Here is a 55446-nt window from a genome sequence, read left to right on the forward strand (position 1 = left end):
TGCAGGTGGAACTCGTGGACGATCCGCAGGGGCCGATGGGCCGCAACCTCGACGGGTACGTCGCTCCGGATCGGTTCCACGATGTGTTCGCCCAGGATGTCGACGACGCCACCGCCGCCGATATGCTCGCGCACCAGCGTTCGATCGCTGTCTCGGCCAACCTGGAACCGTCCGGCCCGCCGTCGTGGGCGGGGGTGCCGAGCTGGTATCTGGTGTCGGGTCAGGACCGGGTCATACCGGCGTCGTCGCAGCGGTTCATGGCGGGCCGGATGGGCGCGCAGACCACCGAGCTCAACTCGTCGCACGCCTCGCTGGTCTCTCATCCCGATGAGGTGACAGCCGCGATCACGACCGCGGCGGGCTGACCGGCCTCGGGCCGCGCTGCCCCTCGTTGTCGTCGGCCATCGGTTCGGACCCAGCCGTCGAGGACCGTCGGCGCCGGTGCCGATGGCGGCGCACGGTGAGCTGATCGGTGCCGAACAGCTGGGCGCCTTCGCGCAGCACAAGACCGGTGACCGACTCCGCGTCGAACGGGAGAGGGGTGAAACTTCGCGCGAGGTGCATCACCCGACGGATAGCCGAACGGTATGAGCCAGAACCGGTTTCGGCGCGCTAGGGTCGTTGTCGTACCTGGGGGTCGCCCGGACCCGGAACGATTTCGGCCGATGATCCCCGCTGGGTCCTGTGCCGTTCGGTGAATCGATTTCGGCGCGGCGCAGGAGGTCGAGTGGGCTCCACGCGGTCCCGCTGAAAGGAAATCCATGGAGAACGCACCGGTGAACGAAACAGCGGGCCCCGAGATGCCGCCGGAATCATCTGTCCCGGCGATGATGCAGCTGCTCGGCGGTTTCCAGATCTCGCAGGCCGTGTACGTGGTGGCGAAGCTCGATATCGCCACCCAACTCGACGACGGTCCCCGGAGTATCGGCGATCTCGCGGCGAATTGTGGTGCGCGGCCCGAATTGTTGCGCCGGCTCGTCCGGAGTCTGGCTCCCCTCGGTGTCTTCCGTGGACTGGACGGGGACATGGTGGAGACCACGGCCATCGGCGCCACGCTGTCGTCCCGGCGCCCGGGTTCGCTCCGGGATATCGCCCTGTACTGGATGGAGACGCATTACCTTCCGTTCAGCGAGCTGCTGCACACCGCACGCACCGGCGAGCCGGCCGCCGAACGGTACCTGGGGCAGCCGTTCTTCGACTGGGTGGTCGAAACCCCCGGTATGGCGGACTTGCAGAACCGTGGGATGGCCGGATTCACCGGCGGGCTGCGCGATCGGATGTTCGAGGACTACCGGCTTCCCGCGGGCGATACCGTGGCCGATATCGGGGGAGCCGACGGCACCATTCTGGCCCGTCTGCTGAATTCCGAACCTGCCCGGCGCGGAATCCTCTTCGATCTGCCCGAGGTGGTCGAGGTGGCGCAGAAGAAGATCGCGGAACTCGGGATGGCCGATCGCATCGAAACCGTCTCCGGGGACTTCTTCGAGTCCGTGCCGCCCGCCGATGTCTATGTGATGTCCGCGGTCCTGCACGACTGGGACGACGCTTCCTGCGTCCGCATCCTGGAATCCATCAAGAGCGCCGCGGCGCCGGGCGCACGGCTGGTTCTGATCGAGGGCGTGGTTCCGGCCGGCGACGAACCACACACCACCAAGCTGATCGACCTGACCATGCTCGCCCTCACCACCGGAAAGGAACGCAGCGCCAACGAGTTCGAAGAACTGCTCGCCTCCGCCGGGTTCACCCTCGATCGGATCGTTCCCACGCGGGAACAGTATTCGTTCATCGAGGCACGCTTACCGTGACGCCGGCCGCGCGATGCCGAATTTACGGTTGGGTGCGCGGGAATATCGGTAGGCGGCAGGAAGTACGGCACCGTTTGTGCGGTATCGGCCGGCATCGGAAACTGGCCCGGACAGCCCGATAGCCCCAGGGAGGCAATATGTCCGATTCGCTTATCCAGCTCCCGACTCCCGGTGAGCCCATGCTGACGACCCACGAGCGCATCATGAAGGCCGGTGAGATCGTCCCGGTCGAACTGCCCGGCGGTATTCCCGCGTGGATCGCGGTCAGCCATCGTGCCGTCAGTGAGATTCTCGACGAGAAGGTCTTCCCCAAGCACCATTCGCGGTGTCCGGCCCTGCACAACGGCACCGTTCCCGCCGACTGGGTGATGCGGCCGCTGGTCGATGCCGAACATATGCTCAACCAGGACGGCGCCGCGCATCGCCGCCTGCGCCAGACCATCAACAAGGCGTTCACCCCGGCCCGGGTGGCGGCCATGGAACCGCGGGTGCAGAAGATCGCCGATGAGCTCATCGACAGCTTCCCCGCGGGCGACGAGGTCGACCTGATCTCGAACTACACCACACCGCTGCCGGTCCGGGTGATCTGCGAGCTGTTCGGGGTGCCGATCGACGAGCAGGCCCAGCTCAAGAACTGGACCCTGACGATCGTCTCGGCCACCGCGACCGGTGAAGAAACGGCAGCGGCCATGGGGGCGATGAGCGTGTACTTCGCCGAACTGCTGCAGCGTAAGCGTGCCGAACCCGGTGACGACCTCACCTCGGCGCTGCTGGCGGCGAACGAGGACAACGATCTCTCCGAAGAAGAACTCATCAACATGCTGTGGCTGGTGATCGTCGCCGGGCACGAGACCACGGTGCATCTGCTCGGTAACGCGGTGGTCGCCCTGCGGGAGTTCCCCGAGCAGCTCGCTCGCGCGCAGGCCGAGAACCGCTGGGCCGATGTGGTGGAGGAGGCGCTGCGCTACCGGTCCTCGGTGGTCGGCGCGATCATGCGCTATCCGCAGACCGATGTGACCGTCGCCGATGTGCCGATCCCGGCCGGCAGCATGATCATCTGGCACGGCGGCGTCGGCCGCGACCCGCTGAAGTACCCCGATGCCGATAAGTTCGATATCGATCACGAGCACAAGGATCAGCTCGCGTTCGGCCGCGGCCCGCATTTCTGCCTCGGTGCCCCGCTGGCGCGCCTGGAGAGCCGGATCGCTCTGTCCACCCTGTTCACCCGGTACCCCGACCTGACCCTCGCGGTGGACGCTAAGGATATCGAGTACACGGTGCAGATCCCCACGGTCGGCCCGGTCACGCTTCCGGTCCGGCTCGGGCCCGCGTCGTAACCCCGTGCGACGAGGTGGGTCACGCCCGCTGCAAGGCGATCTCGCCACGGCGGTGCTGCCGGAACTCCCGGGGCGTCTGCCCGAAACGTTCTTTGAACGCGGCGGAGAACCAGGCGGGCGTGAACCCACAACGGGTCGCGAGATCCGCGATGGACATCGTGGTGCGCGGGTCTTCCAGCATTTCCCGGGCCGCCCGCAGCGCCTCCTCCCGGCGGACATCGCGGAAGGTGGTGCCCGACTCTTGTAACACCACCCGCACTTGACGTTCCGACCAGCCGAGAGCATTCGCGACGGCCGGCAGGCGCACATCGCCGCGGCCGATATTCGTACGCAGGTATCGCCGGATGCTCTCGGCCACCTCGGCTCGGTGCGCGCGCTGCGGTTCGGTTTCTCCGGCCACCATCATGCACAGCAGTTCGGTGATCCGGTCGCAGACCGCGTTGAACTCGCGATCGGACAGGCGGGATTCCTCGGCGTGCGTGCCGCGGATCATGGCGCCGGCTATGCGGCCCAGCCCACGGGTCATATCGAGGATGACGTTCATATGCGCGCGCGGGCGCACGCGATGGTCGAATTCGGTGCGGGGCACCTGTAATGCGTAACAAGCCGATGTGGGGACGTCGACGAGGCACGGGAGCTCCATCCCGGCGACCGCCGCCGTGCCGGCCGTGGTCCGCGAGACATCGTCGCGGAAGCGCAGCCCGAACGAGCCGTGGTCGGGAAGCACCACCCAATAGAAGTCGTCGCCCGGGTTGGTCACGATATGTCTGGCGCCCCGGTTGCAGCGGCGCCCGCCGCGCTGATCCCAGCGCAGCAGGGTGTAGGTGCCCGACCGCTGTGTGGTGAGGTCGGCCTGCCAATCCGGTTCCTCGGTGAATTCATGCGACATCGGGACGAATCCGTCCGCCAAGCCCGAGAACGACTCCGGTCCGCATGCGGGCTCGCTGTCCCAGCGCATAAGCGACGCTCCCATCGATCAGGATCGGCCTGTACTAACTTTTCGCCGATTCGATCAGCGCATCCACCATAATGGCATCGCCGGTTTCCGGCCCGCTGGGTATCTGCCGACCTGTTACGAGAGTGCCGTGACCACATCGCGATACCGGGCCGCGTCGGTGAGCCGGCCGTCCTCGATCGACCAGGCGATCTCTTCGACCGTCCGTAGGAAGGCCCAGGCGCGGGCACGTTCGGGGTCCACCTCGAGTCCGTCGGCGGTCGTCGCGATCACCCGGCGCGCCAGTGCCGGATCCGGTTGGGTCTCGACCTGTTTCATGATGAGGAACCCGGCATCGAAGGCTGCCTCGCCCAGAAACGCCTTCGGGTCGATGAGCAGCCAGGGTTCCCGTTCGGCGGCCACGATATTGCCCAGATGGGTATCGCGGTTGACGATCAGCAGCGGTCCGTCCGGGACGGCCAGCCACGTACACATGTCCCGGGCCCGGCCGGATACCGCCGGCGGCAGGTGGGCGGCCAGTGCCGGAGTGAACAAGTGCTGTTCCCAATCGGAAACGATATCGGCCACCAGCGGCAGCGCCGGAAATCCGGCCGGTATCTGCGCGGGTGGACGGCGCAGCCGGCGGTACAGATCGCAGGCGATCCGGATCTTCCCCGCGTTCTCCGCCCTGCCCTCCAACGGAATTCGCGGCTGTGCGATCAGCGGGGTTCCGGGGCGCGCCCATTCCAGCAGCAGAGCGCCGCTGCCGGGGTCGAAATCGTAGAGGTGAACCGCGCCTTCACCCCGGTAGCAGTGCATACCGGTGGCTTCGCCGGCGTTCTCCTCATCGGGTACCGCGATCTTCAATACCGCGACCGATCCGTCGCCGCGCCGTACCGGTGCGACGAAGGAATGGGTGCCGCCGGCGAACGGCCGCCCGATGAGTTCCAGCTCCCATTCCCGGCACCGCCCGGCCACCACATCGGGTAGCTCGGCGAGCCAGCGGTCGCCCTGCTCCCCGAAGATCGTCCGGATTGTGCGCACTACATCGGGAGGGAGGCCGAGCGTCATCGGACCAGCTTGCGCACCCGGCGCGTGTTCGACAACCCGATTTCCGGATCGTGAACCGCGGTGACGGCCGGCCCCTTCGCGTACGCTGCGGGAGCCGGGTAGATCCGCGCCCGTTCGACAGCGAGAGGATGGCTCGTCGATGCCTTCTGATGTTTTCCACCCCGAACTGCGCCGGGCCCGGCTGCTGCCCCGGTCGATCGTGACCCCGCGCACGCTGCCTCTCATCCGCCGCCTGCAGGTTCGCTCCGGGAAAACGCAGCCGGCGGGCGGAAGGATCGAGCGGATCGACGAGACAGTGACGGCACGAGTCTTCCGTCCCGCCGCGACCGCGGGGCCCGCGCCGGCGCTGCTGTTCATCCACGGCGGCGGCTACGTCATCGGCAACGCCGCGATGGGGGACCGGTTCTGCCGGCTGGTCGCCGACCGGCTCGGGATCGTGGCGGCGTCGGTGGAATACCGGCTCGCACCGGAAAATCCCTACCCGGCACCACTGGAGGATTGCTACGCCGGACTGCGCTGGCTGGCCGCGCAACCGGACGTCGACCCGGACCGTATCGCCATCGCGGGCGAGAGCGCGGGCGGTGGACTGGCGGCGGCGCTCGCGCTGCTGGCCAGAGACCGCGGCGAGGTACGCCCGGTGTTCCAACTGCTGTCCTACCCCATGCTCGACGACCGAACCTCCGCGCGGGCCGACAGCCATCCGCGCCGGATGCGTATGTGGAGCCCTCGGAACAACCGATTCGGCTGGTCCTCCTACCTGGGTGCCGCGGCGACCGGCGAGGTTCCGCCGCTGGCCGTTCCGGGACGTTGCGAGGATCTCGCCGGTCTGCCGCCGGCCTGGATCGGCGCCGGTACCAACGACCTCTTCCACGCCGAAGACCTCGCCTATGCCGACCGGTTACGTGCCGCGGGTGTGCCGTGCGAGGTGTACGAGGTCGAGGGGGCGTACCACGGATTCGATTTGGTCGAAGCCGCCGCGGACGTTTCGCGCACCTACTTGAAGGCGCGGCTCGCCGCACTGTCGGCTGTGCTCGGCGACGGTGACCGGGTGTCCTCCTAGCCGGATAACCGGACTGCGTTTCCGGCGAAAATCGTGGTGCTCGCCGTGCGCGGCGCCCGGGCCGCACGGGTGGCAGACTGCGGGTATGAGTACACCCGATTGGGCGGATGTGGACCGGTACGTGGTGGATCATCTGGTGCGGGATCCCGAGGCGAGTGCGACCCTGGCGGCGAACGCGGAGGCGGGGCTGCCGGCCATCGACGTTTCCGCGGCTCAGGGCAAATTCCTGTATCTGCTCGCCAGATCGGCGGGTGCCCGGCGGGTGCTGGAGATCGGCACGCTGGGCGGATTCAGCACCCTGTGGCTGGCCCGCGCGGTCGGTGACCAGGGCCGGGTGACCACACTCGAATACGAGCCCCGGCACGCCCAGGTCGCACGCGAGAATCTGAACCGGGCCGGAGTCGGGAATCTGGTCGATATCCGGATCGGACCGGCGATCGAGAACCTGCCGCTGCTGGCCGATGAGCGACCGGACCCGTTCGACCTGGTCTTCATCGACGCCGACAAGGTGAACAACAGCAACTACGTGCGGTTGACCCGGCCGGGGGCGGTGATCATCGTCGACAATGTGGTGCGCGGGGGCCGGCTGGCCGATGACGCGTCCGACGACGCCGCGGTACGGGCGGGCCGGGAACTGGTGGAACTGCTGGCCGACGAGCCGCGCCTGGACGCCACCGTCGTGCAGACGGTGGGGTCCAAGGGCTGGGACGGTTTCGCGCTCGCCGTGGTGAACTGACCGAGTGCGAACGGGCTTTCGGGGTCCGCTATTCGCTCACCGGTGCCGCGATGATGCGGCCGTCCGATATCGCGCGCAGCAGTGCGGCGTGGTCACGGGCGCTCTGCTCGGCGTAGTCCTCGGCGAAAGCGGCCATCGCCTCGTCGAAGTCGTCGCCGGACCCCAGATAGCCCGCGAGCGCGAAACGGTCGCCGCCGCGGGCGTGCGCCTGGGCGAGTACTCGTGCGCACAAACGCCCGTAGAGTGCCATCAGGTCGGGTGACATGGTCTCGATCTCGGCGGAACCCTTACCGTCGCGGAGTTGGCGGATATAGAAGTCGCGCGGCACCCCGTCGGCGTCGGGCCCCTGCTGCCAGCCGAGGAATATATCGCTGGCCGCCTGCATGAGCCGCTGCCCGGTCACCACCCGTTCGGCCTGATTCGTGTACGACGGTCCGTCGAGGTAGCGGGCAAGAACCGAGGGCTGTGCCTCCTTGGCCTGCAGGAAGAGTGGATCGCCGCCGGCGCCGCGTAACAGGACGATCCAGCAGCGGGTGCCCACACTGCCCACCCCGACGACCTTGCGCGCGGCGTGCACATAGTCGAACCGGTCGAGCAGGAATCCACGGTCGGGTTGCAGGGTGGCCCGATAGGCGACCAGTCGTTTCGTCATCGTCCGGTGCACCTGATCGGCATCGGCATGGGTGAACAGTTCCTCCACCGGCACGATCAGCGGTGGCATGCTGACGATCCGCGGCCGGCCCTCGGCGTCGGTGGTGGTCAGTTTCGACAGCGCGTGCGCACTGTCGCGGCCCCACGCCTTGTCGATCGTCTTCGCCACCCGTTTCCGGGTCGAGGCATCGAGGACCTCACGGAGTTCGGCCATCTCCCGGGCGGCCTCGATATGGGCATACCAGACCGGAAGCTCGCCGAGTCCGGCCTGATAGGTGATGGTTTCGCGGTATTCGGCCGAACAGGCCCGGACGATCCGGTGGCGGTGTTTGGTCTTGAAGCCGTTATCGCGACCGGCGACCGCCAGGCTCGCGACGAGTCGTTTGACATCCCATTCGAAGGGACCCGGATAGGTTTCGTCGAAATCGTTGACGTCGAAGGCGAGCCGCCGCTCGGGTGTCGCGAACAGGCCGAAATTGCTGAGATGCGCGTCCCCGCACAATTGGGTGTGCAGGCCGGTGCTCGGAGTCCGCGCCAGATCGTCGGCCATCACCAGCGCGGCACCCCGGAAGAACGCGAACGGCGAGGACGCCATCCGGCCGTAGCGCACGGGTACCAGCTCGGGCAGCCGGGTACCGGCCTGGGATTCGAGGAGACCCAGCGGATCGCGGTCGTCGCCGGAATCCACGGTCGCGAGCGCCTCGAATGAGACCCGGTCGCGCTGCCGGGCTCCGTACTCGGTGCGTTCCGTGTGACCGGCGCGTTCGGACACCCGGGGCTCGGCGGCTGAGTGGGGTCGGGCCATGGGCGAACGCTAGGCGCCGGGGGACCGGGCCGTCGTCACCCGTCGCGGGTGAGGCTTTCCCCGGCGCTTACCGCTTCAGGGTGCGGTCGAACAGTTCCCGCAGCTCCCGGTAGTGCCGTTCGGCGCCGGCTTCCTGGTACGAGGCGGTATCGGCCATGGTGTAGCCGTGCGGGGCGTCCGGGTAGACCGCGGTGCGGTGGTCGATACCCGCGGCTTCCAGCGCGGAGTCGAACACGGCGATCTGTTCCGGAGTGTTGGAGCCGTCGTTGTCGGCGTGCCCGGCCAGCACGGCGGCCCGGATCCGGGGAACCTCGGTGAGCGGACTGTCGGTGTCGTCGGTGACGATCCCGCCGGTGTGGAACAAGCCGATCGCGGCCACCTCGTCCGGGCGGTGCGCGGCCAGGCGCAGCGCGATACGGCCGCCGAAACAATAACCGGTCACGCCGACGGCGGTTCCCGTGACGCCGGGCAGTCCGTGCAGGGTTTCGAGCCACACCTCGCCGTCGGCCCGCAGAATCTCCGGGGTGAGTCCGGCCATCCGCTCGGCCACTCCGGAGGAGAAGAACGCCGCACGGGAATTCGGATCGCGCAGGTCGACGGTGGGCGCGAGGTCCGCGGCACTCCCGTCCCGCCAGAAAATATGCGGCGCCAGCACAACATAGCCCCACGACGCGATCCGGTCCGCCATCCGCTCGATCTGCGGACGCAGACCGATCACGTCCTGGTACAGCAGAACACCCGGACCGGACCCGCCGGACGTATAAGCCTCTGCACTGCCACCGGGAAGCGATATCTCGATCATCGTCACGTTTCCGACCCTACCGACCGCGAACGAGGGCATGAGTCCGCATCGGCGTGCGAGCTCCTCGAAGGGCCACTACCAGGCGTGTCCCCTCGTTTCGGCAGGTTCTATCGCCGATACTCGGCGGATGACCGGCATCCGCGAGGCCCCCGACACCGCGCCGACGCTGGATCCCCGCCGCCGCAACATCGTGTTCGTCACGATCGTGCTGGGCATGCTGATGGCCGCGCTGGACCAGACGATCGTGGCGACCACGCTTCCGACGATCGTCGCCGATCTCGGCAGCGCCGGTCATATGGCCTGGCTGGTCACCGCCTATATGCTCACCGAGGCCGTCGCCACGGTGCTGGCCGGTAAATTCGGCGACCTCTTCGGCCGCAAACTCGTCTTCCAGCTCAGCGCGGTGGTCTTCATCGCCGGGTCGGTACTGGCCGGGTTCGCGCAGGACATGCTGACGTTGATCATCGCCCGGGGGATCCAGGGGGTCGGTGGCGGTGGACTGATGGTGACCGCGATGGCGTTGATCGCCGATGTCATCCCGTTGCGGCAGCGCGGTAAGTATCAGGGTGCGATGGGGGCGGTTTTCGGGGTCACCACCGTCCTCGGACCGACCCTGGGTGGTCTGTTCACCGATCACGCCAGCTGGCGCTGGTGTTTCTACGTGAACGTTCCGATCGCGGTGGTGATGATCGCGCTCGCCGCCAAAACCATTCCGACGGTGCGCCCGGCCGTGCGCCCGATCGTCGACTACCTCGGTATCGCGCTGGTCGCGCTCGGGGTGGCCGCGTTGATCCTCGGATTGGAATGGGGTGGTTCCGAATACGCCTGGGGATCGCCGATGATCATCGGCCTGTTCGCGGGATCCGTTGTGCTGCTGGGGGCGTTCGTCCTGGTGGAGACCAGAGTGCCCGAGCCGATGCTGCCCATGGGCCTGTTCCGCAACCGGGTGTTCACGGTGTGCTCGATCCTCAGTTTCATCGTGGGGTTCACGATGCTCGGTGCCATGACGTACCTGCCCACGTATCTGCAGTACGTGGACGGTGTCTCGGCGACCGTATCCGGATTACGCACTTTGCCGATGGTGCTCGGCCTGCTGGTCACCTCGATCATCTCCGGCAATCTCGTCTCGACCACGGGCCGGTACAAACCCTTCCCGATCGCGGGTGCCGCGGTGATGGCGCTGGGCCTGTATCTGATGTCGACGATGGAGCGGGATACCGGAATCTGGCTGGAATCGCTGTACATGCTGGTATTCGGTCTCGGTATCGGACTGTCCATGCAGGTGCTCACCATCGTCGTGCAGAACACCGTGCCCTACGCCCAGCTGGGTACCGCGACCTCCGGAGTCACCTTCTTCCGGACGATCGGAAGCGCCGTCGGTACGGCGGTATTCGGCACCCTCTACACGGGGAAACTCGATCCGGCGCTGTCCGCGGCGCTGGCCGAAACCGGGATCCCCCCGGAAATCGCGCAGAGCCCGGCGGCGCTGCGGGAATTACCCGAGGATCTGGCGGCGCCGATCGTGGCGGCGTATACGGCCGCGATCGACAATGTCTTCCGGTGGGTGGTGCCGGTGGCGCTGGTCGGATTCGTGGTGGCCTGGTTCCTGCGTGAGATACCGCTGCGCGACAGCACCCGGGCCCGGGCCACGGAACTCGGGGAGGGGTTCTCGATGCCCGATTCCGCGGACCGGGTCGCTCAGCTCGAACATGCCATCGCCCAGGTGCTGCGCCGGGAGCAGCGGAAAAAGACGGGCCCACCGGGACCTTCGGTGCACGAGATGACGAGCGGGGCGGTCCCGGAGTCACTCGCCTGGGCTATCGGCGCGGTATACCTGCGCGCCCGGGTGCGTGGCGGGGCGAGGCTGACGGGTATCGCGGAGGACCATATGGTCCCGGTGGATGTGCTGGAGCCGGTCTACCGGCAGGCCGCGCAGGCCGGATTCGTGACGATCGACGGGGATTCGCTGAACCTGACCGACAGCGGTGCGCGGCAGGCCCAGCGATTCCGGCGCGTCTGGCGCGGCTGGCTCGACGAGAAGCTCGAGGACTGGACCTTCGACGATCCCGCCGACCGGGCCGAACTCGACCTGGCACTGGACAAGATCGCCGGCGATCTGCTGGACGAACAGAGCAGCCGGCCCACATTCGCCCCGATGACCCGATAGAGCCGGTTCCGGCGCGGCCGCATCGTGGGCACGCGGTGGGTAGCGGTCTCACCTGGTCCGGCGCAGCGGCACGGCCGTCTCCTCCGGGAGCCGGAGTTGATCACCGTAGCTACGAACCCACTCGGCGAGCGATTCGAGCGGGCCCGCAACCAGGCTCGCGCCCAGCGCGGTGATTTCGTACTCCACCCGCGGCGGTGCCCCCGGGTGGGGTTGCCGGGACACCAGACCGCGGGCCAGCAGCCGCCGCAGGGCTTCGGTCAATGCCTTATCGCTGATACTCCCGATTCCGGCGCGCAGCGCGGCCCGCCGCCGGGGGCCGTCACGCAGGGCGGCCAGGACGACCGGATCCCAGGTGTGGGCGAACAGGTCCAGCGCCCCGCGCAGGCGGCAATCGGCGATCGGCTCATGGCGGTTGTCGGTGGTCATCGCTCACCAGGGTCGTCGGTCGATTCGCACCGTTCGGTGCGTAACGGAGTTCCTACGGTAGCCGTCGGACGGAGAACACGGATGTGGAGGAGTACGACGTTGCGTATCGGAATACTGGGAACGGGCAACCTGGCCGAGGCCCTCGGTGGGTGTTGGGTGCGGGCAGGGCACCGGGTGACGGTGGCGGGACGGTCGGCGGATAGAGCGGCCGCCCTGGCAGACCGGCTCGGCGGGGCGGCGCGGGCCGCCGCCCCGCGCCGGGCGGTGTACGACGCCGACGCGGTACTGCTCGCGGTTCCGTGGGGCGGTATCGACGATATGCTGCGGGACGCGGGGGCGGTGCACGGATCGTTGGCGGGGGTCACGGTGATCGACCCGATCAACGCGGTCGAACACGGTGTGGGTGTGCTGCTCACCGAACCCGGTGCGTCCACCGCGGACCGTATTGCCGCGACAGCGCCGGGCAGCCGGGTGGTGAAGGGCTTCCATATGGTTCCGTCGACGCAGTGGGGTGTTTCCGGCCCGGGGCCGACCACGGTGCCGCTCTGCGGGGACGACCCGGCGGCCCTCGCCGTAGCCGAAACCTTGGTGCGCGATACGGGCGCGGTACCGGCCGTGGTGGGCGGTTTGTCCCGGGCCCGCCAGCTCGACGAGGCGGCGGGGTTGTTCATATCGCTGGCATTCGCGGGCGTGGATCCCCGGACGGTATTGCCCACACTGCCACCGGTTCATTCGTAAACCCTTCCTGTGCAGTGGGATCCGTGCCTTCTCGGGACATTCGCGCCCCCAGGGTTACGCCCGGGCGGAATGCCGGATCGTCTGCCGCCCGGGCGTCACTGCGTCGCGCGGTAACTGGTTGCGCACAGAGTCCAGTACCTCGGTCAGCTGTTCGGGGTGGGTGAGGTGGGGGTAGTGGCCGGCCCCGTCGATCACCGTGGTCGGTGCGGATACCGGGTAAGTGAGTGGGTCGCGGGAGCCGGCGATGATGTGCACCGGCACCGTGACCTGATCGAGCAGCCGGCGGGTGGCCGCGCGGATGGATATCGGGTCAGAGCAGACTTCGCGCGACCCGGGCCGCGCGGTTCAGCGGTTCCCGGTCGCGATGGGTCTGGGCGAGCAGTAGTGCGCCCTCGATCAGGGCCAGTAGTGACACCGCCAGATCCTCCGCGTCCCGGTATCCCGCGGCGTGCAGGCCGATGCGCAGGGTCTCGGTCCAACGTTCGTACACCTGGGCGCAGGCCCGCTGCACGGTGTCGTTGGTGGCGGCTGTCTCCAGTGCGACGGTCGCGACCGGGCAGCCGCATTCCCAGCCGGACGCCTCGAGGCGGTCGCCCAGCAGTGTGATCAACTCGGTGACCGCGGCGGCCGGATCGGTGATATCGGCGGCCGCGATCGCGGAGTCGATCACCCCTGAGGGCTGAGTGATCGCCGCGGCGACGAGTTCGTCCTTACCGCCGGGGAAATGGAAGTACAGCGAACCACGCGGGGTATCGCTGTCGGACAGGATCTGGTTGAGCCCGGTGCCGAAGTATCCGCGGCGCTCGATGGACGAACGAGTCGCCTCGATCATGCGCTGCCTGGTTTCGGCCCCTTTGGTACCCATGACTGAAAAGTAGACCGGTCTTCATAAAATGTCAAGGAATCGAATGTGGCCGCGGACCGCACCGGTCAGGAGCGGGAACGGGCGGATTTATTGCGGTACATGGCGGTATCGGCGGCCTGCATCGCCTCGTCGATCTCCGTCGGAGCATCCTCGAGATACACCGTGCCGATACTCGCGCCGATAGTGATCGTCCGGCCGCGGATCTCCATCGGCACGGTGAGCGCGGCGAGCAGATCGGTACTGAGTGCCGATAACTCGCCGGTTCCGGTGCACTCCTCGATCACGGCGATGAATTCGTCGCCGCCCAGGCGGGCCGCGAGTCCGCCCGCCGCGGTGACGGTATGGCGCAACCGCGCGCCGACGATCCGCAGCACTTCGTCGCCGACGGTATGCCCCCACTGATCGTTGACCTCCTTGAACCCGTCCAGGTCCAGGTAGGCCACGCCGACCGGTGGAGTCGCCCCGGCCAGCCGGTCGAAGAAATGACCGCGGTTGGGCAGTCCGGTCAATTCGTCGTGGTTGGCGTCGTACCAGAGACGGGCCGCCAGTTCCCGGCGCTCGGTGACATCGACCGCCACGCCGATCAGGAAACGGACCTGCCCGCTGTGGTCGCGGACCGCCGACATCGACAGGTCGATACCCGTGGCCGAACCGTCGGGGCGGCGATGGTCGAGTTCCAGCCGGAAACGGTCGATACTTCCCGCCAGCAGATGCGTCATCCGTGAATAGGCTTCGCCGATATTGGCCTGCCCCACCAGATCGGATACCGGCCGGCCGGGCATCTGCGCGACATCGACGCCGAGCATTTCCGCGAACGCGGTATTCGCCTCGACGACCTGACCGTGGGTGTCGACGGTGCCGATGCCCACCGAGGCGCCCGCGAAAATCGCGGCGAACCGGGCCTCGGACAGTTCACGGCGCCGCTCGGCTTCCTGGGCGGTGGCCAGCGCTGCCGCCAGGGTGGATTCCTGCTCCGATAACGACACCGAGCGCAGGGCCGCCGTGAAACCCGTGGCGAACTCGGCGGCGACGAGTACGGCGCGCTGGTCCACGGTGCCGTTGTCACCGTCGTTCGCGCGGATATGATCGGCCAGCTCCCGGCAGATCAGCGGGATCGTCCGCCCGACCACCCGCGGATCGCGGTAGTTCGCCGCGACCAGCGCCTCGGCGACGCGTTGCGCGCTCTCGGGTTCGGCGGTACCGCTCAGCGCCTCGAACAGCCGCTCGACCAGAGCGGTCAGCAGATCTTCGATACGGTCCCGCGTCAACGTGGGTGCCACCGTGCCGTCGAGGGCATCGGCCCAGCCGACCGCGAGGTCCCGTGCCGTCACCCGCAACGCCCGTGCCGCGCTGCCCGGGTCAGGACTTGCATGCCACCCCGGCCAATCCGAGGGAACGGCCCGGCACTTCGTGCCGGTCGCGGTCCGATTCCGGTCGCCAGTCGGGCAGTTCGACCACGCCGGGCTCCACCAGATCCCAGCCGTCGAACATTCCGGTGATCGCGGGCCGGGACCGGAACTGGATCCCGACATGGTTGCCCTCGCTCGATGATCGGTGCAGGGCGGCGGCATCGTCCGGACGCAGCGCGGAGGTCAGATGGGAGATGGCGATATAGCTGCCGGCCGGTACCGCGTGCCGGAGCGCGCCGACCCGCGCCGCGGGCAGATCGTCGTCGGCGAGCAGATGCAGTACGGCGATGAGCAGGATGCCGACCGGCTGTCCGAGATCGATCAGCCCGGTTTCGCGGACTCGGGCCAGCAACTCGTCCGGTTCACGCAGATCGGCTTCTATGGCGCCGTAACGCCGGTCGCCCACCAGAATCGCCCGCGAATGAGCGACGGCGACCGGATCGATATCCGCATAGAGCACCCGGGCCCGCGGGGAGCACTCCCGGACGATCTCGTGCACGTTGCCCGCGGTGGGGATTCCCGAGCCGATATCGAGGAACTGGGTGATTCCCGCGTCGGCGAGAAAACGCACGGCCCGGCGCAGGAACGCACGGTTGCTCAGGGCCAGCCGGGGGAGATCCGGTACCAGCCGGCTACCGCGCTGCGCGGCCTGCCGGTCGACCTCGAAATTATGGGACCCACCCAGCAGCGCGTCGTACATTCGCGCGGGGCTCGGCTGCATCATGTCGACACCCTCGGGTGCCCATGCCGGCCTGTCCATATCGTCCCCTCTGCCCTCGATATCCGGCACCCGGCCGCTGTCGTGCCCGGCCGTGCACGTGCCCCTGCGCTGCGGGCCGTTGCTGGTGTGAAGGCCCCGATACCGGCCGGCCGAAAGCTCGCTCGCGCCGGAATGCATCGTGGGAATAATAGCCTGTGCGTCCATGACCGGCCGCTCGAGCGGCTCCGATGAGGCTCGTTCGCGGGCGAAAGGTGCTACCGGGCAAATGGACCGGCTACGGGCGAGGGGGTCGTCAGCCGAGTCCGGGTACGACTCCCCGGGGCTGGATGAGCGGCAGATCATTGTAGGTGGCGATGCCCGGCGGCGCCGCCACAACGGCCGGTATCGCATTGATCACCGGCATGGCGGTCATGATGTGGCCGAGAGTCATGAAATCGGCGATGGTCTCGGCCTGGAAATCCGCGGGTGGCAGGAAGCTCACGATGTTCTTCACGGTCGGCCTGCCGTCCACCTGGAGTACCCAGCCGTCCTGATCGATCTTCCAGTCGGGTTCCAGCGTCTGGCCTTTGCGCCAGCGCACGGTCAGCTCGACCAGTGTGCGGCCGGCGACGATACCCTTCCAGCTCGCGAACACACCGGCCACGCAACCGGCGGGGATCGTCCACGAGCCGAGATCCAGATCGGCTGTGGTCTGCGCGTATTCGGCGTCGCAGCGCACCTCGTCGAGTTCGGCACCGAGTGCGTCGGCGATCAACCGGACCGCTTCACCGAATACCGCGGTGCCCTCGGCGGTCATATCCGGGAGGCCGGGGTGGTCGATCGGCTGTCCGAAACCCACCGGCCGTTCGGTCGCCGGGGAATCGTAGAACGTGGTGTCCGCGGCTTCGGTCACGGTCACTTTGTCGACGCGGTCGCATATTCCGGCCGAGACGATGGCCAGCAGGTTGACGAACCCGGGGCTGATTCCCGAACCGAACATCGTCGCGCCACCGCGGCGGCAGGCTTCGATGATGCGGTCGCGTCCGGGCCCTTGGCGATGGCCGGTGATGAACGAGGCGGTCGAGACCACGTCCACCCCCGCCTCCAGGATCCGGACCAGTTCGTCGACATCGATCCACATCGGGTTGTAGACCACACAGTCCGGCTTCAGCGCCAGCAGTGCGTCCACATCATCGGTGGCCGCGATGCCGACGGGATCGATCCCGCACAGTTCGCCGATATCGCGGCCGACCTTGTCAGGTGACCACGCGTAGCAGCCGACGAGCTCCAGTGTCGGATTCGCGACCACGGCGCTTACCGAACTCTTTCCCACATTGCCGGTCGTCCACTGGACGACCCGATATCGACGATCTTTGGGCACGCGCTCAGCTTAGGTCGCGTCAGCGGATCACGGAACGAATACTCTGAAATTCGAGAACGGGATTCTCGCGCCGGTGGGTGTGGTGTTTTATGTCATACCTGGATGGTCGCGTGACGACCGCGCCGTGAAACCGGTGTAAACCACAGTTACCTCCGCGGACTGCCGGGTGGTCCGCCCGGGTCTTGCCGGCGCGTTGCGTCTCCGTGCGGTCGATATGCCGCCGGGGCAGCGGAATCCGGCAGCGGATGCGGGGAATTCCCTGGTCGGCAATGGTGTTCACGTGGCCTTTTTCCGCCCGCTGGGCGACGGTGCCACGCGCTCGCGGCGTTCGGCGCCGCCGGTGGGCGAGCGCCGAGAACCCGCTCGACTCCGGTGAACGTGTGTAATGGGTAGGTCACGGCGCGGTAATATCGAATTGCTCGCCCATGCCTGTTCGGGTGAGTCCCGCCCGATCGAAGGTTGGTGAGACCACCCATGTCGGTATCGATGTTCGACGAGACCCTGCCACGGGGCGAGCAGGACGGTGTCGGGCTGCGCGTCGGCGCGGTTATCGATCGAGGCGGTGAAGTGCTGCTGCTCGAACTGCCGAGCACCGGCCCGATCCGTCCCACCCGCAAACTTCCCGGGGCGACAGTGGAACCGGGGGAATCGGTGGCGGGTGCCCTGATCCGTGGCGTATACGAAGAAACCGGGCTCACGGTGACCGATATCCGCCACCACGTCGGCGACTTCGACTATCTGTCACCGGCGGGTAAGCCGGTGCGGCGGCTGCACTTCTCCGTCGAAGTGGAATCGACCGGCCCGGTGGTGCTGAGCGCGCACGCGGACTACGTCTGGGCGCCGCTGGACAGTGCGGATCTGTCGGTCACCTCGTCCATCCAGAAGATCCTGGACAACTACCGCGAACTCGCCTACCCGTGATCGCCGCCGCGGCCGAGTCCACGGCGCGGCACCCTGGTCACCCGGAATCACGCACCGCGTAGCGCCTCGCGTCCTGTCGGTGGTCGCGGGGTATCGCGGTGGAAACCGCGGGCCTACGCAGCCGGGTACGTACCGCGCTCCCGGCGCACCCGATCACGGCGACGGCGCCGATAGCGGTTGCCCAGGTGAGCTGCTCGTTCAGCAGTAGCGCCGCCCAGCAGAGGGTGAACACCGGCTGGGTCAGCTGGACCTGGCTGACCTGAGTCATCGGGCCGATGGCCAGGCCTCGGTACCAGGGCAGGAAGCCGAGGAACATGCTCACCACTCCGAGGTAGGCGAACGCGGCCCACTGAGTCGGCGCTCCGGTTGGTTGCTGCTGAGCCAGCGAGATACCCGTGAGCACGGCCATCACCGGCGCGGACAGCACCAGCGCCCAGGAAATGGTCTGCCAGGCACCCAGTTCCCGGGCGAGGAGTCCGCCTTCGGCATACCCGGCGGCCGCCGCGACGACCGCGGCGAGCAACAGGAGATCCGACCAGTGTGGCCCGCCGAATCCGTCACCGCGGAAGGCGGCGAATCCGATCGCCGCGACTGTGCCGGCCAGTGCCGTGAACCAGAAGGCCCGGGGTGGCCGCTCGCGTCCGCGCAGAACTGCCAGCACGGCGGTGGCCGCCGGGAGCAGGGCGATGACGACGGCACTGTGGCCGGCCGAGGCCGCGGTGAGCGCGAAGCTCGTCAGCAACGGGAAACCGGCGACGACACCACCCGCGACAACCCCCAGCCGGATCCACTGCCCGCCGCGCGGCAGGCGCTGTCTCGTGATGGCCAGCGCGGCTCCCGCCGGCAGGGTCGCCACGATCGCGCGTGCGGAGGCGATGAACAGTGGGGAGAGGCCGTTTCCGGCGACCGCGTATTTGGTGAGCGGGACCGTGAACGAGAAGGCTACGACGCCGAGCAGACCCCAGGCCGGACCGGACCTCATCGGCGATAGCGCGGGGGAACTTTCTTCGGTAGCGCTACTATTATCTCTCATGTCTGACGATAGCAGCTCCCGGATTGCCGCGGACCTCAGTGACTGGATCGCCGCGGCCCCACCCGGTACGCAGCTGCCGTCCACCCGCACTCTGGTGGCGCGTTATGCCGCGGGCCCGGTCACTGTTCAGAAGGCGCTGCGAATCCTCACGGCCCGAGGTTTGATCGAAAGCCGTCCCGGGGTAGGAACTTTCGTCCGCACCGTGCGCGCCGCCCGGCCTCACGACTACGGGTGGCAGACCGCGGCGCTGGGTGCCCCGCGCAATCGGTCGACGGGCTTGTTCACCGCACTGCGGACCGTTCCCAACGACCGGATCGCCCTGCACTCGGGTTACCCGGACCGGGAGCTGCTGCCCGAGCGGCTGGTGCGGAGCGCTTTCGCCCGTGCCGCCCGCGGCGACGGCGCGGTGAATCGCCCGCCCAGCGGTGGCCTACCGGATCTGCAGGCCTGGTTCGCGACCGAACTGGCGGCGGTGACACCGGCCGGAGTGATGCCGCCGGCGCCGAGTGATGTCGTCGTGTTCCCGGGCAGTCAGAGCGGGCTGAACACGACCTTCCAGTCACTGGTCGGCGCCGGGCGTCCCCTGCTGGTGGAATCACCGACATATTGGGGCGCGATCCTCGCCGCGAACCGGGCCGGGGTGCGAGTGGTTCCTGTCCCCAGTGGTTCCGGCGGGCCGCGACCGGAGGATCTGGCACGAGCGTTCGGACAGACCGGCGCCCGCGCGTTCTACGCCCAACCGCACTTCGCCAACCCCACAGGGGCTCAGTGGAATTCGGAACGATCCGCCGGGTTGCTGGAGGTGGTACGTGAGCACGGTGCGTTCCTGATCGAGGACGACTGGGCCCACGATTTCGGCATCGACTCCGTTCCGGTTCCGCTGGCCGCTCGTGACGACGCGGGCCATGTGGTGTACCTGCGGTCGCTGACCAAGAGTGTTTCCCCGTCGGTCCGGATCGCCGCCGTCGTGGCCCGGGGTCCGGCGCGGGAGCGGATCCTGGCCGACGCCCAGGCCGAATCGATGTATGTGAGCGGTCTGCTTCAGGCAGTCGCGCTCGATGTGGTGACCCATCCCGGATGGCGCACACATCTGCGCACACTGGGCCGCCAGCTCGCCAACCGGCGTGACCTCCTGATCGCGGCGCTGCGTGAGCACCTCCCTGAAGCGGAGCTGGAGGTGGTTCCGCGCGGCGGGCTGCACCTGTGGGTGCGGCTCCCCGAACCCACCGATCTGGCCCGGCTCGTCCGCGACTGCGAAGACGACGGAGTCTTCGTCGCACCCGGTGACGAGTGGTTTCCCGCGGAGCCGACGGGTGCCTACCTGCGTCTCAACTATTCCGGCCCGAACCCCGGAGCTTTCGCGGAGGGCGTGCGGATAATCGGCCGCGCGCTGGCCCGGCAGGGCCGGTAACACACCCCCGCACCGGCTCGCGGTGACGAGCGCGGGGATTCGTGGCCGGTCGGGGTCCGGTCAGCTGTATCGCGCGAGCTTCCGGGCCACATGGCGGCTGTCGTGCGCTACGCCGTGCAGGGTGCCGGAGAGAATGGTGCGCTGGTACTCGAGACCCAGGAACGCCAGACCCGGGTGGGTGGTGGAGATTCCGTTGCGATGCGGGGGGAACCCGCCATGGCACGGCGATCGTGACATTTCGGGCGTCGGGTCCACCACGGGTTTTCCGGGGCGGCGGGCGCCCGTGGTGACTCCTGGACGTGGGTCAGACCTTGACGTGGTCTTCGATGAAGACCTTGCGACAGGATGGTGCGCAGAATGCGTAGTCGACTTCGTCATGGGTGTAGGTGAACTGGGCAGTGGCCCATTCCACCTGCATTCCGCAGGTGGGGTCGATGGTGAAACCTTCGGGGGCGGTGGGCAGTTGCCCGGAGTCGCGGAAGTCCTGGGTCATCAGGCGGGTGATATCGGTGCTGGTTACGGAGCGGCCGGAGAGGCCGACGCAGTGTTCGCGCAGGCCCACGATCTGAACGACACAGTGTGGTTCGCGGCGCAGACGGTCGTGGTCGGGTTCGGTGGCGGCGATCGCCTCGGTGATCAACGGGACGATATGCTTCCCGAAGTCCGGGTCACCGCTCCAGGAACCCGGGACCGTCAGTCGCACCAGGTAGCGGGGCGCGGAATCCGTTGCCGGGCCGCCGGTTACCCAGGTTCGCGGTTGGTGGACCAGTACATGGGTGAATTCGCGGGCCTTGCCCATGGTGTCCTCCGGCGCGCTGTCGTAGCCGGTGAGCGCGGCGAGCACACGGGCGGCGAGGTCGTGTTCGGTCGCGGCGTCGAGTTCGCGGCCGGTGACCGATATTTCCAGGGTCATCATGGTGGGTCAGTCCTCCGGTGTGATGGTGGGAATGGGGGCAGCGGGTGTAACGCGGTGGGCGGCGAGGGAGAGCAGCTCGTCGACCGACCACTGGTCGTCGACGTGGGCGCCGTACTTCGCGGCGAGCACGGTGCCGTCCGGGTGGATCAGGAAATCGGCGGGCAGTCCCAGCCGGCCGCCCTCGGGGCGGGCCGGGGGAGCCGGTCGTTCGCCGCGGCCGGCCAGTTCGGTGCCGACGGCACGGGCGATGGTCGTCCAGCCGCGCGGGTCCAGCAGGGCTCGGGCGCCGCTTTCGACGCCGAATTCGCGATACAGCTCTCGTTCGGGGTCGGCGATGAGATCCAGGGGTAGGCCGGCGGCGTATTTGCGGAGTTCTTCGGGCCTGGAGTGGAAGACCACTACCTCCCGGATCCCGGCCGCGCGGATCTCGGCCTCTCGGGTGACGACCGACCTGAGGTGCAGGTTGCAGACCGGGCAGCCGGCGAAGCGCCGGAACTGGAGATGAGTCAGGAGTGTGGGGTCGGGGACGGGTATTGATTCGCCGGTGAGCCCTGCGAGGGCGCGGGTGGGTACCGGGTTCGGCGGTGGCATCGGATCTCCTTAGGGGTACAACGTACGCTTAAGATTCAGTATCCGCGTATCCAGTACGCTGTCAATCCGTGCCCAGGCCGCGTTCCCTCACCGACGAGCAACTGGTGGGTGCCGCACTGGCGGTGATCGATCGGGACGGTTTGCCGGCGCTGACCATGCGTGCGGTCGCCCGAGAACTCGGTATGGCCACCATGGGGCTGTACCGGTACGTAGCCGACCGGGAAGCCCTCGAGGTGCTCGTCGTCGATCATGTGTTCCGGTCCGTCGACCTGACGCTGCCGTCCGCGGACTGGGCGGACCGCGTCCGGGTGCTGATGGACCGTTTACGGATCGCCGTGGCCGAGCATCCGGCCGTGGTGCCGCTGGTGCTACGGCACCGTCAGGCCGCACCGGGTTCGCTGCGGCTGATCGAGACCATGCTGGCCGTGCTCACCGAGGGAGGTCATACCGGTATCGACCGGGTCGTCGCGCAGCGCACCCTCATCGCTTATCTGCTGGGGTTCCTGCAGAACGAGCACTACGCGGCGCTCTCCGGGGCGGGCACGATCGCAATGTCCGAATTGGTGCCGGAACGATTCCCGCAACTAGCCCGTACAGCGACCGACGCGCGTGCGCTACCGCCCGACGTGGAATTCCGTCGCGGGCTCGACGTATTACTGCGCGGCCTGGCCGGCTGATCGGCTCGGCCGCTCAGGGGGCGGATCCGGTCACCCGGGGGCGTCCGGATCGGGGCTGCTGTGGTCGTCGTCGGGCAACTCGGCGTCGAGCCCGGTCCCGGCCAGGATCGAGCCCAGGCGTGCCCGTTCGGGCGGCGTCACCGCATCCTCGAGGATGGCCAGGATCTCCGCCTCAGTGCTGCGCCCGTGATTGCCCGCGCGAGTGCGAAGGGCGCGGTACACCGCGTCCGGAACATGTCGAACAGATAGCGTCACCATGCGAGGGTGTCTTTCGTCGACAGTGGTCGGTACCCGCGATTATATTTCCGGCGCCGCAGTGCCGCAGCGGGGTGCCCGAGGGGCGCACCGGATATGCGGGGGCGGGGTGACCGGGGCCGAGCCTGGTCAGGTGGGGTGCCGAGGTGGTGAGCGCGCCTCCGGAACGTTCGGACCAGTCCAATCGCGGTCAAAAGCGCGGGCGTGCAACATATTTCGCCGCGAGGCGGTGTCCTCTGCGGTGTCGTACCATCGGCTCGTTCCGGCTCGAGTCAGTAGCAGGAGGAGGCTCGAACCGGTGCCGGCCGGTGGAAAAAGCCCATCGGCCCCGCTACCACAGGTATGGAGTTTGTCGCCTTGACCAGATCGGACTTCCGAAGACTTGCCCAGGCCCCGGTCGCACCTGGTTCGCCGGCCGATCCCGGCGAACCCCGGGTTCCGCTCCACCTCCCGGAGTTCGCCGCCGATCCACACCGGGTCTACCGCGAGTTGCGCAGCCGCTACGGGTCGCTGGCGCCGGTGGAACTGGCGCCGGGGGTGCCCGCCACGCTGGTGATCGGCTACGCCACGGCGCTGCGTGTGCTCAACGATCCGGACCGTTTCCCCGCCGACCCACGGGCCTGGCACAAAGAGATCCCGGCCGGATGCCCGGTACTGCCGGAGCTGGAGTGGCGGCCTGTTGCGAGCCGCTGTGCCGGTCCGGAGCTCGAGCGCTACCGGCGGGCCGTCGCGGACGGTATCGACGGTGTGGATATGTACGCGATCCACACGATCGTCGAGGATATCTCGGGGCCGTTGATCAACTCGTTCTGCGCGGACGGCCAGGCGGAACTGATCCAGCAGTACGTGTTCCCGCTGGCATTCGAGGTGATCAGCCACCTGCTCGGCTGCCCTCCGGAGATCGTGCGGCAGATCGCCTCGGGAACGGCGCTGCGGGAAGCGGGGGATACCGATACCGGGGGCCGGATGCTGGACGAGGCCATGATGAACCTGGTGCTGCACAAACGTGACGCACCCGGTGGTGACATCACCTCCGACCTGCTCCGGCATCCGGTCGAACTATCCGATGAGGAGGTCTCCCAGCACATCGCCCAGGTGTACGGCACGGGGATCGAGTTCGAATTGAATCTGATCGCCAACACGCTGCTGCTGATCCTCACCGATGAACGATTCGGCGGCAGCGTGCTGGGCGGCAATCTGACCTCACGCGACGCCTTGGACGAGGTGCTGTTCAACGACCCGCCGCTGGCGAATCTGCTGATCACCTATCCGCGTATGCCGATACTGCTCGACGATGTCTGGCTACCCGCGCATCAACCGGTCGTGATCAGCATGGCCGCGTGCAACAACGACCCCGCGATCCGGTCCGCGGAGCTGACCGGTAACCGCGCCCATCTGGCATGGGGGCTGGGGCCACACGCCTGCCCGGCGCAGTCGCTGGCCTACATCATCGCCGAAGGGGCGATCGACCAGTTGCTGGACGCGCTGCCGGAGATGTACGCGGATTTCCCCGGCGATGAGCCGCAGTGGCGGCCGGGGCCGTTCCATCGGTCGCTCGCCGCACTCCCTGTGACCTTCCCGCCGGGTGCGCCGCTGGCCGCCTATACGGATCCGTCCGTGCAGGCAGCGCCGCATTTCTGAGTGGTCACCCGGGCTGTTGTACCGGCTCGAAAAAGTTGAATCCGGATTCAACTTCGATTACCGTCGGGGGCGTCGAATGCCCGCCTCCGGCGCATCGAGCCACGCCCCGAAGATCGGAGTTCTCCAGTGGAACTGTTCACCTCGACCGACCGCGCTCGCGAGTACCGGCAGACCCTGCTCACTTTCATGGACGAATCCGTGTACCCGGCCGAACCTGTCTATGCCGAACAGATGGCTGCCGCCGGCGACCCGCATCATCACCCGCAGATCCTCGAGGACCTGAAAACCGAGGCCAAGAAGCGCGGCCTGTGGAATCTGTTCCACCCGCACGAGGAATGGGGCCCGGGGCTCACCAACCTGGAATACGCGCCGCTCGCCGAGATCATGGGCCGTAGCCCGGCGCTGGCCCCGGAGGCGTGCAACTGTTCGGCGCCCGATACCGGGAATATGGAGGTGTTCACCCTCTTCGGTACCCAGGAGCACAAGGAACGCTGGCTCGAACCGCTGCTCGACGGCACCATCCGGTCGGCGTTCGCGATGACCGAGCCGGGGGTCGCCAGTTCCGACGCGACGAACGTCGAGATGCGGATGGAACGCGACGGCGACCACTATGTACTCAACGGCCGGAAGTGGTTCGCCTCCAACGCTATGCATCGCAACTGCAAGGTGCTGATCGTGATGGGCAAAACCGATCCGGAGGCGCCCAAACACCGGCAGCAGTCGATGATGGTGGTGCCTATCGACGCCCCCGGGGTGCGGGTGGTGCGCAACCTTCCGGTGTTCGGTTATGTGGACCGCGAGGGTCACGCCGAAATCGAATTCACCGATGTCCGGGTACCGCTCGCCGATGTCCTCAAGGGGGAGGGCGAGGGGTTCGCGATCAGCCAGGCGCGGCTGGGGCCGGGTCGTATCCACCACGCGATGCGTGCCATCGGGATGGCCGAGCGTGCCCTGGAACTCATGTGCGCCCGGGCCGAATCGCGCACCACTTTCGGCCGCAAGGTCAGCGAACGAGCCAATATCCGGGACTGGATCGCCGAGGCCCGGATCGATATCGAACAGGCGCGGCTGCTGACCCTGAAAACGGCCTGGATGATGGATACGGTCGGCAACAAGGAAGCACGTACGGAGATCGCGGCCATCAAGATCGCCGCGCCGGTGATGGCATTGCGCATCGTGGACCGTGCGATCCAGGTGTACGGCGCGGCCGGAGTCACCGAGGATTTCCCCCTGGCCAGCATGTACGCCCATCTGCGGACCCTGCGAATCGCCGACGGCCCCGACGAGGTGCACAAACTGACCATCGCCCGCGCCGAACTCGGCAAGGCCCGCGCCGCCGCCGAAGCCGCCGGCAACTGACGGCACCTTCTCGGCAGACGTAACCCGGGCGCACCGGCCCGCCTCCGGATACGTTGGACAGGTCCGGCCGGTGCGCCTCGGGTGCCGCCGCGGACGTTCACGAGGAGGCAACCTATGACGGTCGAGACCGGAACAGATCCGCGGCGCCGGCAGCACATCCTGCTGGAGCTGGGCTTCGCGACGACCCTGGTGGGCGAGGAACTGCACGGGGCCGCGACCATCACCCCGCAGATGTTCGTACCCGGTACCGAGCGGCTCCGCGCCTCGGTGCTCGCCACCTGGACCGATACGGTGACCGGTCTGCTGGCCGCGGTCACCCTGGGGCCGCGGGTGCCGGTGACGCTCGAACTCGACGTGCATCTCTACCGCCCCGCGCCCGGTGCCGGTGAGGTGCGGGCCGTGGGTCGCAAGATCAAAGCGGGGCGTTCGGTATTCGTCGCGGAGGTCGAGTGGACGGTCGACGGCGAACCCTTCGCATTCGGTGGCGGATCGTTCATGGTGTCCCCGAACGAGGAACTGCGGCTGCCCGAGGGTCTGAGCATCGATATGCCGGTCTCCGACCAGCTGCTCGCGGTACCGCTGGCCGAACGGGCCGGCTGTGAGCGCCGTGCGCCCGGGACCGCGGTGCTGCCCCGCACCGACGACGGCCTGAACGCCTCCCGCACGGTCAACGGGGGCCTGATCGCGCTGGCGGCGGAAGAGGCCATCCTGTCGCTGGCTCCCGGCGCGACCCTGAGCACCCTGGGTCTGCGCTATCTGCAACCCGCCCGGGTGGGTCCGGTGGTCGCGGACGCGACCCTGCGGGCCGATGTCGGGCGGGCGACACTGCGCGATGCCGGAAACGACGACCGGATCACCACCCTGGCGACCGGCCGCCTGTTCCCGGCCTGAACGCTCGCATACCGGACAACCTTCGAGGACGGCGAATTATCGGTGAATGTCCAGGAAGACAGCGCTGCCGCGGGCGCGGTGACCGCTTCCGGAGCGGACGCGCGACCGGCCACCGGCCGTCCGGCCCCGAAGAGCCGACGCGGGATCCGGACCCGCGGCGCACTGGTCGCCGCGGCACGTCAGGTGTTCGAATCCGATGGGTTCGTGGATGCCCGGATCAGCGATATCGCCCGCACCGCGGGGGTCGCGTCGGGTTCGTTTTATACCTACTTCGACAGCAAAGAAGAGATCTTCACCGAGGTCGTCGCACAGGTACGCGACGAGATGCTGCATCCGCATGTCCGGGCCCGGGGTGGCAGTGACGATCCGCGCGATTGGATCGCCGCCGCGAACCGTGAATATCTGCGGTCCTACCGGCGCAATGCCCGGCTGATGGCGGCGCTCGAACAGGTAGCCCGGGTGGATCAGCAGTTCGCGGCCCTGCGCGCCGAACGTGCCTCGGCGTTCATCGACCGCAACGCGGCCATGATCCGGGATCTGCAGGAGCGTGGCCTGGTGGCGGCCCGGCTGGACGCGCGGGTGACGGCGCTGGCGCTGTCGAGCATGGTCAGCCGGATGGCCTCATTGGTTTTCGTCGAGGGCGAGAAGATCGGTTTCGAGACGCTGCTGGAGACCCTGAACTGGATCTGGTTCAACGCCCTGCAATTGCCCGAGCCGGGGTGAGACCGGTTGCCGGCCGTCCGGAACGGATCCGGCCGGTACCCGGCGTTCTCACGATGCCCGGGTCGCGGCGAAACCCCGGAATCTGCGCAGATAGCCCACTACTCGGCGCAGCGGGACGGCTCGGGGCCAGTCGTCCGGACGGAAGTACGCGTCGGTGCCGCCGTCTACGAAAAGGACGCTGCCGCAGAGGAATTCGGCCGAAGGGGAGAGCATCATCAGAACCCAGTCGGCGATATGCTCGGGTTTACCGAAACCGCCTGCGGGCACCGGGAATGCCTTGACCGCCTTACCTTCCACGGGGCTCGCCAGTTGACGTTCCAGCAGCGGGGTCAGGATCGCGCCCGGCGCGATGACATTGAGCCGGATACCGGCACCCGCCCATTCCGGCCGGACGGCGTGCCGGCGCACCCAGCGGCTCACCGCGATCTTCGACGCCGCGTAGACGAACGGTGCCGCGTGGGCGCCGAAGATCTTCACGCTCCGGACGGCGCGTTCGGTATCACCGGCCAGAAACGCCTTCACCGTCCGGCCCGGAACCGCGGGAACCGTTGTGGACGAATTGCTGCCGAAGGCCACCACACGCGCGGCGCCGGTGGCCGCCAGGGCCGATCGCCAGCCCTGGAGTAAATCGGTGGTGCCGAGGTAGTTCACGGCGGCGATCACCGGGAGCCTGGCGGGGTCGGGTACCGGTCCCAGACCGGCCGCGAAGACAGCGCCGTCGAGCCGGCCGTCCGCGGCGGCCAGTACACCGTCGATCGCGCTGCGCCGGCCCGCGGCGGTCGACAGATCGGCGACGATATCGGCTTCCTGGATATCCACACCGATCACCCGGTGGCCCGCGGCCGTCAGTTTCTCGGCGACCGCCCTGCCCATACCCGACGCTGCCCCGGTGACCGCGTAGACACCCATCCGAACTCCCTTCGCCCACCCGATGTGCCGGGTGATTTCGTCGGAGTCTGTCAAAAGTCCGGAGTCTGTCAAGCGCGCTGGAGCCGGGAGGGTGGGTGCGCGCCCCGTGGGGGAGTGGGACCGTGCCCCGTGGCGGCGGTCAGAACGGCAGCCGCAGATAGCTGGGCAGAGTGAAGCAGATGATGCCGAAGTCGTATCCGGTCTGGACATTCACCTCGGTGGAGACGCCCCCGGCGGAAACGATATGCGGGCCGGTGACGGTCGGACTCCAGTCGGCGGTGAACAGGCCGGGCTCCTCTTCTTCGACCGGCCCGAAGGTGCCGCCGGGCTGCCCGTTCATCTGATCCGTGAAGCTGACCGAATCGCCCGGCGCGCCGGCGGCCACCGCCGTGTAGGTGCAGCCGACGCCGTATTGGACGAATCCGAGACCGAATCCGCCGGTGACACCGATATCGGTGATGTACGCCGAGGCAGTGGCCGGTAGCCCGAAGACAGCCGCCGCGGCGAGCGCGCAGGCGCTGAGCCCGAATCGGATCCGTGCCGAGGAGTACATGGGCTGCTCCGGTCATATCGGCAGTGTGTCGGATATCCAGTGCAGCACTTCCGGGACCGCGGGCACAGTCCGGTTCGATCACGAAGTGTGTGGACGCGTCACGAATCGGGTACAGATTGCGCATGGGATCGCGACATTCCGGTGCGGGCGTAACAAACGCGGGTCCGTTCGTGAATAACGAAGCGTAAACGTTATCGGCCGGTAGGGATTGCGGGGTGAGTGCTACCGGCCCGCGAAATCGCCTGCGGCGGATATCGCAGAAGCGTATAACCCGTTGCACGGGGCGGTCGGGGGTGAATTTCCTCCCGGAATGCGGCTATTCCACAGCAATTCAAAGGATTGATTTTCCTATTTAATTCGGATATGCACGTGCACGCCGAATCTCGGTATGGTCCTGTGCGCGAAGTGAAATCGCAGCCACCCGGGGCCGGGAGGTCCATGTGAGAAGGAATAGAGCGTAATGAAGTTCGGCACTTTCGCCGCAACCGCACTTCTGTCCATCGCCGCCGTCGGTATTTCGGCCGCGACCGTGCATGCCGAACCGGCCGCGCCGGCTCCGGCCCTCGAGAGCGAGGGCGTCGACCAGGGCGTCGCCTACGAAACCAGCGTCGATCAGAAAACCCAGACCATCACCACCGAGGTGGAGAACGGCCTGTTCGAACTGGCCCCCGACGGCACCAAAGCCATCCTGAAGGCCGTCAGCGGCGCGATCGTGGCCGAGGTACCGCTGAAGTACCAGGTGTCCGGCAGCGAAGTAGCCGTCGCGCACGAGATCAGTGGCGACGGCGCCACTCTCGAACTGACCCCCACCATCACCGCCGAGAACATCGGTGAGATGCGGCCGGTGAGCTCGATGGCCCGGCTCACCGACGAACTGCAGAAGAACGTCGCCGGGGTCGCCGCCGGCGCGGTGCTGGGCGGTTTGCTCGGCGCGCTCGTCGGACTCGGCTTCTTCAGCATCATCACCGGGCCGATCGGCCTGGTCGTCGGCGCGGTGGCCGGTGGTTCCATCATGGGTGGACAGTCGTTCAGTGACGCCGTGACGGCCGTCCTGCGCGGCGAGCCGTGACCGAACCGGCACCAGGTGAGGACGGCGGGCGTACGCCGCTCTCGCAGCAGGACAAACGCGCCCGGGTCGGGGCGACCGCGGCGGCCATCGCCATTGCCGCCGTGGTCACCTCGATCGTGCTGGGGATCGGGATAGCCGCGCTGCTGGCCACCGCCGGTGGCGACGACGAGGCGACCGGAGATCTCGCGGTACCGGCCCCGGTGAACACCACCGCGGTCGGCCCGGCGACCGAGACGTCTCCCGCGCCGGTGGCCCCGCCGTCTGTCACGGTGCCGACGAGCACGGCCCCGACCACGACGCCGACCGTTATGGGCACCGCCGGCGAGGCCAACAAAGAGGCGAAGGAGGCCCCGCCGAAGGTCGAGGTGGCGGCCGGGGAATGTGTCAGCGGATTCGGCGAGAAGGAAGTCACCGAAGCGCCCTGTGGCACTGCGGAATCCCGGTACAAGGTGTCCGCTGTCGGTCCGGTGGGGACGGCCTGCCCCGCCGACTCCGATTCCAGCCAGACCGTCGCCGACACCACCATGTGTCTCGATATCGACTGGGTGGTGGGCAGCTGCGTGGACGTCTCGGGTGACGAGCCGCAGCGCACCGATTGCGCCCCCGGTGGCGTGCAGGTGATCAGCATCCTGCCGGATACCAACAGCGTGAACGCCTGCCCCTCGGCGGATAGCGGTTTCGCCTACGACCAGCGTCGATTCGTGGTGTGCTTCGCCGATCTGTAGCCCGTGCCCGCCCACCCGGCCGACGGAGTCCGGCCGGGCGGGCACCGACGCTCCGGTTCCGCCGCGGCACCGTGCCGCCGGATCCCCCGGGCGCGCGATAATCTGAGGTATGCCCCTATCCCGTCGCAGGTTGCTGCAAACGGGTTCGGCCGGTGCCGTCGCCGTACTGGCCGGGGCAGGTCTGGTGAGTAGTTCCCCGTTCCGGGCTCCGCGCGCGCTGGGCGATCCGTTCACCCTGGGAGTCGCCTCGGGCGATCCGCTACCCGACGGTGTGGTGCTGTGGACCCGGCTGGCCCCCGCCCCGTTCGCCCCCGACGGGCTCGGCGGGACCGGACGAGCCCCGGTCACCGTCGATTACGAGGTCGCCGAGGACGAACAGTTCCGCCGGATCGCCGCCCGGGGCAGTGCGGTAGCCACCCGGGAACTGGCCCACAGTGTGCACCCGGAGGTGCGGGGGCTGGCCCCGGATCGCTGGTATTTCTACCGCTTCCGAGCGGGCTCGGCGATCTCGCCGGTGGGCCGCACCCGGACCGCGCCGGCTCCGGAGGCCCGAATCGATCGGCTGCGGTTCGCGTTCGTCTCCTGCCAGCACTGGAGTTCCGGCTACTACACGGCCTACCGCCATCTGTGCGATGAGGACATCGAGCTGGTGGTGCATCTCGGCGACTACATCTACGAAATGGAATGGGCCCGTGGCCGGGTGGGTACCGCGATACCGGAAACATTGCGCGCGGAGGCCACCGATCTCACCGGCTACCGGCTGCGGTACGCGCAGTACAAGGCCGAGCCGGAACTGCGGGCCGCACACGCTCTGTTCCCCTGGGTCTGCACCTTCGACGATCACGAGATAGACAACAACTGGGCCGGTTTCCAGCCGGGCGCGGGTATCGATATCCATCTGCTGCCCGCACTGTTCCGGCGTCGCCGCGCTGCCGCGTTCCGGGCGATGTACGAACATCTGCCGCTGCGGATCGAACAGCTACCCGCCGGGCCGTACACCCGGATGCACCGCCGATACACGTTCGGCACACTCGCCGACCTCACCATGCTCGACACCCGCCAGTACCGTTCGCCGCTGGTCTGCGGAGACGGCGCCAATCTCGTCGTGGATTGCCCGGACCGTTTTGCCGCCGACCGGACGATCCTGGGTGCCGAACAGCGGGAATGGCTGGTGGACGGCCTCACCCGCTCCTCGGCGCGCTGGCAGATCCTCGGGAATCAGGTCGCCATGGCGCAATCCGATTACGACCCGGGTACTCCGGTGGCCGTCGGGACCGACGCCTGGGACGGTTACGTCGCCGACCGCGACGCGGTGCTGGCCGCGGCCGCGGCGAACGGCCGCACCGATCTCGTGGTACTCACCGGCGACCGGCACGAGAACTATGTCGTCGATATCCGGGGCGACTACCGCGATCCGGACGCCCCGGTCGTGGCCACGGAATTCACCGGGACCTCGATCACCACCGGCCGCGACGGCGCGGATCTGACCCCACGCGGCCGTACGCTGCTGGCCGCCAATCCGGATATGAAATTCTTCAACGGCCAGCGCGGCTACGTCCGGGTGGAGGTGGACCATGAACTGTGGCGCAGCGATTTCCGGGTTGTGCCCTATGTACGGGAGCGTGGCGCGCCGGTGACGACCCGCGGCAGTTTCGTGGTCGAACACGGTGTGCCGGGGGCACGTTCCGCCTCGGATGCGGCCCGGGCGCAGGAATCGGCGGAGGTCGATACGGCCGGCCGTGCCCCGGTCGTCGGCGCGGGTGGCTGAGTTCCGGGCATGGACGATTCGATGGCTCGGATTCGCGACGGTTGCGGCCCGCTCCATTCCGCGTTGACCGGAATCGCCGCGGAGATTGGCCGTAAATGTCGATTTCGTGTCCGCGGGTATGTTCCCACCGGGTGACCCAGGCCATATTCTCGTAAGAATGTCCAGTTCCGCAACGGCCCCCGGTACCGGCCAGACCTTCGACTACGACGTCCTCGTCATCGGCTCCGGCTTCGGCGGCAGCGTCAGCGCCCTCCGATTGACCGAGAAAGGCTACCGGGTCGGCGTGCTCGAATCCGGACGCCGCTTCGCCGACGACGAATTCGCCAAAACGTCCTGGCGCGCCAGACAGTACCTGTGGGCGCCCTACCTCGGATGCTTCGGTATCCAGCGGCTGGCGCTGCTGAAGGACACCCTGATCATGGCCGGATCCGGGGTCGGCGGGGGCTCGCTGGTCTATGCGAACACGCTGTACGAACCGCCGGAGAAGTTCTTCCGTGACGGCCAGTGGGCGCATATCACCGACTGGAAGGACGAACTGCTCCCGTACTACGACCAGGCCAAGCGCATGCTCGGCGTGGCAACCAATCCCGCGACCACACCCAGCGACAGGGTGCTGTACGAGGTCGCCCAGGAACTCGGGGTGGCCGATTCCTATCAGCGCACCCCCGTCGGAGTGTTCTTCGGTGGCCCGGACGCCCGTCCCGGTGAGGATGTGCCCGACCCGTATTTCGGCGGCGTGGGTCCGGCCCGGCGCACCTGTACCCACTGCGGTGAATGTATGACCGGCTGCCGCCACAATGCGAAGAACACCTTGGTGAAGAACTACCTGTACCTGGCGGAGCAGGCGGGCGCGGCAGTGCATCCGCTGAGCACCGTCACCGATGTGCGGCCGCTGCCGGAGGGTGGGTACGCGGTGCGGACCGTGGCGACCGGCCGCTGGGTGCGTAAGAAGCGCACCACCTATACCGCCGAGCAGGTGATCTTCTCGGCCGCGTCGCTCGGGACCCAGCGGCTGCTGCACAAACTCCGCGATTCGGGTTCGCTGCCGAATATCTCCGGTCGCCTGGGTTTCCTCTCGCGCACCAACTCCGAAGAGTTGCTCGCGATTCGCAGCCGCGACAAGAGCAGCGATTTCACCAAGGGTGTGGCGATCACTTCCTCGATCCATCCCGACGAGGACACCCATATCGAACCCGTGCGGTACGGCAAGGGCAGCAATGTGATCTCGCTGATGGGCAGCGTTATGGTCGACGAGGAGCCGGGTGTCTCCAAGCGCCGGCTCTGGTTCCGTGAAATGTGGCGCAACCGCCGCGATCTCCCGCATCTGCACAATCCGCACGGCTGGTCGGAGCAGATGATCGGCCTGCTGGTGATGCAGTCGGTGGACAACTCGATCACCACATACACCAAGCGCGGTCTGTTCGGCCGCAAAATGACCACCCGGCAAGGTGAGGGCGCCCCCAATCCGACGTGGGTCCCGGCCGGGCACGAGGTGGGCCGCCGGGTCGCCGGCAAAATCGACGGAATTCCGGGTGGCGCCAGCAGTAGCGTTTTCAATATCCCGATGACCGGCCATTTCATCGGCGGCTGCGTGATCGGCGACAGCCCCGAGTCGGGTGTGGTGGATCCCTACCACCGGCTCTACGGCCACCCCGGACTGCATGTGATCGACGGTTCGACCATATCGGGCAACCTCGGCGTCAACCCGTCGCTCACCATCACCGCGCAGTCCGAGCGGGCCGTCGCGTTGTGGCCGAACAAAGGCGAGGTCGATCCGCGGCCGCCACTCGGATCGCCCTACCGGCGGATTGCGCCCGTTTCGCCTGTTTCGCCGGTTGTGCCCGCATCGGCGCCGGCCGCGCTTCGGCTGCCGCTGGTCGAAGTGAACCATCGTGAGCGCCCGGCCGCCGTGAGCGAGCCGACGTCCTGATCGGAACGTTTCGAGCGGAACGTAACAGCCCGGTTCCCGGGTGGTCGTCGCGGTGCGTCGGCCACCCGGAACGGCGATGGTGTGAGGGGCTTCACATAAACTGGTAAATAGCTGATCGGAGCTACCGGCCCGGTGGGTCCGAAGGTTAGCCGAGTTTACTTTCGGCAAAAGCCGGGTAACGGTTTGTAGTCGATACTCGCCGGAAACCCGGTCGCCGGTGGGTGCGATACGACAGGTCGGCCGGGCCGACAGCGGCCGGCGTACGCCGGAGAGGACTGACCGTGACGGAGCAGCAGCCGGAAGCACCAAGTTTCGGTAAGCAACCGGAAACACCAGAGCTCGCGGAAACACCGCATCTCAAGAGGTCAGTGGCGGCCTCGGCAATGGGAAACGCCACCGAATGGTTCGACTACGGCGTCTACGCCGCGACGGCCACCTATCTCACCGACGCCTTCTTCCCCGGCGATCTCGGCACTGTGGGCACCATGCTCGGGTTCGCGATCTCCTTCGTCCTGCGCCCGGTGGGCGGCATGGTCTGGGGACCGCTCGGCGACCGAGTAGGCCGCAAGGTGGTCCTGGCCACCACAATTCTGCTGATGGCCGCGGCCACCGGTTTGATCGGCGTCCTGCCGACGCACGGTCAGGTCGGGGTGCTCGCACCGATCCTGCTGATCCTGCTCCGCGTCATACAGGGCTTCTCGACCGGTGGCGAATACGGAGGTGCCGCCACCTACCTGGCCGAATGCGCCAGCGATAAGAAGCGCGGCTTCTTCGGCAGCTTCCTGGAGTTCGGCACGCTCGGCGGGTTCGTCGGGGGCTCGGCGGTCGTGCTGTTGTGCCAGTTGATCCTCGGCACGGACGCGATGCACGACTGGGGCTGGCGGATTCCGTTCCTGATCGCGATCCCGCTGGGTGCCATCGGCTGGTACCTGCGGACCAGGCTCGACGAATCGCCGGTGTTCACCGAGGTGAACGAGGAGGAGCACCCCGACAGCGGGCTGCGGGTCCTGCTCACCACCTACTGGCGTGAAGTACTGATTCTGGGCGGCCTGGTCGTCGCGCTGAACGTGGCCAACTACACGCTGCTCACCTACCAGCCGACCTACCTGCAGAACACCATCGGACTCGGAGAGTCCACCACCACGGCCATGATGCTGGTCGGCCAGGTGATCATGATGCTCTGCGTGCCGTTCTTCGGCCGGTTGTCCGACCGGGTCGGCCGCCGGCCCATGTGGTTGTTCTCGCTGGTCGGATTGGCCGTGTTCGCGGTGCCGATGTACTGGCTGATGGGTGTGGGCACCGGCTGGGCGATCGTCGGCTTCGTGGTACTCGGCCTGCTGTACGTCCCGCAGCTGTCGACCATCAGCGCGACCTTCCCCGCCATCTTCCCGACCCATGTCCGGTACGCGGGTTTCGCGCTCGGCTACAACCTCTCCACGGCTGCCTTCGGTGGTACGGCGCCACTCGTGAACGAAGCGGTGATCGAGGGCACCGGGTGGAGTCTGTTCCCCGCTTTCTACATGGTGGGCGCCGCCCTCATCGGTTTGGTCGCCTGGGCATTCCTGCGGGAGACCGCCGGTACCTCGCTGCGCGGCACAGAGGTCCCCGATGCCGCCGAGCACGAACCCGCGGGCGATCCGAAACAATCCGTCGCGTGACCCCGGAAGGGCCGGCCCCGGTATGAGCGATACCCGCACGCCGCCCATCGCCGAGATCGTGAACTCGGCGATGGAGCAGACCATCCCGGTCGCCCACCGGATGGGTGTGCATGCCGAGGAGGTGCGCCGCGGCTATGCCGCGGCCACCGTGCCCGCCGAGGGCAACGGCAATCATTTCGGGGTCATGTACGCGGGGGTGCTGTTCACGGTCGGCGAGATCCTGGGTGGTGCCATCGCGGTGGCCAGTTTCGATACCGCGGCCTTCTATCCGCTGGTGAAAGATCTGCGGATCGCGTTCCGGAAACCCGCCACCACGGCGGTGCGGGCGCAGGCCACACTGGACGAGTCCGAGATCGAGCGGGTCGCCGCGGAAGCCGCCGCGAACGGCAAAGCCGATTTCACCCTGCGCGCGGTGCTCACCGATGTCGACGGCGTGGTCGTCGCCGAGACCGAGGGGTTGTACCAGCTGCGCGCGCACGGCTGATCGAGCGGAAACCCCGCGAGCCCGGCCCCATCACCAGGGGCCGGGCTCGCGGGGTTTCGGGGCTCAGAAACCGGCAGAGCCGGTAGGCGCCGGCGGCACCATCCGCCAGGGGCCGCAATTGCTGGTGGTGAAACCGGCGTCGGTCGGTTTCACCGTCACCCGGATCGGGCCCAGCTTCGTGTAGTTGTTCTCGATGATGTTCTCCATATTGGTGTTGTCGCCTTCGAGCAGCCGCAGGCGCCGCCAATCGCAGCCCTTGGCCGGGTCGACGGGACCGGGCGATTCCCATACCCCGGGCCGGATATCCACGCCGACCCGGTAGACGCCGTCGTTCGGTATGAAATCGGCGGGTTCGGCTGCCGCGCTACCGCTGCCCAGCACGGTCGCCGCCGACAGCAGCGCTGTGGCGACCAGCAACGTGCCTGCACGCATTCGATACTCCTCGGTAATTCTGTTCGCTACTTCTTCTGTATCCGAGATCCCCCCGATCTCCCCGGCACATTTACCAGAACCGTGATACCGATTTCGGAGAATCGGAATTCTTTCCGATATTCCACCAAGAAGAAAGCCGGTGAATGGGATACGGAATTTGAAACGTAATCAATTCTGTCGGATGACCGCGAGTGGGAAGCGGCCCGCGGCACTCAGTAGGGTGGTCGGGTGGCGCAGCGCATACCCGTGGTGATCGTGGCCGGATTCCTGGGCTCCGGAAAGACCACCCTGCTCAACGATCTGTTGCACAACAACCGGGGCACCCGGATCGGTGTGGTGGTCAACGATTTCGGCGCCGTGAACATCGACGCGATGCTGGTCGCCGGGCAGGTCGACGCCATGGTGTCGCTGGGCGGTGGTTGTGTCTGCTGTGCGGTGGACGTATCCGAACTCGACGAGCTCTTCACCAGGCTGACCGACCCGCGCGCCGGTATCGATGTGATCGTGGTGGAGGCCAGCGGATTGGCCGAACCGCGGAATCTGGTGCGGATGGTGGTGGGCAGCGAGAATCCCCGGATCCGCTACGGCGGCCTGCTCGAGGTAGTCGATGCCGCCGAATTCGCCGGCAGCAGCGCCCGGCATCCGGAACTGTCGAGCCATCTGCGGCTGGCGGATCTGGTGGTGGTCAACAAGGTCGACCGGCTCGGCGCCGGCGAACTGGAACACTTGCGGTCGGAGATCACGAAACTCGCCGACGGGGCGCCGGTCTACGCCACCACCCGCGGTCGCATCGATCCGGGACTGCTGTTCGATACGCGCGATCGCGACGCCCCGCGGGCCGGGGAGCAGCTGAGCCTGGACGAACTGCTTTCCGGCCACGACCATCACGACGATGACGGACACCGGCATCTGCACGACGAATACATCAGCACGGTGTTCCGCGCCGAGACGGGGTTGCATCCACGCCGCCTGATCGACTTCCTGGAGAACCCGCCCGCAGGGCTGTTCCGCGCCAAAGGTTTCGTGACCTTCGCGGTACCGGGCGCCGAGCGGTACTCGGTTCACCTGGTGGGGCGGGCGATATCCTTCGAACCGGTCCGCCGGTCGCGCGCCGGGGACTCCGAACTGGTGCTGATCGGCACCGGTCTGGATCCCGAGGCAGTAGCCGGCCGGTTGGGCGAGACCGTGCACACCGGCCCGGAACCGCTGGACGAACAGGCCCTGCTCCCCGTCTGGCGCTATGTTCCGGAGGATGCGGCGGTCTGAGCGGCGGGCCGGTCACCCGCAGGCGTTCACCCATTCGGACAGTCCGTCGGCGAACATCTGCCGCTTCCAGATCGGCACCTCGTGTTTGATCCGGTCGACCAGTGCCGAGCAGGCCGCGAACGCCTCGGCGCGATGCGGGGCCGCCACGGCTGTCACGATCGCCAGATCGCCCACCGCCAGATCCCCGATCCGGTGGACGGCCGCGATCGGCAGACCGGTCGATTCCGCGACCGCGGCGCAGCATTCGCGCAGGAACCGGGCCGCCTCCGGATGCGCCGAATACTCCAGAGCCGAGACCGCCTGCCCGCCATCGTGATCGCGGACCACCCCGGTGAACACCACCACGGCGCCGTAACTCGGACCGCGCACCGCGGCGTCCACCACGGCGGGATCCAATGGCCGGTCGCTGATCTCGGCGAGCCGGACCCCGCCGCCGGTCTCGCCCCGTTCCGGGTGCTGCGCAGATAGTTCAGGCATGAGCGCTCTCGTTTCCCCTGTTCACATCCGGTTCCCGGTGGCCGTTCTCGTGCGCGCCGCCGCCCGCCACCTGCGCCAGCAGATGCGACAGCAGCGGTTCGAGCACCGCGATACCGTCTTTCACACCACCCGGTGATCCGGGCAGATTCACCACCACCGACCGTCCGGCCAGCCCCGCGACGCCCCGGCTGAGCGCCGCGAGCGGGAACTTCGCGGTGCCCCGCTGCCGGATGGCCTCGGCTACTCCGGGCAGTTCCCGGTCCAGCAGTGCCGCGGTGGCTTCCGGGGTCCGGTCGGTGGGTGACGCCCCGGTTCCGCCGGTGGTCACCACCAGGGCCGGCCGCGTCCGCAGCGCCTCGGTCAGGCCCTCGGCGATATCGGCGTCCGCGTAGACCAGGGGCCCTCGCGTCGTGTAGCCGAGGTCGCGCAGCCACGACACCAGATGCGGTCCGGTGGTGTCGGTGCGCGTTCCGGCGGCCGTCCCGGTCGAGGCGACCAGCACCACCGCGGTGTCGTCGACTGCCTCGTCGCCGGATACGGCCCGCCGCGTGGAATCGCCGGTGCCGGTGGCCGGTTCGCCCGGCCGGGTCCAGTGTCCCCGTTTACCGCCCTCTTTGGTGAGCAGCCGGACGTCGTTGAGAACCGCCGCGGGATCCACCGCTTTCACCATGTCGTGCAGCGTGAGCCCGGCGACCGCGACTGCCGTCAGGGCTTCCATCTCCACGCCGGTCGGCCCCGTGGTCTTCGCCGACGCTTCGATCGTGATGGTGGATTCGGTGAAACCGAACTGCACTTTCACCGAGGACAGCGCGAGCTGATGGCACAGCGGTATGAGCTCGGAGGTCTTCTTGGCGGCGGAGATTCCGGCCAGACGGGCGGTCGCGAGGACATCGGCCTTGGGCATATCGTCGGCGCGCACCAGCGCGATCACCTCGGGTGTGGTCCGCAGTTCTCCGCCCGCCACGGCGATCCGGGTGGTGTCGGCCTTGGCGCTGACGTCCACCATCCGGGCCCTGCCCCCGGAATCAACATGCGACAATTCGCTCATAACGTCCACACTCGCACAGTCGCCCCGGCCGGCAGCGCGGTGACCGCCGCCGGGATATCGATCAGGACATCGGCCGCCGCCATACTCGCGACCAGATGCGATCCGGGCCCGGAGACCACTTCCACCGCATGCGGTCGCGAACCCTTCCACACCAGTTTGCCGCGCAGGAACTGACGCCGCCCCTCCGGAGATCGCTGCACCGCGCCCAGCAGCGGCAATTCGTATTCCGGTACCGGTCCCAGCCCGGCCAGCCGGCGCAGGATCGGGCGGGCGAGTACCTCGAACGACACCACCGCACTCACCGGATTCCCCGGGAAACTCAGCACCGGTACGCCGTCCACCACCGTCAGCCCCTGCGGTCCGCCCGGTTGCATGGCGATCGAACCGAATTCGCCGCCCAGCGGAATCAGCACCTCCCGCACAACTTCGAAATCCCCCTTGGAAACACCCCCCGTGGTGATCACCAGGTCCGCGGCCGCCGTCGCGTGGCGCAGCAGGCGGTGGAACTGCGCGAGATCGTCACCGCTGTGTTCCACCCCGACCACGGAGACACCGTTGGCGGTGAGCGCCGCGGCCAGCGCGATACCGTTCGAGTTGTAGATCTGTCCCGGCCGCAGCGCACTGCCCGCCGCGACCAGTTCGTCGCCGGTACTGATGACAACCGCCCGGACGGGCGCGAAAACGGGCAACCGCGCCAGCCCGGCCGCGGCACAGGCCGCGATATGCCGCGGTGCCAGCATTGTCCCGGCGGCAACCAGCTCGGAGCCCGCGCGCATATCGCTGCCCGGTTCCCGGACGAATTCCCCGGCGGCCCGTCCGCGCGTGATCCGTACCGCGTCGGCGTCGGCGGTCGTGTCCTCCACCGGAACCACACAATCCGCGCCGACAGGTACCGGGGCGCCGGTCATGATCTTGCGGGCCGTACCGGGCGCGAGCTTCTCCAGCCCGGGGTCACCCGCGGCCACGACACCGGTCAGCGGCAGAGTCACCGGGGTGACGGCCACATCCCGCGCCCGCACCGCGTACCCGTCCATCGCCGAATTCCGGAACACCGGCAGATCGATCGGGGCGCGCGTATCGGCGGCCAGTTGCCTGCCGAGCGCATCGGATACCGGCACAGTATCGACCGGGCGGGCGGCGAGCGGGCGCAACAACTGTTCGATGGTGTCGCGGTAGTCGTCCGCCGACCGGACCGGGGGACTGGCGGGCCGAGAGATCATGCGCTCAGACTAGTGGCGGCGGCCGGGCGGGCGCCGCCGTATCGGCCGCCGTTACCGCTTCACAAGGACTGTCGCCACGCCCGCGCGGTATCCACGGCCGGGCATTATGGACCGAACCCGCGGAGGAAGGGTGCGCGCCCGCCGCCGGCGTACATAATGGAGGCGTGACGCTGGTCGATATGGGGATACCCACAGTGCGGTCCGGGCGCCCCGCCACAGACGGGCGCCCGGAAACACCGCTGCTGGTCGACCGCTTCGGCCGCATCGCGCGTGACCTGCGGGTTTCCATTACCGAGAAATGTTCGCTGCGCTGCACCTACTGCATGCCCGAAGAAGGTCTGCCCGCGATTCCGGCGGAGGAACTGCTCACGGCCGGTGAGATCGTCCGCCTGGTCACCCTCGCGGTACGTGAACTGGGGATCCACGAGGTCCGCTTCACCGGTGGCGAGCCGCTCATGCGGCGCGATCTCGAGGAGATCGTGGCCGGTTGCCACGCCGCCGTCCCGGAGATCCCGCTGGCGATGACCTCCAACGGGATCGGTTTGCAGCATCGCGCGGCCCGGCTCGCGGCCGCCGGATTGACCCGGGTCAATATCTCCCTGGACACCGTGGATCGCGACGGTTTCGCCCGGCTCACCCGCCGCGACCGGCTGGAATCGGTGCTGTCGGGTATCCGCGCCGCGAACGCCGCCGGATTGGCGCCGGTGAAGGTGAACGCGGTGCTCATGCGGGAAACTCTCGACGGTGCCGCCGACCTGCTGGGCTGGTGCCTGGACGAAGGCTGTGAACTGCGGTTCATCGAGGAGATGCCGCTGGACGCCGACCACGAATGGGCGCGCGCCAATATGGTCACCGCCGCCGATCTGCTCGATGTACTCGGCGCCCGCTACCGGCTCACCGCCGCCGGTCGCGCGGATCCGTCCGCTCCCGCCGAGACCTGGCTGGTGGACGGCGGCCCCGCCACCGTCGGGATCATCGCCTCGGTCACCCGCAAATTCTGCGATACCTGCGACCGCACCCGGCTCACGGCGGACGGTATGCTCCGATCCTGCCTTTTCAGTGACCAGGAGTTCGATCTGCGCGGCATCCTGCGCGCGGGAGCGGGCGATGAGGAGCTGGCGCAGCTGTGGCGCGGCGCGATGTGGCAGAAATGGGCGGGTCACGGTATCGACGCCGCGGACTTCGTCCCACCGGAACGCACGATGGGAGCCATAGGTGGTTGAGGTCCGCTATTTCGCCGCCATCGCCGACGCGGTCGGCAAGGACGCCGAATCGCTGGACCTACCGCCCGGCGCCACCGTCGCCGATCTGCGTACCCGCCTCGCCGCGACCTACGGTCCCGACCTGGACAAGATGCTCGCGGTCTGCGCCTACCTGGTGGGCGACGAACTGACCCGTGACACCACGGTCTCGCTGACCCCGCGGGTCGATGTCCTTCCCCCGTTCGCGGGCGGCTGAGCACGTCCTCGTCGTCCGAGGTCCGGCCGGGCGGGCCCGTGGAACCGGAGCGAGGTGTCCGGTGCCGGACACCAATAGGGTGCGCATGGTGAAGAGCGCGGCGCCCGATGTCGACACCTACCTGGCCGAACTCCCCGACGACAGGCGTTCGCACGCCGTGGTGCTGCGCGACCTGTGCCGGGCCGAACTGGCCGGCTGCACCGAGGTCATGGCCTACGGGATGCCGAACTATCAGTTCGACGGGGTCGCTGAGATCGCGTTCGCGGTCCAGCGCAACTATCTGTCGTTCTATCTGCTGCGAGACGACGTCCGGGAGGAGTTCGCGCAACGCCTGGCCGGGCAGGATATGGGTAAGGGCTGCTTACGTTTCCGTGGCCCGGCCGGGCCGGATACCGAGCTGGTGCGCGACCTGCTGCGCGCCGTGGCTCGCCGCCCGGGCGGACGCGTGTGCTGAACCGGCCGCTCAGCGCCACCATTCGTCGAACGGGGTGACCGGAACCGCCCGCTTGTGCCGGGTGTTGGTGAAGGTCGATTCGATCCGGTCGGCGACCTCGGCGGTTACCTCTTTGCCCTCGAGATAATCATCGATCTCGCTGTAGCGCAGGCCGAGGGCCTCCTCGTCGGGCAGGGCGGGGCGGTCGTCCTCGAGGTCGGCGGTCGGGACCTTCGACCACAGTCGTGAGGGCGCCCCCAGCTCCTGGAGCAGGGCGGCGCCCTGCCGTTTGGTCAGGCCGGTCAGCGGGGTCACGTCGACACCGCCGTCGCCGTATTTGGTGAAGAAACCGGTGACCGCTTCGGCGGCATGATCGGTGCCGACAACCAGCAGGTTCTCCTGGCCCGCGATGGCGTATTGGATCACCATCCGTTCGCGGGCCTTGATATTACCGCGGACGAAATCACGTAACTTGCCGACTTTCAGCGCCGAAGCGACCTCCGCCGCAACGGCGTTGGCCCCCGGCCGGACGTTGACCACCACGGATTCATCGGGCGCGACGAAAGTCATGGCGACCCGGGCGTCCGCCTCGTCGGCCTGCACGCCGTAGGGCAGGCGCACCGCGACGAAGCGTGCGTTACCGCCTTCGGCGCGCACTTCTTCCGCGGCCAGCTGGCACAGGCGTCCGGTGAGTGCGCTGTCCTGACCACCGCTGATGCCCAGGACGAAACCTTGTGCGGGGGTGGCGCGCAGGTAGTCCTTCAGGAAATCGACGCGGCGTCGTACCTCGTCCTTGGGCTCGATACTCGGTCGCACACCCAGTTCGGCGATGATCTGATCACGCAGGTTTCCCATGCCGGATCACTCTACTGCGCGGACCCTCCGGTGACCCGGCGAACCAGGGCTTCCCAGTTGTCTCCGATCTGTTCGCGGGTACGGCCGAGTGTGCGGATCTGGTGCAGCACCAGTCCGGCGGCGAGCGCGGACAGCAGTGCGTCGGCCAGCAGTCCGGTGTCGCCGGGTGTGGCGGCATCGCGCAGCAGCATCGCCACATGGGTTCGCAGCACCCGATACGGCTGACTGTTGTAGTGCCGTTCGGGGGATCCCAGTTCGGCCGCCCGGTACAGTTCGCCTTCCACTTCGATATCGAGCAGGCGTGCCCGCCCGAACGCGATGAGTCGCTCCACCGGCGGGGCGCCGGGCCCCAGCGGTGGCGGGCCGAAGATGAATGCCTCTTGAGCCAGAGTCTCGGAGTGGTCCAGCAGCGCGTACATCAGACCGGTGCGGTTGCCGAAGCGACGGAACACGGTGCCCTTGCCTACACCGGCGCGCTTGGCGAGCGCGTCCATGGTGAGAGCGTCCACGCCGTGTTCGCGAACGAGCTCCTGGGCGGCGTCGAGGAGTCGTCTACGGTTGCGGGCGGCATCGGCTCGTTCCGCCGGCTCGGTGGTGCCGGGTAGTTGCGGACCGATCCGGTGGTCCGGCAGGACGGGTACGACGGGGAGTGCGTCCTGCGTGTGCGGTGGCCGGAGCCGAGTCGGATCGCCGGGGCTGCGGGGATCCGCCGGGCCCGGTCGTGTGTCGTAGTTCACGGCGGTGGTGGGGCCTCCGGGGAATGTAGCGGACCGTAGTCCGGTTAACTTGGGCAGTGCCATCATCACATAACTAGTACCGCAGGAGTGAACATGAGCCAGACCCGTATCGTCGTCCTGGTCGGCAGCCTTCGTAGCGCCTCGATCAGCCGGCAGCTCGCCGAGGCCGCGGCCTCCATCGCGCCCGAAGGTGTCGACGTTTCCATCTACGAGGGTATCGGCGAGATCCCGTTCTACAACGAGGATATCGACGTCGCGGGTTCGGTCCCTGCCGCCGCCGAGGCGCTGCGCGACGCGGCCGGCGCGAGCGACGGTCTGCTGCTGATCACACCGGAATACAACGGGACGCTGCCCGCGGTGCTGAAGAATGTGGTCGATTGGCTGTCCCGGCCGTACGGTGCCGGCGCCATCAGTGGTAAGCCGGTCGCGATTCTGAGCGGCTCCATCAGCCCGAATGCCGGCAAGTGGGCGCACGGCGACACGGTCAAGACCGTCGGTATCGCCGGCGGCAAGGTGGTCGACGCGGCGCATCTGCACTACGCGGCGTGGGGCGAAACCTTCGGCGCGACCCACCCGCGCGATCATGCCGAGACCCAGCGCGAGCTGAGCGAGGCGCTGAAGGCTCTGGTCACCGCGTCGAGCGGTGAACTGGTCGACGCCTGACCTCATAACGGCTTCGCGAGGGCCGCCCCGTCATCGACGGGGCGGCCCTCGGCTTGTGCCGGGCCGGGGTGGCAATCGGGCGCTGTTCCGGCCGGGGTTCGAGAGCTCTTCTGGGGTTGTGGCGACTGGTGTGACACGCGGTGCTCCTGCGTTTGCTGAAAAGGAACTGAGGCTCGAAACTGTGATCTGGACCACGGTGAAATCGGCGTGTCGCTACGCTGTCCTGCGGCTTACAGGCTTGAAATCACATCCTTGTGACTCGCAACATCTCGTGTCGTTTCTTTCTGTCGGCCACTAGGTGTAGTGTCATCGGTACCCGAAGCGGTGGTGCGAGACACCCGCCGAAGTCGGGAGGAACCGGCCCGGACGTGGCGTTTCAGGGCTGGTCCTCGGAGTTTGCGCAGGATCATCAGATCGTGCCGGCACCGCGCCCCGTATCCCGGATCAACCGGCTGCGGATCAGCCACGCGGAGGGCTCGGCCCGGAGGCGGCGGTCTGGCACTACGAAGACCGCGAAACACCGCACATAGGCACAGGAGAGAGGGACTCGAATGATCACCGTGTACACCAAGCCCGCTTGCGTCCAGTGCAACGCCACCTACAAGGCCCTCGACAAGGCCGGGGTGGATTACGAGGTCGTCGATATCTCCGAGAACGCCGATGCCCGCGACTATGTGATGGCACTCGGCTACCTGCAGGCCCCCGTCGTCGTCTCCGGTGACGAGCACTGGTCCGGTTTCCGCCCGGACCGCATCAAGGCGCTGGCCACAGTCGCCGCCTGACACAGCCCGAGCGACTATCGCGCCCGATTCGGTTCGGGAACAGGGGAGGTGAGTTGATGTCCGAATCGCATTCGCTGGTCTATTTCTCCAGCGCTTCGGAGAACACACACCGTTTCGTCCAGAAGCTGGGCCTGCCGGCCCTGCGGATCCCCCTGCACACCACCGAATCGCTACGCGTCGACGAACCCTACGTGCTGATCGTCCCCACCTACGGGGGCGGTCGGCACGTCTTGGGTTCGGTCCGCTCCGATAAGGAATTCGTACCGCGCCAGGTCGCCAAGTTCCTCAACGATCCGCACAACCGCTCGCTGTTGCGCGGGGTGATCGCCGCGGGGAACACGAATTTCGGCGACACCTTCTGCTTCGCAGGTGATGTGATCTCGCGTAAATGCGGGGTGCCCTACCTGTACCGCTTCGAACTCATGGGAACCGCCGAGGACGTCGCCCGCGTCCGAGAGGGATTGGGATTGTTTTGGCAACAGCAACAACGACAGCACCAGCAGGTATGACGGCCCGGATGGAGCACCCCCCGCAGCGGGTCGGCGAAGCCGGTGAGGTCTTGGACTACCACGCCCTCAACGCGATGCTGAACCTGTACGGGCCGGACGGTGAGATCCAGTTCGACAAGGATCGCGAAGCCGCCAACCAGTACTTCCTGCAGCACGTCAACCAGAACACCGTCTTCTTCCACAACCTGGACGAGAAGCTCGACTACCTCGTCGAGGAGAACTACTACGAACCCGAGGTGCTCGAGCTCTACAGCCGCGCCTTCGTGAAGAAGCTGTTCCAGCAGGCCTACGCCAAGAAGTTCCGGTTCCCCACCTTCCTCGGCGCGTTCAAGTACTACACCTCCTACACGCTCAAGACTTTCGATGGAAAGCGTTACCTCGAGCGGTTCGAGGACCGGGTGTGCATGGTCGCTCTGACCCTGGCCGCCGGTGACGAGGTACTCGCGGGCAAACTCGTCGAGGAGATCATCGACGGCCGCTTCCAGCCGGCGACCCCGACCTTCCTCAACTCGGGCAAGAAGCAGCGCGGTGAGCCGGTTTCGTGCTTCCTGCTGCGTATCGAGGACAATATGGAGTCCATCGGGCGTTCCATCAACTCCGCGCTGCAGCTGTCCAAGCGCGGTGGCGGGGTCGCGTTGCTACTCAGCAATATTCGTGAGCACGGGGCGCCGATCAAGAAGATCGAGAACCAGTCCTCGGGTGTCATCCCGATCATGAAACTGCTGGAGGATTCGTTCTCCTACGCCAACCAGCTCGGGGCGCGGCAGGGTGCGGGCGCGGTGTACCTGCACGCGCACCACCCCGATATCTACCGCTTCCTGGACACCAAGCGGGAGAACGCGGACGAGAAGATCCGCATCAAAACCCTCTCGCTGGGTGTGGTGATCCCCGATATCACCTTCGAACTGGCCAAGAAGAACGAGGACATGTACCTGTTCTCGCCCTACGATGTGGAACGCATCTACGGTAAGCCGTTCGCCGATATCGACGTCACCGAGAAGTACCACGAGATGGTCGACGACAAGCGGATCCGCAAATCGAAGATCAAGGCGCGGGAGTTCTTCCAGACCATTGCCGAGCTGCAGTTCGAATCCGGCTACCCCTACATCATGTTCGAGGACACGGTGAACCGGGCCAACCCGATCGCCGGCAAGATCACTCATTCGAATCTGTGCTCGGAGATCCTGCAGGTCTCCACGCCGTCGATATACAACGACGACCTGACCTACGCCCGGGTGGGCAAGGACATCTCGTGCAACCTGGGTTCGCTGAACATCGCCAAGACGATGGACTCCCCGGATTTCGCCCGCACCATCGAGGTCGCCATCCGGGGGCTCACCGCCGTCTCCGATCAGACCCATATCCACTCGGTGCCCTCGATCGAACAGGGCAACAATTCCTCACACGCCATCGGCCTGGGCCAGATGAACCTGCACGGCTTCCTGGCGCGGGAGCGGATCCACTACGGGTCCGACGAGGGCCTGGATTTCACCAATATCTACTTCTACACGGTGGTCTACCATGCCCTGCGCGCATCGAATCTGATTGCGCGGGAACGTGGTACGTCCTTCGGCGGGTTCCCGGAGTCGAAGTACGCCAGCGGTGAATACTTCGACAAGTACACCGACGGAGTGTGGGAACCGCGGACCGAGCGGGTGGCGAAACTGTTCGCCGACGCCGGTATCCACATCCCGACTCAGGACGATTGGCGGCAGCTGAAGGCCGTGGTCATGGAACACGGCATCTACAACCAGAACCTGCAGGCCGTCCCGCCGACCGGTTCGATCTCCTATATCAACCACTCCACCAGCTCCATCCACCCGGTGGCATCGAAGATCGAGATCCGCAAGGAAGGCAAGATCGGCCGCGTCTACTACCCGGCCCCGTATATGACCAACGACAACCTGGACTACTACCAGGACGCGTACGAGATCGGCTACGAGAAGATCATCGACACCTACGCCGCCGCCACCCAGCACGTGGACCAGGGCCTGTCGCTGACCCTCTTCTTCAAGGACACGGCCACCACCCGCGACCTGAACCGGGCCCAGATCTACGCCTGGCGCAAGGGCATCAAAACCCTCTACTACATCCGCCTCCGGCAGATGGCGCTGGAGGGCACCGAGGTCGAGGGCTGCGTGAGCTGCATGCTCTGATTGTGTAGTCAGTCGGCCGCGGCATAGCATCAGATAGCGCCTGTCGCTATATTGAGCGTATGACGCGGACAATCAGCCAAGCCGAGCTACGGAACGGCAGCGCGGGCGTGATGGATGCGCTGGAGGCGGGTGAGGATTTTGTCATCACCCGCAACGGCCGACCTGTCGGCGAACTGCGTCCCATCACACCGCGGCACGATCTGACGACCACCGAACTGAAAAAGCGGCTCTCCAGGTTCGCGGGAACCTCGAGCGCCGCGGATGAACGTGCGGAAATCGAGGCCTCGTTCGGAGCGGACAGGCTGGATGACTGAGCCGGCGGCGAAGTTTCGACATCCCGTCGGCCTGCTGGATACCTGTGTGCTGATCGACTCGACCGTCATCGACGATGCGGACCTTCCGATCCAACCGAGAATCAGCACGGTGACGCTCGCGGAGCTCGGCCTGGGCGTAGCGATGGCATCGGACGCGGAAACGCTCGCGCTTCGTACCGAACGACTGCTGGAGATCGAGCACGCGTTCGACGCACTGCCGTTCTCGTCCACGGCGGCTCGACGATTCACCTCGATGGCGAAATTGGTCGTCGCGGTCGGCCGAAAACCCAAGCCGCGCAAAATGGATCTGATGATCGCCGCCATCGCCTCGGTGAATGATCTCCCGCTGTTCACCCGCAACGCGGACGACTTCAAAGGCTTGGAGCCGTTGCTGACGGTGGTCGCGCTATGAGGGCCCGGCAGGTCACCGATCATTACGTGGCCGGGGTGCGTTGCGCGGTGTACGACAGCGGTCCGGATGATTGCGGGGAGGCCGTGGTGTTCGTGCACGGCAACCCGGGCCCGATGGAGGATTGGGCGGATCTGGTGCCCGCGGTCGCGGAGTTCGCGCGGGTGATCGCCATGGACATGCCGGGCTTCGGGAAATCGGAGCGCCCGCCGTCGTTCGAGCACAGCATCGCCGGGCATGCGCGGTTCCTCGGGCTGCTGCTCGACGAGCTGGGTGTCGAACGGGTGCACCTGGTACTGCACGATTTCGGTGGGCCGTGGGGGTTGCGGTGGGCGCTGGACCACCGCGAACGGCTGGCCGGCCTCACCTTGATCAACTGCGGTGTTCTCGACGGCTACCGTTGGCACAAGTACGCGAAGATCTGGCAGACACCGGTACTCGGTGAACTGTTCCAGTTGATGAGCAATAAACGCGCCATGCACGCCGCGCTCAATCGCGATAACCCCGTACCACTGCCCCGAGCCTATATCGACCGGGTCGGCCGCTACGCGGATCGGGGTCATCAGCGAGCGGTGCTACGGCTCTATCGCAATTCGCGCGATCCGCGCAGCGCCTTCCCGGAGATGAGCTCAGAACTCGCCGGGGACTCACTCCCGGTCTGTGTGATCTGGGGCGACGGTGACCCGTATATTCCCGTGCGATTCGCCCAGCAGCAGCGAATCTACTTCCCCGGGGCGGAGATTCATATCCTCGAGGGTCTGGGGCATTGGCCGTTCATCGATGATCCGCAGGCAGTTCTCGCACCGCTGACGGCGTTCCTCCGCAGGCAGGTACGGACGTGACGCACCGGGCGGAGTCGACTCGGTTATCGCCACCTGCGGGTGCCGCCGCAACCATTTCCTCGGCGGCCGCGCAGACGAATCCGAAGCCGGTGCTCAGTTGCAGTGTTCAGGCTGGGATTGCCACGTGTCGCCGCCCCCGGTAGGCGGATTGGCGGACCCACCCCAAATAATGCATTCTCCGGGGGCTTTGACCTTGACCGGCCCGGCGTAGTAGTCGTAATCGCCCCTGTCCAAGTCTTGGTCGGTCTGGTCGGCCGTCCCTATGTAGGCGTAGACGCCTGTTTTTGTCCCGAGATACGCGGTCTTCTCCGTGACCACACAGTTTGTACTGCCGTTGTACAGAAGGTGGATGACTGCGCCTTTGATTTGGCGACTGTCGATTTCGTGGTAGTTGTTGCCGCAGGCTTCGGCCGGGGTCGCTACCGCGGCAGCCGGGCCGGCCACGGCTAGCGATCCAGCGACGACCGCCGACGCGGCCAGGGTCAGCCTGACTATCTGGGTGAGTGTGCGCATCTACTCCACATTCTTCGGCGCCCGGTGGTGCGGGCGAAATCGACTGTGGATACGCATGTTAGGACGACCCCACTGATGCTCACCCCCCACAGAGGGGGAGTACATCCTCCCCGAAGCGGAGATCACCCCCTCGAGGGTGTGGGGGATTGGCCGTTCATCGATAATCCGCAGGCGTTTCTGGCACGGCTGACGGCGTTCTTCCACAGGCACGTCCGAACCGTCGACTGACACGACTGTGGCAGATATGTCGTAGAGTCACGGCTGTGCCGGATGTATCCGCGGGCCCGTCAGCGCGTCAGGTCGAACTGCTCGAAGCGGCTTACCGGTACGTGCTCGCCCACGGGCTGACGGATCTCTCCCTGCGCCCCCTGGCCAGGTCGATCGGGTCCAGCACCCGCGTCCTGACCTATCTTTTCGGCAGCAAGGACGGGCTGGTGCGAGCGCTGCTGGCTCGCGCCCGCATCAGCGAACTCGACCTACTCGCCGGTCTGGAAAGCGAACTCCCGCGGCAGGTGACGTCCGACGACAGCCGGCTCGAGCAGACTGCCGAGCTGCTGTGGACTTGGCTGTCGGCGCCCGAACACCGGAGCCTGCTCACGCTGTGGCTCGAAGCCTACTCGCGCTCTCTGGTCGAGCCCGGGGGATCCTGGGCCGGATTCGCGCGGGCGACCGTGACAGATTGGCTCGACGTGCTGGCGCGCGCACAACCGGGGCATATCCGGGATACCGACGAGGGCCGGGCGCAACGTACCCGGGTGCTGGCCCTGCTCCGGGGCGCCCTGCTGGACCTGCTCGCCACCGGCGATATCGACCGCACCGGCGCCGCGGTGACACCGCTGTTCGACTCCCGGACCTGAACTACCGCGCACCGGGAGCGTCCGGGCACGGGCGGACACCGCGCCTGTTCCGACCGGCGTCGCCGGGTGGTCCCGGGCGGGGAAACCGGGGATGCCGAGGGAACTCGGGGCTGTTCGGGCCGGCGGAGCGCTGCGGACGATCGGGCGGATCCCGGTATCCGCCCTTGACGCCTCCGCGGGCTCGGTCAGGTAAGCGCCGGGATGACCTCACGTTCGAAGAGTTCGATCCCGCTTGTGTCGTAGGCCGCTTCCGGGAAGTTGAGAATTGTGTAGCCCAGGCCGAGGTCGCGGAGCGCGGACAGCTTCTCCACGATCTGTTCGGGCGTACCGACGGCCGCGCCGCCGTTGTACAGGTTCTCGACGAAACCGCCGGCCTTCTCCGCCCCGAGCACCGGCGCGAGACGCGCGGCATGCTCGGTCTTGCGCTGTTCGACCTCGCCCTCGGTGGCGCCGATCGCGACATTGAAATTGGCGCTGCGAACGATCGCATCGAAATCGGTGCCGACGTCGGCGCAGTGGTCGCGCAGGATCTCCGATTTGCGGGTGAACTCCTCGGGATTACCGGCGAAGTTGGTGTAGTTCGCGTATTTCGCGGCGATCCGCAGGGTCTTCTTCTCGCCGCCGCCGGCGATCCACAGCGGGATACCGCCCTCCTGCACCGGAAGCGGGCGGACGATCGCGCCGTCGACCTGGTAGTACTTGCCGTCCAGGGTGGCGGTGCCCGAACTCCACGCCTGCCGGAAGATCTGCACGCCCTCGTCGAGGCGGCCCAGCCGTTCACCCGCGGTGGGGAACCCGTACCCGTAGGCCCGCCATTCGTGCTCGTACCAGCCGCCGCCGATCCCCATTTCGGTGCGTCCGCCCGAGATCAGGTCGACGGTCGCCGCGACCTTGGCCAGATAGGCCGGGTTGCGGTAGCTCATCGCGGTACACATCTGACCCAGCCGCACCCGCGATGTAGTGGCCGCGAACGCCGACATCAGGCTCCACGCTTCGTGGGTGGCTTCCTCGCTGGGCTCCGGAACGGTGTGGAAATGGTCGTACACCCACAGTGATTCCCACACCGGATTCGCGTCGGCGCGTGCCGCGAGACCCCGCATCACCTCCCACTGTGCGGCGGGTTCGATTCCCACCAGATCGAGCCGCCATCCCTGCGGGATGAAGATTCCGAAGCGCACAGCACTCTCCTCAGTTGTCGGGCCCGGGGGCCGATACGAGACACTTCACCCTCCACTCTGTCGGCCGGCGGCCCGGCGGGCAACGGTTCGTCGCCGGACGCGCTGAATTCCCGGCCGGTCCACACTTCCCGGATCGCCCGGGTCGCTCAACCGAGCCGGTAGAAGCGCCAGAAGCCGAAATCCTCGATGGGCAGGACCTCGAACGAGGTGAAACCCGCTTCGAGCGCGTACCGGCGCAGTGTCTCCGGGCGCATCACGGTGCCGGTTCCGGCGCTCGGCGGGCTCGACATACCGTCGGGCAGGCAGACGAAGAGGCTGAAGCCGTACATGAGCCGTTCCAGCTCGTCGCCATCGGGCGCGAAATCCGGCGCCACCGCCTCGTCCATCACCACCAGGAATCCACCGGGAGCCAGGGCCCGCCGCACCGCCGCCAGCACCTCGACCGGGCGCGGCATATCGTGCACACATTCGAAGGCGAAGGCGATATCGAAACCGCCCGCCGGTAGCTCCGCGGCGTCGGCGACCTCGAAACGTATCCGCTCGGCGAGGCCGGCCGCGGCGGCGTTGCGCACGGCCATCCGCACCGACGGCGCGTCGATATCCACGCCGCGCACCTGTGCCCGCGGGTAGGCGCGCGCGAGCGCGATCGCGGACCAGCCCGCACCACAGCCGATATCGAGAACCCGGGCCGCGGGGGCGCCCAGGGTCGCCTCCAGTGCCGGGACCCCGGCCAGGGCGCCTGCGAGCCGGTGCTCGTACCAGGGCCGGTTACCGTCGGCCTGGGCTTCGCGGGCGTCGTCGCCGAGATCGTCCCAGCTCACTCCGTTACCGGTGCGGTAGGCCTCGAGCAGTTTCGGCAGTACGGGCCCGGTCGCGCCGAACAGCCGCGTGAACGGCGCCAGATAGTTGAGGCTGTGTTCATCGGTGAGCACTTCGGCGGTCGCCGGCGGGATGGCGAAGACGCGCTCACCGGGGCTCCCGTCGCGGTGTACGGTCAGCAATCCGGTCACCGCCTGCTGTTCCAGCCATTCCCTGGCATACCGCGGATGGGTCGCGGTGCGTTCGGCCAGTCCGGTGGCTGTCGCCGGGCCGTCGTCGGCAAGGCTGCGGTACCAGCCCAGCCGGTCGCCGACGAATATCGCCAGCATATCGACCGCTCCGAGCACGGTGTGGAAGACCCGGTCGGCCACCGCCGCCGCGGCGTCCCTCTCGGTATCCATGCCGCAACTATCCTCCGCCGCTGGCGAATTGTCAGCTACCGAATCCTCGCTGCCGGCTACGGCGGTACGGGCAGAGAGCGCCGCGGGACACGCCCGGGCGTGTGAAACGCCGTGTGATCAACATTGCGATGCGGACATCCCGCCGATGGGATGTATCCTGCTGAGGAATGCATTCGCATTCATCGAGCTATTTATCGGATGAGCAGCGTGCTCCGGCGCGCGGCGGCTACGAGAGGGAGGTGGGGATGCAAATGCGCAGTGAACCTCCCAGTCGAAGGCCGCGCGGCGCCGTCCGTCCGCGTTTCCGCTAGCAGCGACTGCCGGCGGAGCGGCTCGGCTCGGCGCCTCGCGGTGTGACTTCATTTCGAATCACTCGCTACTCAACGCTGTGCCGAGGACTTCTCATGTCGCAGATCGAACTCATCGAAGCGCCGACGACGCTGTCGGAATCCCTCCAGAATGTTGTCGAAAGCCATCGCGTCGACGCCGCATTGCACTGGCTGGACAACCATCCGCCGCACGTCATCGCCGATGAACTCGCCCGTATGGACGCGGTCGAGGCCGGGGTGGCGTTCCGTCTGCTGGACAAAGATCTGGCACTCGCGGTGTTCGAGGAACTCGAACCCGTCGATCAGCAGCAGATCCTGCAGGGCCTGCGCGATCAGAGCTTCCGCGAACTCGTCGAGGGGATGGCCCCCGACGACCGGGCGCGCATGCTGCGCGAAGCACCCGCCAAGGTCGCGAAGAAGGCGCTGGCCGGGCTGAGCCCGCGCGAGCGGCGGATGACCGCCGCGCTGCTGGGCTACCCCGAGGGTTCGGTCGGGCGGTACATGTCGCCGGAGGTCGTCGCGATCCCGGGCACCCTGAGCGTCGCCGACGCGCTGCGTACCGTGCGGGCCAAGGGCGGAAACGCCGAAACCGTCTACACGCTGCCCGTGGTCGACTGCGGCCGCCGGTTGCAGGGCATCGTCGAACTGCGTGAGCTGGTGCTCAGCGGTCCCGACACGATGGTCGCGGATCTGGTCGTCACCGAACCCGCGTTCGTCCGGGCCACCGATTCGGCGGAGAAGGCCGCGCGGTTGATGCGTGAGACGAACGACATCAACATGCCGGTGGTCGACAGCGAGGACCGGCTGGTGGGGTTGCTCACCATCGACGATGCGGTCGAGGTGATCGAGGCGGCCGATAGCGAGGACGTCGCCAAGCAGGCGGGTTCGGCGCCGTGGGAAGGCCACTATATGGCGGCCGGGGTGTTCCAGCTGGCCCGCTACCGCGCGCTGTGGCTGATGCTGCTGCTGGTAGCCGCCACGCTCACGGTCAGCGTGACCGGTTTCTTCGAGGCCACGCTCGAACAAGCCGCGCAGCTGGCGCTGTTCATTCCGCTGCTGATCGGTGCCGGCGGTAACGCGGGTGCTCAGGCCGCCACGGCCTGTGTGCGTGCGGTAGCGGTGGGTGAGGTGCGCGGCGGAGATCTCTTCAAGGTCATCTGGCGTGAGTGCCGGGTCGGTCTGGTGCTGGGTTCGATGCTGGCGGTCGTCGGTCTGGTGATCGGGGGCGTGTTCGTCGGGCCGAAGGTCGCGGTGGTCGTCGGAGTCACGCTGGTACTGATCTGCGCCTGGGCCGCCACCATCGGCGGCACCATGCCGCTGCTGGCCAAGCGGCTGCGAATCGACCCG

General features: G+C 67.4%; 60 protein-coding genes (2 of these 60 only partly in view). 33 read left to right on the plus strand and 27 right to left on the minus strand.

What is annotated here, in order from left to right; all coding sequences use genetic code 11:
* A protein-coding gene (locus ABZ827_RS09725; protein ID WP_357235171.1) for an alpha/beta hydrolase crosses the window boundary here: on the plus strand, nt 1-365 show its 3' portion. 439 nt of this gene lie to the left of the window's left edge; the window shows 365 of its 804 coding nt (coding positions 440-804); its start codon lies off the left edge, out of view; it ends in the stop codon at nt 363-365.
* Here ABZ827_RS09725 and ABZ827_RS09730 read toward each other — a convergent pair.
* Nucleotides 346-564, minus strand: a complete 219-nt coding sequence (locus ABZ827_RS09730) for a hypothetical protein (protein ID WP_357235174.1) — start codon at nt 562-564, stop codon at nt 346-348. The two genes, ABZ827_RS09725 and ABZ827_RS09730, sit on opposite strands and share 20 nt — an antisense overlap.
* A 197-nt stretch (nt 565-761) precedes the next feature.
* On the opposite strand from ABZ827_RS09730, the gene ABZ827_RS09735 reads away from it, so the two are divergent.
* Both ABZ827_RS09735 and ABZ827_RS09740 read left to right on the plus strand, forming a co-directional pair.
* Entirely contained in the window at nt 762-1805 is a 1044-nt protein-coding gene (locus ABZ827_RS09735; protein WP_357235177.1) for a methyltransferase, read from the plus strand.
* Between the two features lie 137 nt (nt 1806-1942).
* Entirely contained in the window at nt 1943-3142 is a 1200-nt protein-coding gene (locus ABZ827_RS09740) for a cytochrome P450 (RefSeq protein WP_357235180.1), read from the plus strand.
* 19 nt (nt 3143-3161) lie between these two features.
* On the opposite strand, the gene ABZ827_RS09745 is transcribed toward ABZ827_RS09740, so the two are convergent.
* Nucleotides 3162-4031: a helix-turn-helix transcriptional regulator gene (locus tag ABZ827_RS09745; RefSeq protein ID WP_357235183.1), complete on the minus strand. Its 870-nt coding sequence runs from the start codon at nt 4029-4031 to the stop codon at nt 3162-3164.
* 183 nt (nt 4032-4214) lie between these two features.
* Nucleotides 4215-5147 (minus strand): aminoglycoside phosphotransferase family protein, encoded by a 933-nt coding sequence (locus ABZ827_RS09750; RefSeq protein WP_357235186.1) that lies wholly within the window; start codon nt 5145-5147, stop codon nt 4215-4217.
* Nucleotides 5148-5286: 139 nt separating this feature from the next.
* Here ABZ827_RS09750 and ABZ827_RS09755 point away from each other — a divergent pair, with 139 nt between their 5' ends.
* Together ABZ827_RS09755 and ABZ827_RS09760 are read left to right on the plus strand one after the other, a co-directional pair.
* Entirely contained in the window at nt 5287-6207 is a 921-nt protein-coding gene (locus ABZ827_RS09755) for an alpha/beta hydrolase (protein ID WP_357235189.1), read from the plus strand.
* Nucleotides 6208-6292: 85 nt separating this feature from the next.
* The gene (locus tag ABZ827_RS09760) at nt 6293-6943 is read left to right on the plus strand and encodes an O-methyltransferase (RefSeq protein ID WP_357235192.1); all 651 of its coding nucleotides are present in this window, start codon (nt 6293-6295) and stop codon (nt 6941-6943) included.
* A gap of 28 nt (nt 6944-6971) precedes the next feature.
* Here the strand turns inward: ABZ827_RS09760 and ABZ827_RS09765 are convergent, their stop codons facing one another.
* Nucleotides 6972-8399, minus strand: coding sequence for a DUF2252 domain-containing protein (locus ABZ827_RS09765; protein WP_357235195.1), 1428 nt, complete (start codon nt 8397-8399; stop codon nt 6972-6974).
* A gap of 67 nt (nt 8400-8466) precedes the next feature.
* Complete coding sequence (locus tag ABZ827_RS09770; protein ID WP_357235904.1) at nt 8467-9201, minus strand: dienelactone hydrolase family protein; 735 nt, start codon at nt 9199-9201, stop codon at nt 8467-8469.
* Nucleotides 9202-9328: 127 nt separating this feature from the next.
* On the opposite strand from ABZ827_RS09770, the gene ABZ827_RS09775 reads away from it, so the two are divergent.
* On the plus strand, nt 9329-11368 hold the full coding sequence (locus ABZ827_RS09775; protein ID WP_357235198.1) for an MDR family MFS transporter: 2040 nt from the start codon (nt 9329-9331) through the stop codon (nt 11366-11368).
* 48 nt (nt 11369-11416) lie between these two features.
* Here the strand turns inward: ABZ827_RS09775 and ABZ827_RS09780 are convergent, their stop codons facing one another.
* Nucleotides 11417-11794 (minus strand): helix-turn-helix domain-containing protein, encoded by a 378-nt coding sequence (locus ABZ827_RS09780; protein ID WP_357235201.1) that lies wholly within the window; start codon nt 11792-11794, stop codon nt 11417-11419.
* Between the two features lie 99 nt (nt 11795-11893).
* On the opposite strand from ABZ827_RS09780, the gene ABZ827_RS09785 reads away from it, so the two are divergent.
* Nucleotides 11894-12532: an NAD(P)-binding domain-containing protein gene (locus tag ABZ827_RS09785; RefSeq protein WP_357235203.1), complete on the plus strand. Its 639-nt coding sequence runs from the start codon at nt 11894-11896 to the stop codon at nt 12530-12532.
* Between the two features lie 54 nt (nt 12533-12586).
* Here the strand turns inward: ABZ827_RS09785 and ABZ827_RS09790 are convergent, their stop codons facing one another.
* The 5 genes from ABZ827_RS09790 to ABZ827_RS09810 all read right to left on the minus strand — a co-directional run bounded on the left by ABZ827_RS09790 (nt 12587) and on the right by ABZ827_RS09810 (nt 16887).
* Nucleotides 12587-12787 (minus strand): hypothetical protein, encoded by a 201-nt coding sequence (locus tag ABZ827_RS09790; protein ID WP_357235205.1) that lies wholly within the window; start codon nt 12785-12787, stop codon nt 12587-12589.
* A gap of 55 nt (nt 12788-12842) precedes the next feature.
* Complete coding sequence (locus ABZ827_RS09795; protein WP_357235207.1) at nt 12843-13397, minus strand: TetR/AcrR family transcriptional regulator; 555 nt, start codon at nt 13395-13397, stop codon at nt 12843-12845.
* 65 nt (nt 13398-13462) lie between these two features.
* The gene (locus ABZ827_RS09800; RefSeq protein ID WP_357235210.1) at nt 13463-14728 is read right to left on the minus strand and encodes a sensor domain-containing diguanylate cyclase; all 1266 of its coding nucleotides are present in this window, start codon (nt 14726-14728) and stop codon (nt 13463-13465) included.
* Nucleotides 14729-14756: 28 nt separating this feature from the next.
* On the minus strand, nt 14757-15566 hold the full coding sequence (locus ABZ827_RS09805) for an SAM-dependent methyltransferase (RefSeq protein ID WP_357235906.1): 810 nt from the start codon (nt 15564-15566) through the stop codon (nt 14757-14759).
* Nucleotides 15567-15819: 253 nt separating this feature from the next.
* Nucleotides 15820-16887 (minus strand): dihydrodipicolinate reductase, encoded by a 1068-nt coding sequence (locus tag ABZ827_RS09810; RefSeq protein WP_357235213.1) that lies wholly within the window; start codon nt 16885-16887, stop codon nt 15820-15822.
* A gap of 474 nt (nt 16888-17361) precedes the next feature.
* On the opposite strand from ABZ827_RS09810, the gene ABZ827_RS09815 reads away from it, so the two are divergent.
* Nucleotides 17362-17808, plus strand: coding sequence for an NUDIX hydrolase (locus ABZ827_RS09815; protein WP_357235216.1), 447 nt, complete (start codon nt 17362-17364; stop codon nt 17806-17808).
* A 37-nt stretch (nt 17809-17845) separates the two neighbouring features.
* Here ABZ827_RS09815 and ABZ827_RS09820 read toward each other — a convergent pair whose 3' ends face one another.
* Nucleotides 17846-18790 (minus strand): DMT family transporter, encoded by a 945-nt coding sequence (locus tag ABZ827_RS09820; RefSeq protein WP_357235219.1) that lies wholly within the window; start codon nt 18788-18790, stop codon nt 17846-17848.
* Between the two features lie 49 nt (nt 18791-18839).
* Between ABZ827_RS09820 and ABZ827_RS09825 the strand changes: the two genes are divergently transcribed.
* Nucleotides 18840-20252: a PLP-dependent aminotransferase family protein gene (locus ABZ827_RS09825; RefSeq protein WP_357235222.1), complete on the plus strand. Its 1413-nt coding sequence runs from the start codon at nt 18840-18842 to the stop codon at nt 20250-20252.
* Nucleotides 20253-20312: 60 nt separating this feature from the next.
* On the opposite strand, the gene ABZ827_RS09830 is transcribed toward ABZ827_RS09825, so the two are convergent.
* The 3 genes from ABZ827_RS09830 to ABZ827_RS09840 are packed head-to-tail and all read right to left on the minus strand — an operon-like array spanning nt 20313 to nt 21759.
* Nucleotides 20313-20510 carry a hypothetical protein gene (locus ABZ827_RS09830; RefSeq protein WP_357235225.1) on the minus strand — a complete coding sequence of 66 codons (198 nt, stop codon included), beginning with the start codon at nt 20508-20510 and terminating at the stop codon, nt 20313-20315.
* A gap of 46 nt (nt 20511-20556) precedes the next feature.
* Nucleotides 20557-21168 (minus strand): ATPase, encoded by a 612-nt coding sequence (locus ABZ827_RS09835; RefSeq protein ID WP_357235228.1) that lies wholly within the window; start codon nt 21166-21168, stop codon nt 20557-20559.
* A 6-nt stretch (nt 21169-21174) separates the two neighbouring features.
* The gene (locus tag ABZ827_RS09840; protein ID WP_357235231.1) at nt 21175-21759 is read right to left on the minus strand and encodes a peroxiredoxin-like family protein; all 585 of its coding nucleotides are present in this window, start codon (nt 21757-21759) and stop codon (nt 21175-21177) included.
* A gap of 68 nt (nt 21760-21827) precedes the next feature.
* On the opposite strand from ABZ827_RS09840, the gene ABZ827_RS09845 reads away from it, so the two are divergent.
* Complete coding sequence (locus ABZ827_RS09845; RefSeq protein ID WP_357235234.1) at nt 21828-22436, plus strand: TetR/AcrR family transcriptional regulator C-terminal domain-containing protein; 609 nt, start codon at nt 21828-21830, stop codon at nt 22434-22436.
* A 30-nt stretch (nt 22437-22466) separates the two neighbouring features.
* Here ABZ827_RS09845 and ABZ827_RS09850 read toward each other — a convergent pair whose 3' ends face one another.
* Nucleotides 22467-22691: an Arc family DNA-binding protein gene (locus ABZ827_RS09850; protein ID WP_357235236.1), complete on the minus strand. Its 225-nt coding sequence runs from the start codon at nt 22689-22691 to the stop codon at nt 22467-22469.
* A gap of 357 nt (nt 22692-23048) precedes the next feature.
* On the opposite strand from ABZ827_RS09850, the gene ABZ827_RS09855 reads away from it, so the two are divergent.
* From ABZ827_RS09855 to ABZ827_RS09870, 4 genes are all read left to right on the plus strand, one after another.
* Nucleotides 23049-24332, plus strand: a complete 1284-nt coding sequence (locus tag ABZ827_RS09855) for a cytochrome P450 (protein WP_357235239.1) — start codon at nt 23049-23051, stop codon at nt 24330-24332.
* A gap of 126 nt (nt 24333-24458) precedes the next feature.
* A complete protein-coding gene (locus tag ABZ827_RS09860; protein WP_357235242.1) occupies nt 24459-25691 on the plus strand; it encodes an acyl-CoA dehydrogenase family protein in 1233 nt (410 codons plus the stop codon).
* Nucleotides 25692-25805: 114 nt separating this feature from the next.
* Nucleotides 25806-26582 carry a hotdog domain-containing protein gene (locus tag ABZ827_RS09865; RefSeq protein ID WP_357235245.1) on the plus strand — a complete coding sequence of 259 codons (777 nt, stop codon included), beginning with the start codon at nt 25806-25808 and terminating at the stop codon, nt 26580-26582.
* Nucleotides 26583-26624: 42 nt separating this feature from the next.
* The gene (locus tag ABZ827_RS09870; protein ID WP_357235247.1) at nt 26625-27305 is read left to right on the plus strand and encodes a TetR/AcrR family transcriptional regulator; all 681 of its coding nucleotides are present in this window, start codon (nt 26625-26627) and stop codon (nt 27303-27305) included.
* A gap of 48 nt (nt 27306-27353) precedes the next feature.
* On the opposite strand, the gene ABZ827_RS09875 is transcribed toward ABZ827_RS09870, so the two are convergent.
* Together ABZ827_RS09875 and ABZ827_RS09880 are read right to left on the minus strand one after the other, a co-directional pair.
* On the minus strand, nt 27354-28214 hold the full coding sequence (locus ABZ827_RS09875) for an SDR family oxidoreductase (protein ID WP_357235250.1): 861 nt from the start codon (nt 28212-28214) through the stop codon (nt 27354-27356).
* 139 nt (nt 28215-28353) lie between these two features.
* Complete coding sequence (locus ABZ827_RS09880; RefSeq protein ID WP_357235252.1) at nt 28354-28767, minus strand: hypothetical protein; 414 nt, start codon at nt 28765-28767, stop codon at nt 28354-28356.
* A 460-nt stretch (nt 28768-29227) separates the two neighbouring features.
* On the opposite strand from ABZ827_RS09880, the gene ABZ827_RS09885 reads away from it, so the two are divergent.
* From ABZ827_RS09885 to ABZ827_RS09910, 6 genes are all read left to right on the plus strand, one after another.
* Complete coding sequence (locus ABZ827_RS09885; RefSeq protein ID WP_357235255.1) at nt 29228-29836, plus strand: hypothetical protein; 609 nt, start codon at nt 29228-29230, stop codon at nt 29834-29836.
* Nucleotides 29833-30561, plus strand: a complete 729-nt coding sequence (locus ABZ827_RS09890; RefSeq protein ID WP_357235258.1) for a hypothetical protein — start codon at nt 29833-29835, stop codon at nt 30559-30561. Before ABZ827_RS09885 ends, ABZ827_RS09890 begins: the two co-directional genes overlap by 4 nt.
* Before the next feature lie 109 nt (nt 30562-30670).
* Nucleotides 30671-32329, plus strand: a complete 1659-nt coding sequence (locus ABZ827_RS09895; protein ID WP_357235260.1) for an alkaline phosphatase D family protein — start codon at nt 30671-30673, stop codon at nt 32327-32329.
* A gap of 157 nt (nt 32330-32486) precedes the next feature.
* Entirely contained in the window at nt 32487-34259 is a 1773-nt protein-coding gene (locus tag ABZ827_RS09900; RefSeq protein ID WP_357235263.1) for a GMC family oxidoreductase, read from the plus strand.
* Nucleotides 34260-34642: 383 nt separating this feature from the next.
* The gene (locus tag ABZ827_RS09905) at nt 34643-35917 is read left to right on the plus strand and encodes an MFS transporter (RefSeq protein WP_357235908.1); all 1275 of its coding nucleotides are present in this window, start codon (nt 34643-34645) and stop codon (nt 35915-35917) included.
* A 22-nt stretch (nt 35918-35939) separates the two neighbouring features.
* Nucleotides 35940-36401: a YiiD C-terminal domain-containing protein gene (locus tag ABZ827_RS09910; protein ID WP_357235265.1), complete on the plus strand. Its 462-nt coding sequence runs from the start codon at nt 35940-35942 to the stop codon at nt 36399-36401.
* Between the two features lie 63 nt (nt 36402-36464).
* Here ABZ827_RS09910 and ABZ827_RS09915 read toward each other — a convergent pair whose 3' ends face one another.
* On the minus strand, nt 36465-36833 hold the full coding sequence (locus ABZ827_RS09915; RefSeq protein ID WP_357235268.1) for a hypothetical protein: 369 nt from the start codon (nt 36831-36833) through the stop codon (nt 36465-36467).
* 228 nt (nt 36834-37061) lie between these two features.
* On the opposite strand from ABZ827_RS09915, the gene ABZ827_RS09920 reads away from it, so the two are divergent.
* Nucleotides 37062-38099 carry a CobW family GTP-binding protein gene (locus tag ABZ827_RS09920; protein ID WP_357235270.1) on the plus strand — a complete coding sequence of 346 codons (1038 nt, stop codon included), beginning with the start codon at nt 37062-37064 and terminating at the stop codon, nt 38097-38099.
* Between the two features lie 12 nt (nt 38100-38111).
* On the opposite strand, the gene ABZ827_RS09925 is transcribed toward ABZ827_RS09920, so the two are convergent.
* The 3 genes from ABZ827_RS09925 to glp are packed head-to-tail and all read right to left on the minus strand — an operon-like array spanning nt 38112 to nt 40844.
* Nucleotides 38112-38576, minus strand: coding sequence for a molybdenum cofactor biosynthesis protein MoaE (locus tag ABZ827_RS09925; protein ID WP_357235272.1), 465 nt, complete (start codon nt 38574-38576; stop codon nt 38112-38114).
* Entirely contained in the window at nt 38569-39624 is a 1056-nt protein-coding gene (gene moaCB / locus ABZ827_RS09930) for a bifunctional molybdenum cofactor biosynthesis protein MoaC/MoaB (protein WP_357235275.1), read from the minus strand. Before moaCB ends, ABZ827_RS09925 begins: the two co-directional genes overlap by 8 nt.
* Nucleotides 39621-40844 (minus strand): gephyrin-like molybdotransferase Glp, encoded by a 1224-nt coding sequence (gene glp / locus ABZ827_RS09935; RefSeq protein WP_357235278.1) that lies wholly within the window; start codon nt 40842-40844, stop codon nt 39621-39623. Before glp ends, moaCB begins: the two co-directional genes overlap by 4 nt.
* A 164-nt stretch (nt 40845-41008) precedes the next feature.
* Here glp and moaA point away from each other — a divergent pair, with 164 nt between their 5' ends.
* The 3 genes from moaA (at nt 41009) to ABZ827_RS09950 (ending at nt 42756) form a co-directional block, all read left to right on the plus strand.
* A complete protein-coding gene (moaA, locus tag ABZ827_RS09940) occupies nt 41009-42067 on the plus strand; it encodes a GTP 3',8-cyclase MoaA (RefSeq protein ID WP_357235281.1) in 1059 nt (352 codons plus the stop codon).
* The gene (locus ABZ827_RS09945) at nt 42060-42302 is read left to right on the plus strand and encodes a MoaD/ThiS family protein (protein WP_357235284.1); all 243 of its coding nucleotides are present in this window, start codon (nt 42060-42062) and stop codon (nt 42300-42302) included. Before moaA ends, ABZ827_RS09945 begins: the two co-directional genes overlap by 8 nt.
* Nucleotides 42303-42363: 61 nt before the next feature.
* On the plus strand, nt 42364-42756 hold the full coding sequence (locus ABZ827_RS09950) for a DUF1801 domain-containing protein (protein ID WP_357235287.1): 393 nt from the start codon (nt 42364-42366) through the stop codon (nt 42754-42756).
* 9 nt (nt 42757-42765) lie between these two features.
* On the opposite strand, the gene nadE is transcribed toward ABZ827_RS09950, so the two are convergent.
* On the minus strand, nt 42766-43590 hold the full coding sequence (nadE, locus tag ABZ827_RS09955) for an ammonia-dependent NAD(+) synthetase (RefSeq protein WP_357235290.1): 825 nt from the start codon (nt 43588-43590) through the stop codon (nt 42766-42768).
* An 11-nt stretch (nt 43591-43601) separates the two neighbouring features.
* On the minus strand, nt 43602-44207 hold the full coding sequence (locus ABZ827_RS09960) for a helix-turn-helix domain-containing protein (RefSeq protein WP_357235911.1): 606 nt from the start codon (nt 44205-44207) through the stop codon (nt 43602-43604).
* 213 nt (nt 44208-44420) lie between these two features.
* On the opposite strand from ABZ827_RS09960, the gene ABZ827_RS09965 reads away from it, so the two are divergent.
* The 7 genes from ABZ827_RS09965 (at nt 44421) to ABZ827_RS09995 (ending at nt 50002) form a co-directional block, all read left to right on the plus strand.
* A complete protein-coding gene (locus ABZ827_RS09965) occupies nt 44421-44990 on the plus strand; it encodes an NAD(P)H-dependent oxidoreductase (RefSeq protein WP_357235293.1) in 570 nt (189 codons plus the stop codon).
* Between the two features lie 551 nt (nt 44991-45541).
* On the plus strand, nt 45542-45772 hold the full coding sequence (locus ABZ827_RS09970) for a redoxin NrdH (RefSeq protein WP_357235296.1): 231 nt from the start codon (nt 45542-45544) through the stop codon (nt 45770-45772).
* 56 nt (nt 45773-45828) lie between these two features.
* Complete coding sequence (gene nrdI / locus ABZ827_RS09975; protein WP_357235299.1) at nt 45829-46281, plus strand: class Ib ribonucleoside-diphosphate reductase assembly flavoprotein NrdI; 453 nt, start codon at nt 45829-45831, stop codon at nt 46279-46281.
* Between the two features lie 8 nt (nt 46282-46289).
* Nucleotides 46290-48437, plus strand: a complete 2148-nt coding sequence (gene nrdE, locus ABZ827_RS09980) for a class 1b ribonucleoside-diphosphate reductase subunit alpha (protein ID WP_357235301.1) — start codon at nt 46290-46292, stop codon at nt 48435-48437.
* 59 nt (nt 48438-48496) lie between these two features.
* Nucleotides 48497-48751: a type II toxin-antitoxin system prevent-host-death family antitoxin gene (locus ABZ827_RS09985; protein ID WP_357235304.1), complete on the plus strand. Its 255-nt coding sequence runs from the start codon at nt 48497-48499 to the stop codon at nt 48749-48751.
* Complete coding sequence (locus ABZ827_RS09990; RefSeq protein WP_357235307.1) at nt 48744-49163, plus strand: type II toxin-antitoxin system VapC family toxin; 420 nt, start codon at nt 48744-48746, stop codon at nt 49161-49163. The genes ABZ827_RS09985 and ABZ827_RS09990 overlap by 8 nt, the downstream gene beginning before the upstream one ends.
* Nucleotides 49160-50002, plus strand: a complete 843-nt coding sequence (locus tag ABZ827_RS09995; RefSeq protein ID WP_357235310.1) for an alpha/beta fold hydrolase — start codon at nt 49160-49162, stop codon at nt 50000-50002. The genes ABZ827_RS09990 and ABZ827_RS09995 overlap by 4 nt, the downstream gene beginning before the upstream one ends.
* A gap of 93 nt (nt 50003-50095) precedes the next feature.
* Here the strand turns inward: ABZ827_RS09995 and ABZ827_RS10000 are convergent, their stop codons facing one another.
* Nucleotides 50096-50515 carry a hypothetical protein gene (locus tag ABZ827_RS10000; RefSeq protein WP_357235313.1) on the minus strand — a complete coding sequence of 140 codons (420 nt, stop codon included), beginning with the start codon at nt 50513-50515 and terminating at the stop codon, nt 50096-50098.
* Between the two features lie 263 nt (nt 50516-50778).
* Here ABZ827_RS10000 and ABZ827_RS10005 point away from each other — a divergent pair, with 263 nt between their 5' ends.
* Nucleotides 50779-51372 (plus strand): TetR family transcriptional regulator, encoded by a 594-nt coding sequence (locus tag ABZ827_RS10005; protein WP_357235315.1) that lies wholly within the window; start codon nt 50779-50781, stop codon nt 51370-51372.
* 185 nt (nt 51373-51557) lie between these two features.
* On the opposite strand, the gene ABZ827_RS10010 is transcribed toward ABZ827_RS10005, so the two are convergent.
* Together ABZ827_RS10010 and ABZ827_RS10015 are read right to left on the minus strand one after the other, a co-directional pair.
* Nucleotides 51558-52550, minus strand: a complete 993-nt coding sequence (locus tag ABZ827_RS10010; protein ID WP_357235318.1) for an LLM class F420-dependent oxidoreductase — start codon at nt 52548-52550, stop codon at nt 51558-51560.
* Between the two features lie 146 nt (nt 52551-52696).
* Nucleotides 52697-53770, minus strand: a complete 1074-nt coding sequence (locus tag ABZ827_RS10015; RefSeq protein ID WP_357235320.1) for a class I SAM-dependent methyltransferase — start codon at nt 53768-53770, stop codon at nt 52697-52699.
* 404 nt (nt 53771-54174) lie between these two features.
* Here ABZ827_RS10015 and mgtE point away from each other — a divergent pair, with 404 nt between their 5' ends.
* A protein-coding gene (gene mgtE, locus ABZ827_RS10020; RefSeq protein ID WP_357235323.1) for a magnesium transporter crosses the window boundary here: on the plus strand, nt 54175-55446 show its 5' portion. Its footprint extends 93 nt past the window's final position; the window shows 1272 of its 1365 coding nt (coding positions 1-1272); its start codon is at nt 54175-54177; its stop codon lies off the right edge, out of view.

The organism is Nocardia sp. NPDC019395, assembly GCF_040632335.1.
Classification (GTDB): Bacteria; Actinomycetota; Actinomycetes; order Mycobacteriales; family Mycobacteriaceae; genus Nocardia.

Bases quoted from the DNA above. Each gene is read 5' to 3' on its own strand.
- ABZ827_RS09925 (WP_357235272.1), bottom strand. From the start codon at position 38,576: ATGCCTGAACTATCTGCGCAGCACCCGGAACGGGGCGAGACCGGCGGC.
- ABZ827_RS09995 (WP_357235310.1), top strand. From the start codon at position 49,160: ATGAGGGCCCGGCAGGTCACCGATCATTACGTGGCCGGGGTGCGTTGC.
- ABZ827_RS09815 (WP_357235216.1), top strand. From the start codon at position 17,362: ATGTCGGTATCGATGTTCGACGAGACCCTGCCACGGGGCGAGCAGGAC.
- ABZ827_RS09745 (WP_357235183.1), bottom strand. From the start codon at position 4,031: ATGTCGCATGAATTCACCGAGGAACCGGATTGGCAGGCCGACCTCACC.
- ABZ827_RS09965 (WP_357235293.1), top strand. From the start codon at position 44,421: ATGAGCCAGACCCGTATCGTCGTCCTGGTCGGCAGCCTTCGTAGCGCC.
- ABZ827_RS09915 (WP_357235268.1), bottom strand. From the start codon at position 36,833: ATGCGTGCAGGCACGTTGCTGGTCGCCACAGCGCTGCTGTCGGCGGCG.
- ABZ827_RS09985 (WP_357235304.1), top strand. From the start codon at position 48,497: ATGACGCGGACAATCAGCCAAGCCGAGCTACGGAACGGCAGCGCGGGC.
- ABZ827_RS09885 (WP_357235255.1), top strand. From the start codon at position 29,228: ATGAAGTTCGGCACTTTCGCCGCAACCGCACTTCTGTCCATCGCCGCC.
- nrdI (WP_357235299.1), top strand. From the start codon at position 45,829: ATGTCCGAATCGCATTCGCTGGTCTATTTCTCCAGCGCTTCGGAGAAC.
- ABZ827_RS09730 (WP_357235174.1), bottom strand. From the start codon at position 564: ATGCACCTCGCGCGAAGTTTCACCCCTCTCCCGTTCGACGCGGAGTCG.
- ABZ827_RS09820 (WP_357235219.1), bottom strand. From the start codon at position 18,790: ATGAGGTCCGGTCCGGCCTGGGGTCTGCTCGGCGTCGTAGCCTTCTCG.
- ABZ827_RS09865 (WP_357235245.1), top strand. From the start codon at position 25,806: ATGACGGTCGAGACCGGAACAGATCCGCGGCGCCGGCAGCACATCCTG.
- ABZ827_RS09970 (WP_357235296.1), top strand. From the start codon at position 45,542: ATGATCACCGTGTACACCAAGCCCGCTTGCGTCCAGTGCAACGCCACC.
- ABZ827_RS09875 (WP_357235250.1), bottom strand. From the start codon at position 28,214: ATGGGTGTCTACGCGGTCACCGGGGCAGCGTCGGGTATGGGCAGGGCG.
- nadE (WP_357235290.1), bottom strand. From the start codon at position 43,590: ATGGGAAACCTGCGTGATCAGATCATCGCCGAACTGGGTGTGCGACCG.
- ABZ827_RS09760 (WP_357235192.1), top strand. From the start codon at position 6,293: ATGAGTACACCCGATTGGGCGGATGTGGACCGGTACGTGGTGGATCAT.
- ABZ827_RS09905 (WP_357235908.1), top strand. From the start codon at position 34,643: ATGGGAAACGCCACCGAATGGTTCGACTACGGCGTCTACGCCGCGACG.
- ABZ827_RS09770 (WP_357235904.1), bottom strand. From the start codon at position 9,201: ATGATCGAGATATCGCTTCCCGGTGGCAGTGCAGAGGCTTATACGTCC.
- ABZ827_RS09775 (WP_357235198.1), top strand. From the start codon at position 9,329: ATGACCGGCATCCGCGAGGCCCCCGACACCGCGCCGACGCTGGATCCC.
- ABZ827_RS09895 (WP_357235260.1), top strand. From the start codon at position 30,671: ATGCCCCTATCCCGTCGCAGGTTGCTGCAAACGGGTTCGGCCGGTGCC.
- ABZ827_RS09805 (WP_357235906.1), bottom strand. From the start codon at position 15,566: ATGGACAGGCCGGCATGGGCACCCGAGGGTGTCGACATGATGCAGCCG.
- ABZ827_RS10015 (WP_357235320.1), bottom strand. From the start codon at position 53,770: ATGGATACCGAGAGGGACGCCGCGGCGGCGGTGGCCGACCGGGTCTTC.
- ABZ827_RS09825 (WP_357235222.1), top strand. From the start codon at position 18,840: ATGTCTGACGATAGCAGCTCCCGGATTGCCGCGGACCTCAGTGACTGG.
- nrdE (WP_357235301.1), top strand. From the start codon at position 46,290: ATGGAGCACCCCCCGCAGCGGGTCGGCGAAGCCGGTGAGGTCTTGGAC.
- ABZ827_RS09795 (WP_357235207.1), bottom strand. From the start codon at position 13,397: ATGGGTACCAAAGGGGCCGAAACCAGGCAGCGCATGATCGAGGCGACT.
- ABZ827_RS09835 (WP_357235228.1), bottom strand. From the start codon at position 21,168: ATGATGACCCTGGAAATATCGGTCACCGGCCGCGAACTCGACGCCGCG.
- ABZ827_RS09910 (WP_357235265.1), top strand. From the start codon at position 35,940: ATGAGCGATACCCGCACGCCGCCCATCGCCGAGATCGTGAACTCGGCG.
- ABZ827_RS09900 (WP_357235263.1), top strand. From the start codon at position 32,487: ATGTCCAGTTCCGCAACGGCCCCCGGTACCGGCCAGACCTTCGACTAC.
- ABZ827_RS10000 (WP_357235313.1), bottom strand. From the start codon at position 50,515: ATGCGCACACTCACCCAGATAGTCAGGCTGACCCTGGCCGCGTCGGCG.
- ABZ827_RS09735 (WP_357235177.1), top strand. From the start codon at position 762: ATGGAGAACGCACCGGTGAACGAAACAGCGGGCCCCGAGATGCCGCCG.
- ABZ827_RS09880 (WP_357235252.1), bottom strand. From the start codon at position 28,767: ATGTACTCCTCGGCACGGATCCGATTCGGGCTCAGCGCCTGCGCGCTC.
- ABZ827_RS09990 (WP_357235307.1), top strand. From the start codon at position 48,744: ATGACTGAGCCGGCGGCGAAGTTTCGACATCCCGTCGGCCTGCTGGAT.
- moaCB (WP_357235275.1), bottom strand. From the start codon at position 39,624: ATGAGCGAATTGTCGCATGTTGATTCCGGGGGCAGGGCCCGGATGGTG.
- ABZ827_RS09740 (WP_357235180.1), top strand. From the start codon at position 1,943: ATGTCCGATTCGCTTATCCAGCTCCCGACTCCCGGTGAGCCCATGCTG.
- ABZ827_RS09765 (WP_357235195.1), bottom strand. From the start codon at position 8,399: ATGGCCCGACCCCACTCAGCCGCCGAGCCCCGGGTGTCCGAACGCGCC.
- ABZ827_RS09750 (WP_357235186.1), bottom strand. From the start codon at position 5,147: ATGACGCTCGGCCTCCCTCCCGATGTAGTGCGCACAATCCGGACGATC.
- ABZ827_RS09780 (WP_357235201.1), bottom strand. From the start codon at position 11,794: ATGACCACCGACAACCGCCATGAGCCGATCGCCGATTGCCGCCTGCGC.
- ABZ827_RS09755 (WP_357235189.1), top strand. From the start codon at position 5,287: ATGCCTTCTGATGTTTTCCACCCCGAACTGCGCCGGGCCCGGCTGCTG.
- glp (WP_357235278.1), bottom strand. From the start codon at position 40,844: ATGATCTCTCGGCCCGCCAGTCCCCCGGTCCGGTCGGCGGACGACTAC.
- ABZ827_RS09840 (WP_357235231.1), bottom strand. From the start codon at position 21,759: ATGCCACCGCCGAACCCGGTACCCACCCGCGCCCTCGCAGGGCTCACC.